Raw genomic sequence first — 57,671 nt, 5'->3', positions numbered from 1 at the left:
CGTAGACGTCGGATTGGGTGACATTGTTGAACAGGGTCGATTTGCCGGCGTTGGTATAACCCACCAGTGAAACCGTCGGGATATCCGCGCGCTTGCGACCACGTCGCGACTGCTCGCGCTGGCTGCGGACCTTTTCCAGCCGCCCCTTGATCTGGCGCAGGCGAACCCGCAACAGGCGTCGGTCGGTTTCCAGCTGGGTTTCACCCGGGCCGCGCAGGCCGATACCGCCTTTCTGCCGCTCGAGGTGAGTCCAGCCGCGGACCAGCCGCGTACTCATGTGCTCAAGCTGGGCCAGTTCGACCTGGAGCTTGCCTTCATGGGTGCGGGCGCGCTGGGCGAAGATATCGAGGATCAGCCCCGTGCGGTCAATCACGCGACACTCGAAGACACGTTCGAGGTTACGTTCCTGACTGGGCGTGAGGATGTGATTGAAAATCACCAGATCGACCTGCTCGGCCTGGACCAGGTCGCGCAACTCCTCGACCTTGCCACTGCCGATCAGGAACTTGGCGGTTGGCCGATGACGCGGCACGTTGAAAAACGCGACGGTCTCGGCGCCGGCCGACAGTGCCAATTCCTGAAACTCCTGCGGATCTTCGCGCGCCTCAGGGTCCTGTCCATCCAAGTGAACGAGAATGGCCCGTTCACCACCACCGTGGCGCTCAAAGAACAAAGGAGGCTCCTATCAGGCGTTACCCGGTTCAGCGTCACCGCCTTCGGATTCGGTTGCGCTAGGCAGACGAATTGGACGAACTGGCACCACTGTCGAGATCGCGTGCTTGTAGACCATCTGGCTGACGGTGTTTTTCAGAAGGATGACGAACTGGTCGAAAGACTCGATCGTGCCTTGCAGTTTGATTCCGTTGACCAGATAGATGGACACCCCAACTTTCTCTTTACGTAAAGTGTTCAAGTAAGGGTCTTGTAGCGAATGCCCTTTTGACATGTGCCGCACTCCTTTAAGGATCAATAATAAAAATCGGAATCAGATGGCTTGGGCCGTCACACCCCCAAGGATAGACGGCAATTGCAAGGACTCAGCTCAATATGGAGATGGTCCCGAGGTATTTCAAGGCGCGTGGCAGATTGTCGCAATCGAGACTGTCGAGCCAATGCAGGTCAGTCCAGCTGCGCAGCCAGGTGAACTGGCGTTTCGCCAATTGGCGCGTGGCAATGATCCCACGCTCCCGCATCTCGGCTGACGTCAGCTTGCCGTCCAGGTAATCCCAGACTTGTCGATAACCTACCGCACGTATAGACGGCAACCCGGCATGCAGGTCACTTCGCTCACGCAGGGCTACGACCTCGTCTATGAAACCCTGTTCCAACATTAATGTGAATCTTTGTTCAATTCGCCGATGCAGCACTTGCCGGTTCGCCGGAGCGATGGCCAGATTCGCGACAGTATAGGGCAATTGTTGCAGTCCCGAAGCGGCTGCTTCAGTACTTTGCGCAGATTGTCGCTGGCGCAGGGCAGTCATGCTCTGGCCGCTGACCCGATAAACCTCCAGGGCCCGACTGAGCCGCTGCGGATCGTTGGGGTGGATTCGCGCCGCCGACTCCGGGTCGATGACCGCCAACTGCTCGTGCAGGGCTTGCCAACCCAGGCGCGCGGCCTCCTCTTCGATCTGCGCGCGCACCTCGGGATCGGCCGCTGGCATGTCCGCCAGCCCGTCGACCAAGGCCTTGTAATACAGCATCGTGCCGCCCACCAGCAGCGGGATCTTGCCCCGCGCGGTAATTTCGGCCATGGCCTGGAGGGCGTCACGCCGGAAATCGGCCGCCGAATAAGCCTCGGCCGGGTCCAGGATGTCGATCAGGCGGTGGGGAAATTCGGCCAGCAGTTCTTTTGACGGCTTGGCGGTGCCGATGTCCATGCCCCGATAGACCAGGGCCGAATCGACACTGATCAACTCGCAGGGCAGGACTTTGGTCAATTCGATGGCCAGGTCGGTCTTGCCGGCGGCGGTCGGCCCCATCAGGAAAATCGCGGGTGGCAAAGGGCTCATCAACGACCGCGCAGGAACAGTTTGTCCAGGTCGTCCAGGCCCAGTTGGGTCCAGGTCGGCCGGCCATGGTTGCATTGACCGCTGCGTTCGGTGTTTTCCATGTCCCGCAGCAGACCGTTCATTTCCGGCAGGGCCAGGCGCCGGTTGGCACGGATCGCGCCGTGACAGGCCATGGTACCGAGCAGTTCGTTCAGGTGCGCCTGGATCCGGTCGCTGGTGCCGTATTCCATCAGGTCCGCCAGCACGTCGCTGACCAGCCGATTGGCCTCGGCCTGCTTCAACAAGGCCGGGATCTGGCGGATCGCCAGGGTTTCCGGGCCCAGGCGCTGCAATTCGAAGCCCAGGCGCTGGAACCAGGCCACATGCTCTTCGGCGCAATCGGCTTCGCGCTGGCTGACGGCCAGGGACTCGGGCACCAACAACGGCTGGCCGCTCAGACCTTCGCTGGCCATGGCGATTTTCAGCCGCTCGTACATGATCCGCTCATGGGCGGCGTGCATGTCCACCAGCACCAGGCCTTGGGCATTTTCCGAGAGGATATAGATGCCTTTGAGTTGCGCCAGGGCATAGCCCAGCGGCGGGATATCGCCCTGGCCGTCAGGCAGCGCCGCCGCACCAGCTTCCGGCAAGGGCTTGAAGAACTCGCGATAGGCCGCCTGGGCCTCGGCGGCCGGCACGTTGGATTGCGGGCGCGGGGTGTATTGATACTGATAACCGCTGCCAGCACCGCTGCCGGCCGCGTTGTAGCTCGGCTGCGGCTGAGATTGCTCCAGCAGGGCATTGGCCGCCAGGCGCATCTCGCCCTGGGGCCCGAATTCGCCGGCTTCCAGTCCCGTTGGCCGGACCATGCCAGCCACTGCCGCCGGAGCCGCCAACTGATCTTCCGGACGCACATCGCCCAAGGCGCGGTGCAAGGTGCCGTAGAGGAAATCGTGGACCATGCGCCCGTCACGGAAACGTACTTCGTGCTTGGTCGGGTGTACGTTGACGTCCACCACCGCCGGATCGACCTCGAAAAACAGCACGAAGGTCGGATGCCGGCCATTGAACAGCACATCGCGATACGCCTGGCGCACCGCGTGGGCCACCAGCTTGTCGCGCACCGCCCGGCCGTTCACGTAGAAATATTGCAAGTCCGCCTGGCTGCGGGAGAACGTTGGCAAGCCGACCCACCCCCACAGGTGAAGGCCGTTGCGCTCCACCTCAATGGGCAAGGCCTGCTCCAGAAACCCCGCACCGCATACCGCGCCCACGCGCCGGGCGCGGGCGGCATCGTCGTGGGCCTCGTGCAGGCTGAGGATGGTCTTGCCGTTGTGACGCAAATGGAACGCCACGTCAAAACGCGCCAGGGCCAGGCGCTTGATGACTTCCTGCAGATGATCAAATTCAGTCTTCTCGGCCTTGAGAAACTTGCGTCGGGCCGGGGTGTTGAAGAACAAGTCGCGCACTTCCACCGAGGTGCCCACCGGATGGGCCGCGGGCTGGACGCGAGAGGCCATGTCGCGGCCTTCGGTCTCGACCTGCCAGGCCTGCTCGGCGTCGCGGGTGCGGGAGGTGAGGGTCAGGCGCGACACCGAACTGATGGACGCCAGCGCCTCGCCCCGGAAGCCCAGGCTCATGACCCGCTCGAGGTCTTCCAGGTCGCGGATCTTGCTGGTGGCATGACGCGCCAGGGCCAGCGGCAGGTCGTCAGAGGGAATCCCGCCACCGTCATCGCGCACCCGCAGCAGCTTGACGCCGCCCTGCTCGACATCCACATCGATGCGCCGGGCTCCGGAGTCGAGGCTGTTTTCCAGCAGTTCCTTGATGACCGACGCCGGACGCTCGACCACTTCACCGGCGGCGATCTGGTTCGCCAGCCGAGGGCTGAGCAGCTCGATGCGGGCGGTGTTGCCAATCACTTCGTCACTCATTGCTTGGCCGCCACTTCATTGCCCGGAATGGTCAGGGTCTGGCCAATCTTGAGCTCATCGCTCTTGAGATTGTTGGCGCTGCGCAAGGTGGCGGGCGACACCTGGTAGCGCACGGCAATCATCGCCAGGGTTTCGCCCGGGTTGACGCGGTGATCCCGTGGCCCCTGGGCGATCTTGCCGGAGTCCCGCAGCCAGGCGATGTAGGTGCCTGGCGGTGGGTTCTGCTGGAAGAACTGCCGTACGCCGCTGCTGATGGAGCGGGCCAGGGCCTGCTGATGGCTCGACGTCGACAGTTTCGAGGCTTCGTTGGCGTTGGAAATGAACCCGGTTTCCACCAGGATCGACGGGATGTCCGGCGACTTGAGCACCATGAACCCGGCCTGTTCGACCCGCTGCTTGTGCAGCGGCGTGACGCGGCCGATGTTGCTCAGGACCTTCTGGCCGACGTTCAGGCTGGAGGTCAACGAAGCCGTCATCGACAGGTCGAGCAAGACACCGGCGAGCATCCGGTCCTTGTCGTCGAGGCTGACGTTGCCGGCACCGCCGATCAGGTCGGAGCGGTTTTCGGTGTCGGCCAGCCAACGGGCGGTCTCGGACGTCGCGCCACGGTCGGACAGGGCAAACACCGAGGCCCCGAACGCCGCCGCCGAAGGTGCGGCGTCGGCGTGAATGGAGACGAACAGGTCAGCGCCTTTCTTGCGGGCGATTTCGGTACGTCCGCGCAAAGGAATGAAATAGTCGCCGGTGCGGGTCAGTTCGGCGCGGAAGCCTTTCATGCCGTTGACCTGGCGCTGCAATTCACGGGCGATGGACAGCACCACGTCTTTTTCACGTTGCCCGCGCGAGCCCGAGGCGCCCGGGTCTTCGCCACCATGTCCGGCGTCGATCACCACGATGATGTCGCGCTTGCCGGCCGGGGCCGGTGGCAATTTGAGCGCAGGCTCGGTCGGGGTCACTGGGACCGCCGGTACCGTGGCGACGTTGGGCGGGGGTGGCGGAGGCGGCGCGGCGTCGGCCGGGTTGTCGAACAGGTCCACCACCAGCCGGTTGCCGTATTGGGCGTTGGGGGCCAGGGTGAAGCTTTTCGGGGTCACGGCTTTTTTCAGGTCGATGACCACCCGCAGGTCGGTCGGCGTCCGCTGGGCCGAACGCATGGCGGTGATCGGTGTGTTGGCAGTGGCAACGTTCAGCGGCGCCCCCAGGGAGGCACCATTGATGTCGATCACCAGGCGATCCGGGGCGGTCAGGGTGAATACGCTGTGCTGCACCGGCCCCGTCAGGTCGAACACCAGCCGTGTGTTGTCCGGCGCCCGCCAGAGGCGAACGCTGTTGACCTTTGTCTCGGCCACAGCATCGACGGCCAGTGCCGTAAGCAACAGTCCTACGACAGCAACCACCGCGCGAAAGCGCATACCAAACCCCATCATCAATTAGTTTTCCAATGCCAAAGCGGCACACCACGACTCACCACGGGAGCCTTGCGGCGTCAGTTTCAGCGAACGCCCGCCGTTCTGCGCGCCAATGGTAATGGTCAGGTCGGGCTTTGGCAAAAAGCCTGCACCTTTCTGGGGCCATTCGATCAGGCACAAGGCGTCATCTTCGAAATAATCGCGGATGCCGAGGAATTCCAGCTCCTCAGGATCCACCAGTCGATACAGATCGAAATGGAAGGCGCGAATGTCGCCGATCTCATAGGGCTCGACCAGGGTGAACGTCGGGCTCTTGACTGAACCGACATGCCCGAGGCCGCGAATGATGCCACGGGACAAGGTGGTTTTCCCCGCGCCGAGGTCGCCTTCGAGAAAAATCAGGCCGTGGCCGGCGGTGATCTGCGCGATGCGGGCGCCAAATTGTGTCATGGCGTGTTCGTCCGCCACGTACAGGGTTACTTCAGACACGGTGAATGCTCCTCCAACAACTGACGAATGGCCGGGATCAGATCGGTCGCCGCCAAGCCCCGGCCCGAGCGACCGACCTGGGCACCGGCACTGGCATGCAGCCAGGCCGCCAAGCACGCGGCCTCGAAGCCTTCCATGCCCTGGGCCAGCAAAGCCCCGACCACACCGGCCAGCACATCCCCCAGACCGGCGGTGGCCATGGCCGGATGGCCCTGGCTGCAAACCGCCAGGCGATCGTCCGGGCTGGCGATCAAGCTGCCGGCGCCCTTGAGGATCACCGTGGCGCTGTATTTCTGGCTCAAGGCCTGGGCCGCCGCCGGGCGATCGGCCTGCACCTGGGCGACGGACATATTCAACAGTCGCGCCGCCTCGCCCGGGTGCGGGGTGATGACGCACTGTTCAGGCAGACGGACATCGCCGCTGCTCAGCAGGTTCAGGGCATCGGCATCCCACACTTGCGGCAGTGGCGCATTGGCCGCCGCCGACAACAGGCTGCGCCCCCAGGCAGCCTGGCCCAAGCCCGGCCCGACCACCAGCACGCTGGCCTGTTGGAGCAAGCCCATCAATTGGTTCGCCGAATGAGTGCCCTGCACCATCACTTCCGGTAAACGCATCAGCGCGGCGGATACATGCTCACTGCGGGTCGCCAGCGAAACCATGCCCGCACCGCAGCGCAAGGCGCTTTCGGCGCTCATCTGGATGGCACCGCCGAAACCCCGGTCGCCGCCAATCAACAGCACATGACCGAACTTGCCTTTGTGGGAAGTGGGCGCGCGAGGTGTCAGACGCGGCAGATTGTGGGGCAGGAGCAGTCGGGCGCAGGCCGGTGCCGCTTCAACAATATCCGGATCGGCGTGCAAATCATTGAACACCCGTTCACCGACCCGGTCAGCCGCCTCGCCAGTGAACAGCCCCAGTTTCAAGCCAATGAAGGTCACGGTCAGGTCGGCCGTCACCGCCGTGCCCAGCACCCGGCCGGTGTCGGCGCACAACCCCGAAGGGATATCCACCGCCGCGACAGGCAGGCCGCTGACGTTGATCGTATCGATGGCCTGCACATAAGGTTCGCGCACATCGCCCTTCAGGCCCGTGCCGAGCAGCGCGTCCAGCAACACGCCGCGCAACTCGGCCTCATCCGACCACGGCTCCATCGGCACGCCCACTGCCACAGCCTCGGCATGGGCATTGGCGGCGTCCCCCTGCAATCGCCGGGGCTCGCCCACTGTCAGCACCCGCACCGACCAGCCGGCGCGTCGGGCCAGGGTCGCGACCAGGTAGCCATCGCCGGCATTGTTGCCATGGCCGGCCAACACGGTCAGCTCGCGGGCGTCAGGCCAGCGTCGGACGATCGCTCGCCAGGTGGCACGGGCAGCGCGCTGCATCAATTCGAAACCGGCGGTGCCTGCCGCGATCAGTTGAGCATCGAGGGCCCGGGCCTGCGCAGCGCTGTACAGCGCGTCGGGAAAATCATCTTTAGTGTGCGGCATGCGTCTTCGGGCTCCGATGTCTGGCAGAATTATACGCATCTCAGCTCCGGTTTCTCTCGCCTCATGCCTGCCATTCCCACAGACCTCCCCGCCCTCGCCCAATCCATCAAGGAATGGGGCCGCGAGCTGGGTTTCCAGCAGGTCGGCATCAGCGGCCTGGACCTGGCCGAGCATGAACAACACCTGCAACGCTGGCTTGAGGCCGGCTATCACGGCGAAATGGACTACATGGGCGCCCATGGCAGCAAACGCTCGCACCCCGAGGAACTGGTGCCGGGCACGCTGCGGGTGGTTTCCCTGCGCATGGATTACTTGCCGGGCGATACGCAAATGGCACAATTGCTCGCCCAACCGGAAAAAGCCTACGTCTCGCGTTATGCGTTGGGCCGCGATTACCACAAATTGATCCGTAAACGCGTGCAGCAATTGGCGGAAAAAATTCAGGCGGTCATCGGCCCCTTTGGCTACCGCGCCTTTGTCGACAGCGCACCAGTGCTGGAAAAAGCCATCGCAGAACAGGCCGGCCTGGGCTGGATCGGTAAAAACACCCTGGTCCTGAACCGCAAGGCCGGCAGCTATTTCTTCCTGAGCGAGCTGTTTGTCGACCTGCCGCTACCCATCGACCCGCCCCACGGCACCGAGCATTGCGGAAAATGCACCGCATGCCTGGACATCTGTCCTACGAATGCCTTCGTCGGACCTTACGTGCTCGATGCTCGCCGTTGTATTTCCTACCTGACCATCGAGTTGAAAAGCGCCATTCCTGAAGAGCTGCGGCCACTGATCGGCAATCGGGTGTTCGGCTGTGACGACTGCCAGATCGTCTGCCCGTGGAACCGCTTTGCCCGTCCGTCCGAGGAAAGCGACTTCAAGCCGCGGCACAACCTGGACAATGCCGGGCTGGCCGAGCTGTTCATGTGGGACGAAGAGAAATTCCTCAGCAGCACCGAGGGCTCACCGTTACGCCGAGCCGGTTACGAGCGCTGGCTGCGCAACCTGGCGGTGGGCCTGGGCAACGCGCCTTCAACCATTCCCGTGCTGCAAGCGCTCGAGGCGCGGCGCGACTACCCGTCGGAACTGGTGCGCGAGCACGTGGCGTGGGCGTTGCGCCAACATGCCGAGCGTCAGACCTCGTCGTTGTAGACGAATTTCGGCATTTCCCAGTGAAAGCGAATCGCCAGGAGCCGCAGCAGGAAACCGCCGAACAAGGTGATGAGGATTGCCTGCTCGTTCGGCAGTTGCAGGAAGACACACAGTAGATAACACCACGCCGCGGCAAACGAGACGCTGGCGTAGAGTTCACGACGGAAGATCAGCGGAATATCGTTGCAGAAGATGTCCCGCAGTATGCCGCCAAATACACCGGTGATCACCCCGCTGACCGATGCCACCAGCATGCCATGGCCCATTTCCAGGGCGGTCATGCAGCCAATCAGGGTGAACGCCACCAGACCTACGGCGTCGAGCACCAGAAACAGCGAACGCAGATGGCGCATCCAGCGCGCCAGGAACACCGTCAGCATCGCCGCCGCGGTGGTCAGCACCAGGTATTCCGGGTGCTTGACCCAGGTGAGCGGGTAATGACCGAGCAGCACATCGCGCACCGAGCCGCCACCCAGCGCCGTGACACAGGCGATCAGCACCACGCCAAACCAGTCCATACCCCGACGCCCGGCAGACAAGGCGCCGGTCATGGCTTCGGCGGTGATGGCGATCAGATAAAGCATCAGCAACATGATGGCGGTCCTTGCAGGAAGGCGCGCAGTCTAGCCATTTCGGGCAGGCACCAAAAGAGGGCAAAGCAACGGCCTCGACCTAAACCTCCTGTCCTTGGTCCAAATAGATCCCTGTGGCGAGGGAGCTTGCTCCCGCTCGGCTGCGCAGCAGTCGCAAACCGGACAATTCGGTCTACCTGAAGGACTGCCGGGGCCTGCTTCGCAGGCCAGCGGGAGCAAGCTCCCTCGCCACAAAAGCAATCTCGCCAGTCGCCGGGTTGCCGGTTAGAACTTTATGAAATGCTTGCGGTAATGCTGCAACTCGGCAATGGACTCACGGATGTCGTCCAGGGCCAGATGGGTGCTGCCCTTCTGGAAACTGTCGCGCACTTCTGGGGCCCAGCGGGCGGCCAGCTCCTTGAGGGTGGAGACGTCCAGGTTGCGGTAGTGGAAGTAGCTTTCCAGGGATTTCATGTGGGTATAAAGGAAGCGACGATCCTGGCAGATGCTGTTGCCACAGATCGGCGACTTGCCCTTGGGCACCCACTGCTCCAGGAAAGCGAGGGTCTGGGCCTCGGCCTCGGCCATGCTGATCTTGCTCTCGCGCACCCGCTGGGTCAGGCCCGAGCCGCCGTGCTGGCGCGTGTTCCACTCGTCCATGCCAGCCAGGACTTCGTCGCTGTGGTGGATCGCGATCACCGGGCCTTCGGCCAGGGTGTTGAGGTCGCTGTCGGTGACGATGGTGGCCATTTCGATGATGACGTCGGTGTCAGGGTTCAGACCGGTCATTTCCAGGTCGATCCAGATCAGGTTCTGCGGGTTTTGCATAGGGAAGCTCCTCGGCGTAGCCACGCAGTTTAGCTTAGGCAGGTCCTTGGGCGTGCTAAACTCGCCGCCGTTTTACCCTATTCGCTGCATTTCTTCATACGGAACACCCATGGCCAAACGCCAACTCAATCGTCGTCAGAACTGGCGCATCGAAAAGATCCAGGGCGAGCGCGCCGCCCGCGCCGCCAAACGCGAATCCAGTGCTGTCGAAGCCCTGGAGGGTGGCGACCTGGGCCCTGAACAGACCGGCCTGGTGATCGCCCACTTCGGCGTGCAGGTCGAGGTCGAGGCCCAGGAAGGCGAACTGGCCGGCCAGGTATTCCGCTGCCACTTGCGCGCCAACCTGCCGGCGCTGGTGACAGGCGACCAGGTGGTCTGGCGGGCCGGCAACCAAGGCATCGGCGTGATCGTCGCGCAGTTGCCGCGCCACACCGAGCTGTGCCGGCCGGACAGCCGCGGCCAACTCAAGCCCGTGGCCGCCAACGTCGACATGATCGTCATCGTGTTCGCCCCGTTGCCCGAACCCCACGCCAACCTGATCGACCGTTACCTGGTGGCCGCCGAACACGCGGGTATCCGTCCGTTGTTGCTGCTCAACAAGTTCGACCTGATCGACGAACACAACGCCCCGGCGCTGAACGCCCTGCTGTCGGTCTATCGGGATTTGGGTTACCCAGTGCTGGAAGTCTCGGCCCATCACGGCAACGGCATGGAGCAATTGCAACAACAACTGGACGGGCGCATCAGTGTGTTCGTCGGCCAGTCTGGCGTGGGCAAGTCTTCGCTGGTCAACAGCCTGCTGCCAGAAGTCGAGACGCGCGTCGGGCCGTTGTCCGAGCTGTCCGGCCAGGGCACCCACACCACCACCACCGCGCGGCTGTTCCACTTCCCTGGCGGCGGTGAATTGATCGACTCGCCGGGTATCCGTGAATTCGGCCTGGGGCACGTCAGCCGGGCCGATGTCGAAGCCGGGTTCATCGAATTCAACGAACTGATCGGCACCTGCCGCTTCCGCGACTGCAAGCACGACCGCGAACCCGGTTGCGCCCTGCTCAAGGCCCTGGAAGAAGGTCGCGTGCATCAGCAACGGATGAACAGCTACCGCTCGATCATCGCCAGCCTGCCGGAAAGCAGTTACTGAGCTGAAAGGAAGGGAAGCCGGACACAGTTGTGGCGAGGGGATTTATCCCCGCTGGGGCGCGAAGCGCCCCCCTCCCTTTCGTACCCCTGTAGGCATAGGGGGCTGCTACGCAGCCCAACGGGGATAAATCCCCTCGCCACAGGTCCATCGACAAACCTTCAGATCACTGCGCCGGCGCTCCGGGAGGCTTGGGCGCGGCATCGTCGAACAGGTTCAGCCGCTCGCGCAGTTCATGGGCCGGCACGGGTTGCTGGTCTGCCGGCAACGCGTTCGGATCGACCGCCGCGCCAGGTGTGGCGGCCGGAGCAGGCACTTCACCCGGCGCGCCCTCGCCCGGGATCGGATCGGGTGCCGGATCGTCGGTTTGTGAACCCTCGATGGCTTTCTGCGCCTTCTTGGTCAACACCACGATATCGATACGCCGGTTGACCGGGTTGAACGGGTCCTTGCGGTCGAACAGCGCCGAAGACGCATAACCGACTACCCGCGCCACCTGCTCGTCCGGATAACTGCCGGCCACCAGGGCGCGACGGGCCGCGTTGGCGCGGTTGGCGGACAGCTCCCAGTTACCGTAGTCACCCTTGCCGATGTAGGGTTTGGCATCGGTATGACCACTGATGCTGATCTTGTTCGGCACCGCCTTGATGGTGTCGGCCATGGCCAGCAGGATGTCTTCGAAATACGGCTTCAGGCGCGCGCTGCCGGAATCGAACATCGGCCGGTTCTCGGCGTCCATGATCTGGATACGCAAGCCGTTCGGGGTGATTTCGAACAGGATCTGGTCCTTGAATTTCTGCAGTTGCGGGTTCTCTTCGACCTTGTTCTGCAATTCCTGCAGCAGCAGTTCCAGGCGCTCGCGCTCGACCTGTTCGGCCATGCCTTCGACCTGCTCGGAATCCACCGTCACCTTGTCAGGCTGGGGCTGGGACTTGACCTCGGGGTTGAGTGTGTTTTCCGGGGCCAGGGTCGGTGAGCCGCCCAGGTCGATGATGTAGGGCGTGCCACTTTCGGAAAAGCCGACCGGGTCCTTGAAGTAACCGGCGATGGCGATCTTCTGTTCCGGGGTCGCCGTGGACAGCAACCACAGCACCAGGAAGAACGCCATCATCGCCGTTGCGAAGTCGGCGAAGGCGATTTTCCAAGCACCGCCATGGTGGCCGCCGGCGATGCGCTTGACGCGCTTGACGATGATCGGCTGGTTATTTTCCATGACTTAGCGACCGCGAACCGCTTGTTCCAGCTCGGCGAAGCTTGGACGGTGCGCCGGGTACAGGACCTTGCGACCGAACTCCACCGCCAACGATGGCGGCATGCCCGAGGCCGAGGCCACCAGGGACGCCTTGATGGCCTCGTAGACGTTGAGCTCTTCCTTGGCATCATGGGCCAGGGAATGGGCCAGCGGACCGAAGAAACCGTACGCGGCCAAAATACCGAAGAAGGTACCCACCAGTGCGGCACCCACGTGCAGGCCGATGGATTTCTGGTCGCCATCGCCCAGGGACGCCATGGTCACCACGATGCCCAATACCGCCGCGACGATACCGAAGCCAGGCATGCCGTCGGCGATGCCGTTGACCGCGTGGGAGGGGTGCTCCAGGTCTTCCTTGAGGCTGTACAGCTCCATGTCGAACAGGCCTTCGAGCTCGTGGGGCGCCATGTTGCCGGACGACATGATGCGCAGGTAATCACAGATGAACGCCGTCATGCGGGCGTCCTTGAGCACAGCCGGGTACTTGGCGAAAATCGGGCTGGCGGCGGCGTCTTCGATATCGCCTTCGATCGCCATCATGCCTTCGCGGCGGCTCTTGTTGAGGATCTCGTAGATCAGCCCCAGCACCTCGAGGTAGAAGGTGTGGCTAAAGCGCGAACTGAACATGCCCAGGGATTTCTTGAGCACGTGCATCGTCATATAGCCAGGGTTGGCCTGCAGAAACGCACCGAGGGCCGCGCCACCGATGATCAATACCTCGAAGGGCTGGATCAGGGCGGCAATCTTGCCATGGGAGAGCACGTATCCGCCGAGCACGCTCGCGAACACGACAATGATGCCGATAATTTTAGCCATAGATAGAAAGTACTTATTTAAGTCGGGTTCAAGGTCATATTCGGAAGCTGAAAAATCTCTTCTTCTACTTATCGGCAAAACTGCGCCAGACTATAGGCTGTTCTGGCGAAAAGCCAATTTGCCCCGTTCCGGGCGTAGAGAATTCATACGATGATCACGTCCAGCCATGACTAACGAAACCAAGCTTCCAACGCCCCGACCGACCACTCTCGAAGGTTGGGTGAAGCTGCTCAAGGGCGTGCATCTGCCAGTGCCCCAGGCCAGCCACGACCTGGTCTGCAAGGCCCTCGCCGACAGCCGCCGCTCATTGCGCGACATCGCCGACCTGATGCAGGACAGCCCCGCCCTGGCCCTGAGCGTCATCCGCGAGGCCAACCATCACACCCATGGCAGCCTTGCAGAACCTGCGGAAAACCTCGAAGTGGCCATCAACCGCCTCGGCCTCAAGCGTACCGAGGAACTGCTCGCCCGCCTGCCATCGTTGCCGGAGCATGAAATACCCATCGCCTTGCGCCAGCTGCAGTTGATCAGCCAGCACGCCACGCAACAGGCCAATGGTTTTTTTGCCAGCCGCCTGGCGCGGCTGTGGCAAGACATACACTGGGGCAGCCTGTTGTTCCTGTCACCGCTCTGGCCCCTGGCCCTGACCCATCCGCGCTTGCTCGGGGAATGGGAATTGCGGGTCATCCATAAAGGCGAGCCCGCGCCCAAGGTGGAGCGCGAACTGTTCGGCGCCAGCCTGCTGGAAATCTGCCTGGCGCTGGTGGAAACCTGGCGCTTGCCCATCTGGGTGGCACAAGGGTACCGCCTGCTGCTCAATGAACGCCGCGAGCTGGTGAAAGTCCTGCGCATCGCCCGGGACAGCGAACACCCCCTGCGCCAGCAGAATCGCCTGGACGACGATCCGACCCTGCGACGCTGGCTCAACCAGCCGGCCAACACCGTGTTGCTGGCCAACGGCCTGGCACTGGCCGCACAACAGGCCTGGGACAGCCCCGCGCTCATACGCTGGCAGTACCTCACCAGTTTGTATCTGCAGATGTCGATGGATGAGGTCCAGCAACAGCTGCACCAACAAGCGGCCAACAGCGCCCATCATCACGCCATGCCGGACCTCTGGCACCCAGCCGTGGCGTTGATCTGGCCCGCGGGCAGTCGCCGAATCCACCCCGGCTTGCTGCCCGCCGCTCCGCCCAGCGCCCAAGACCTGAGCCAGTGGCGCAAGCAATGCTCCGCCATGCTGGTGGAGCCGAGCCCCTTCCGCAATGCCATGCACCTGACCACCTCGGCACGGGACGTCCTGGTGGCCTGTGGCATGCGCCGAGTGATGATCCTGATGGCCGACCGCAGCCAGACCAGCGTGCGCGTACACCAGACCGCCGGCCTGCCCAAGGAGGCCGCGGCCATGAGCTTTACCATCAGCCAGAGCAAAATATTGCAACGGTTGCTGGCCCAGCAGGCCCAGGTTCGCCTGAACCCGGACAACAACCCGCAGTTTTCGGCACTACTGCCGCCGGGCCTACGCAGCCTGTTCCGGGGTGAGCACCTGCTGCTGCGCTCACTGACCTGCAATGGCCGGGTGATCATGCTGGTGGCGGTGGACCAGGGCGGCGGGCCGTTCTCGGATATCACCGTGCAAGCCTTCGGCAAAACCGTGCAATGCATCGAAAGGGCCCTGCATACCTTTACCAACCGCGGTCGCTGAACTTGCTACAATCCTTTCCCTTTGCGCCCCTGGAGACCTCACATGCCTGACTTCTCTGGCTTGCCGCTGGTGATCGAGCCGAGCGAACTGCTGCCGCGCCTCGCCGCCCGCGAACTGATTCTGGTGGACCTGACCAGCGCCGCGCGCTACAGCACCGGGCACATCCCCGGCGCACGTTTCGTCGACCCCAAGCGCACCCAGCTCGGCCAACCGCCAGCGCCGGGCCTGCTGCCGGCCAAGGCCGACCTGGAAGCCCTGTTCGGCGAACTCGGGCACCATCCGGATGCGGTCTATGTGGTCTATGACGATGAAGGCGGCGGCTGGGCCGGGCGTTTTATCTGGCTGCTGGACGTGATCGGCCACTCGAACTACCACTACCTCGACGGCGGCCTGCTGTCGTGGCTGGGCGAAAGCCTGCCTGTGTCCATCGACGTCCCTGCCCCCGTCGCGGGCCCGGTCAGCCTGACGCTGCACGAAGCCCCCACCGCCACCCGCGAATACCTGCAAAGCCGTCTCGGCGCCGCCGACCTGGCCATCTGGGATGCGCGTGGCCCGCTGGAATACTCCGGCGAAAAAGTCGTCGCAGCCCGGGGCGGGCACATTCCCGGCGCGGTCAATTTCGAATGGACAGCCGGCATGGACCCGGCGCGCAACCTGCGCATCCGCAAGGATATGCCGCAAATCCTTGAACAATTGGGCATCACGCCCGACAAAGAAATCATCACCCACTGCCAGACTCACCACCGCTCTGGCTTCACCTACCTGGTGGCCAAGGCGCTCGGTTATCCACGAGTCAAAGGCTATGCCGGTTCCTGGGGCGAATGGGGCAACCATCCCGACACGCCCATCGAGCTTTGAAGGTTCTTAAGGACAGTTAATGAAAAACCGTTTGTTCATCCTCACTCAATACCTGCTGCCCCACCACCTGTTGTCGCGGTTGGCCGGTTGCATTGCCGAATGCCGCGTGCGTTGGTTCAAGAATGCCTTCACCGCGTGGTTCGCCAAGCGTTATCAAGTGGACATGTCCCAGGCCCTGGTGGAAGACCTGACCGCGTATGAGCACTTCAACGCCTTCTTCACCCGCGCCCTGAAAGACGGCGCGCGGCCGCTGGACGAAACCCCGGACGCGATCCTCAGCCCCGCCGACGGCGCCGTCAGCCAGCTCGGCCCGATCGAGCACGGCCGGGTGTTCCAGGCCAAGGGCCACAGTTTCAGCGTGCTGGAGCTGCTGGGCGGTGACGCGGCCAACGCAGCGCCGTTCATGGGCGGCGATTTCGCCACCATCTACCTGTCCCCCAAGGACTACCACCGTGTGCACATGCCATTGGCCGGCACCCTGCGGGAGATGGTCTACATTCCCGGGCGGATTTTCTCGGTCAACCAGACCACCGCCGAAAACGTTCCGGAGCTGTTCGCCCGCAACGAGCGCGTGGCGTGCATTTTCGACACCGAGCGCGGGCCGATGGCCGTGGTGCTGGTGGGCGCGATGATCGTGGCCTCCATCGAGACCGTCTGGGCCGGGCTGGTGACGCCACCCAAGCGTGAGCTGAAAACCTTCCGCTATGACGAAGCCGCCCGTGCGCCGATCCATCTGGAAAAAGGCGCCGAGCTGGGACGCTTCAAGCTGGGCTCGACCGCCATCGTACTGTTCGGTCCAGGCCAGGTGAAATGGGCCGAAGATCTGGTAGCCGGCTCACCAGTGCAGATGGGCCAGGGCCTGGCGCTGCCAAAGGCTGAGTAAAAGATCACATGTGGGAGCGAGCTTGCTCGCGATGGCGATGTAACAGTCACCTCGATGGCGACTGTCCTGGCGTCATCGCGAGCAAGCTCGCTCCCACAGGGTATCCGGCATAGATAGCGCACCTCCTTCGGCTACAACTGCTAGAGTTGGAACATCACGTTTATTTCCCGCCGGAGCCCGTACACGGCATGAATGAGACCAGCCCTCTCCAGTTATTGCGCGTCCTGACCCCGACACAATCACGCCTGTCGTTCTGCGATGCTACGCCACGGGACCTCAAGCGCTGGATCGCCAACCTGCCCAAGGCCAACATCGGCGAAACGGCCCGCCTGTTGTACCAGGCCCTGGGTGAGCTCAACCAACTGCTCACGCCCAGCGACAATCGCCTGCAACTGCTCGAACTGCTGCGGCCCGAGGTGTATTACGTCTGCAAGCACCTGGAGCGGCACTTCCTGCAACAGGCCATCGTGCTGGATGATCGCTCGCGCAAGATCGTCAACCTGTGCCAGGCCCTGCAAACCCAACTGGCGATGGGCTACAAACAGATCGTGGCGCGTATCGCGTCGAAATACACCAAGGACCGGGCCCGCCTGCTGAGCACCGCGCTGCAACGGGCGATGCATGCCCTCAACGGCCCGCTGTTGCGTGCCAGCCAGCTGTACAGCCCAGTGCCCGAGGGGCTGTGGCTCGATTTGCATCAGTTGTACCGGATCGCCTGCCTGCACCGCTTGCAACACCTGAGCGTGAGCGACGAGCTGGCCAGCCAGGTTCATCAATTGAACGCCGAGCAAACCTATGTCGTCGCGCTGCTGCTGGGCGCGTCACGCAGCAATCAATTGCGCCAGAGCCAGATCGGGCGACTGACCGAAGTGCTCGAATCCTGGAGCCAGTGGGTCAAGCTGGACCCTGCCACCGCTGCCAGCAGCCTGTTCGCAGTCGCTCCAGAGCTGGATGTCGGGCCACGCTACCGTTCCAAGTTCCGGGCCGAACAGCAGCCAACCTTGCAGGGCTTCGATCCCCAGTCACTGGTGCGTGCTATCGCCACTCACCTGGAACAACCTGCCGATAATACGTTGCCAGTCCCTGGTGGCATGAGCGCCGACACTTTGCATCACCTGCAAGCCGCCTGGGGCGAAGCGGCTGAACGCAGCTTCCAGCGCACCGAGGGCAACGGCACGCTGACCCTATGCGTGGGCATGAGTGCGCTGCACTACTACCTTGGCGGCGAGCGCTCGTTCAATGAAATACTGAAAAGCCCCGCCACCCGCAAGGCCCGCTTCGAAGCCTCGCCGAGCAAGACAAACGACACCTGGAAGCAAGCGTTCGACGCCGCGCCCGCCGGCGACAGCGACCTGCTGCCCTATGAAGAAATCGAGTACCCGGTCAACCCGGCCGATGACGATGGCACCAGCTCCGACAACCAGCATCACTTCCCCACCTACGACCTGCCGATCATCAACCACAGTCCTGGCGGCTATTGCCTCGGTTGGCCCAAGGAGGTGCCGGAACAACTGCAAGCCGGGGAAATGATCGGCATCCGCGACAGCAGCGACCAAGCCTGGAGCGTCGCCGTGGTGCGCTGGATCCGCCAAGTGCGCAACGGCGCCATGCAAATGGGCATCGAACTGGTCGCCCCCCATGCCCAGCCTTGCGGGCTGCAACTGGTCCGGGAAAACGAGCACGGTCACTATCTGCGCGGGCTGTTGCTGCCAGAGATCAGCGCCATTGACCTGCCCCCGACCATGATCGCCCCACGCCTGCCCTTCCAGGAAGGCCAGCGGGTGTTGATCAATACCAACGGCCAGGAACGCCGCGCCGGCCTGGACCGTCGAGTGACCAGCACCCACAGCTTCAACCAGTTTTCCTATCACCCGGAAGACTCGGGAGCCACCGAAGAGAGCGGCGACCAGGAAGGGAATTTTGATTCGTTGTGGAAATCGCTTTGAACCGCACACAACCCGTTGTGGCGAGGGGATTTATCCCCGCTGGGCTGCGCAGCAGCCCCCAAAACCTAATGCCTCGTTGTGTCAGGCTGGCTGGAGTTGACTGTATTGGGGCTGCTTCGCAGCCCAGCGGGGATAAATCCCCTCGCCACAGGTGAATGCCTCCAAAAGATTGCGACAGACTCGAATCAGAGCTGCCCGTCACGATCCCTGAAGCCCAGCAGGTACAACACCCCATCCAGCCCCAGGGTGGAAATCGCTTGCCTGGCCGACTGCTTGACCAGCGGCTTGGCGCGGAATGCCACGCCCAGGCCCGCGATCGCCAGCATCGGCAGGTCGTTGGCGCCGTCGCCCACGGCGATGGTCTGCTCCAGGCGCAGCCCTTCTTTTTCAGCCAGTTCACGCAGCAGGTCCGCCTTGCGCTGGGCATCGACGATCGGCTCGACGGCCACGCCGGTCACCTTGCCGTCCACCACTTCCAGCTCGTTGGCGAATACGTAGTCGATACCGAGCTTGGCCTGCAACTGCTTGGCGAAGTAGGTGAAGCCGCCGGACAGGATGGCGGTCTTGTAACCCAGGCGCTTGAGTTCGGCGAACAGGGTTTCGGCGCCTTCGGTCAGGCGCAGGGAAGCGCCAATGGAATCCAGTACGCTGACGTCCAGACCTTTAAGCAGGGCCAGGCGCTCCTTGAAGCTGGCCCGGAAATCCAGCTCGCCGGCCATGGCTCGCTCGGTGATGGCCGAGACCTTGTCGCCCACGCCGGCCGCCTTGGCCAGTTCGTCGATGACTTCGGCCTCGATCAGCGTCGAGTCCATGTCGAACACCGCCAGGCGGCGGTTGCGGCGGAACAGCGAATCTTCCTGGAAGGCGATGTCGACGTTCAGTTCCTGGGCCACGCTGAGGAACTCGGCACGCAACGCCTGGGGATCGGCCGGCTCGCCGCGTACCGAAAACTCGATACAGCCCTTGCCCTTGTCGGCAGGGGTGTCCAGCGGCATGCGCCCGGACAGGCGGTCGATGTGGTCGATGTTAAGGCCATACTGGGCGGTGATCGAGCTGACGCGCTGCAACTGCTCGGCAGTGACCTTGCGGGTCAACAGGGTCACGATGTGGCGCTTCTTGCCCTGGCCGGCCACCCAATGTTGATAATCATCCTCCGACACTGGGGTGAAGCGTACCTGCTGGTCGAGCTTGTAGGCGGTGAACAGGATGTCCTTGAGCACGGACTTGCTTTGTTCGGCGTCCGGAATTTCAACCAGGATGCCGAACGACAGCGTGTCGTGGATCACCGCCTGACCGATGTCGAGAATGTTCACACCACCCTGGGCCAGAACGCCGGTAATGGCCGCAGTCAGACCCGGACGGTCGCTGCCAGTGATGTTTATCAGGACGATTTCGCGCAAGGCGCACCCCCGCAGGTGGAAAAAAACCGCATTCTACCCACATTCAGTGACCATCGGGCACCGCCAGTGCTTTGCCGGTCATGGGCCTGTCGCTATACTGCGCGTCAATTTCACGGACAAAGAGCCGAGCTCAGTGAACCGGCCCACGCCAGTCAAAACCGACAACTTCTTCCTGCTGATCTTCCGTGCACTGCGCCACCGTCGCGTGCCGATTGCATTGCGCATTGCCAGCCATAACGTGATCCTGGTCGCACTGGCCCTGGTCATCTATGCCTGCGTAATGGGCCTGCAGTTCAAGCAAGCCATGCATGAGCAGGCCGATGCCCTGGGTGAAAGCCTGACCACCCAGACCGCCACGTCCGCCACGGAGCTGCTGGTGTCCAACGACATCCTCAGCCTCAACGTGCTGCTCAACAACCTGACCAAGAACAAGCTGGTGGCCCACGCCGCCATCTACAGCGTGGACAACCGCATCCTCGCCGAGGCCGGGCAGCGGCCCAAGCCTGGCCTGCTGGGCGAATCCGGCGGCATGTACCAGAGCAAGATCACCTTTCAGGACGTGACCGCCGGGCAACTGCGCATCAGCCTGGACATGGACCAGTTCCAGCAACCGATGACCATCAGCCTGCAAAGCATGGGCATCCTCAGCGCGATCCTGCTGGCCCTGGCACTGGCCTTGAGTCTGCGCCTGGGGCGGCACATCTCCACGCCGCTGTTGCAATTGCGCGTCTGGCTGCGGGACATCGACGAACACACGCCGGCCACCCAGCGCCAGGACGAGATCGGCGACCTGGCCCGGCAACTGCACGCCAGCTTCGCGCCGGAACCCGAGCCCCAGCCGGAACCTGAAGACCTCGACTACACGGACGACGAGGATGCCGAGCCAGGCTTCGAAGTGCGTAACCTGCGGGACCCGGGCTTCGACGAAAGCCAGCCGATGCCGGCCTCCAAGCCGGCCCCACGCCACGTGGTGCGCGCAGTAGAGGACGAGGAAGACGACGACGCCTTCGCCGACCTGCGTGACGAGTCGGTCGATGGGGCACCCCGGCCGGTCGCCAAGCCTGTGGCCTCGAACCTGCCCCAGCACAGCGCCGTACTGGCCGTGCAACTGGGCGCCCAGGATCAGCTGCGCCGCCTGCCCCAGGCGCGCCTGAAGGAGTTACTCGAGCGCTACCGCGACTGCCTCGACCAGGCCGCATCGCTCTATCAGGGCGAATTGCACACCTTGAACGACGGCAGCACGCTGATGCTGTTCCACACCGAAGACAGCGGCGACGACTACCTGACCAATGCGATTTGCTGCGGTGAGTTGCTGCGGGCCCTGGGCCACCAGTTGCAGATCGAAGTCGCCGACAGCGGCATCACCCTGCAACTGCAATTGGGCCTGACCTTGGGCGATGGCTTGTTCGGCTTGAGCCAGATCGACCTGCTGCTGACCGAAACCGCCCAGGACGCCCTGGCGCTGTCGCAACACAGCCGTAACCTGCTGCTGGTGGAGCGCAAGATCAACGACGACGCCCTGATCCGCCAGCGCGCGCGCATCCGCCCCATCGCCAGCCCCGAAGGCGCGTGTTGCGTGGAGCGCTTGATGGAGCCTTATCCATCGATGCTGGAGCGGCAACTGGCGCGGATGCATGAGCGCCAGGCCTGATATCCAGTAGTTGAAGCGAACAAAAGCCCGCAGATGAGTGATTATCTGCGGGCTTTTTTGTTGCCTGTCCTGGCCTCTTCGCGGGCAAGCCCGCTCCCACATTCAATCTTCAGTGAACTCAGATTCTGTAGACCATGAATATCTCCTGTGGGAGCGAGCTTGCTCGCGATAGGGCCGGCGCAGGCACAAGAGATCCAACCGGCAGAAACAACAAAGCCCGCATCAACGCGGGCTTTGTCGTGTAGCCGGTCCAACCGTCAGAACCTGAACACTTCCATGTCCGTACGAATCGGCAAGGCCATGGGAATCTTGTCCTTTTCCTTCCCTACCGGTTTGGCCGGGGCTGGCGCGGCCTTGCGGGGCACTTCGGCGACAGGCGGCTGGTTCGCCAGGGGTTTGAGCGACACCGACAGCTGTTCGGCCAGGCGTTGCAGGAGCACGCCCTGGGCCTGGACCTGTGCCGCGGTGGTGCCGGCATGTTGCTCTTGCAGATGAACGATGCGGTTCTCACGCACCTTGCCACGGCGGTCGATCAACCGCCATTGGGCATCGAGCACTGCTGGCTGGGCTTTACCCGAGTCCAGGCGGGTAATCGATAGCAGTACCTGCACATCCGGGGTGAAACCCTGGGTCGCCGGTGCCAGCACCACGCGCTGGCTGTCCAGGTGCCCGGCGACCTGACGCAACAGCAACTGATCGATGTCAGAGGACAGGCTGCCGGCCCAACGGCCGTCAGTGGCGGCTTGCAGGCTGCCATCCGGTTGGCGTTGCAACAAGGTTTCACGCTGCAGGTAGTCAGCGATCAGAACCGGGCCGAGCAAAACGGCCATGCCTGTGCTTTGCGCAGGCTGGGCCGGGGTGCCGCTGTCCAGTTGGTACAGCGACACCGGCTGGTTCATGCTGCAGCCCGCCAGGCCAAGCAGGCCGGCGAGCCACAAAATAGGGAGGCGCAGAGCAGTCATCGTTCCGTCCAGGTGGCAGCCACAAGGCTTACCACAGTGAAAAAATACTCGGTCAATGTGAAGAACGCTCGGCTACGCCGGCGCTTGAAAGGGCCTATCATCCGTGAATATGCGCGCCGACTCCAGCGCGAAAGCATCGATCTGCGGCTTTTAATCGCAGACCGAGCCCTCTACTACGCCTAATTGAGGTTTTCGACGAGCAGCGCATCGACCCGCTGAAATCCCCTCGGAAGCTTGTTGCCCCGCCGACCACGTTCACCCTTGTAATGCTCGAGATCGTCTGCCTTCAACGAAAGCGTACGCTTTCCTGCCTGTAGCACAAGCGTGGCGCCCTCCGGCAACACTGCAATATCCGTGACATATTCCTCACGGCTGGCGACCCGTTCGCCGGAAATACCAATAATCTTGTTGCCCTTGCCTTTACCCAGCTGTGGCAGGTCGCTGATCTTGAACACCAGCAACCGGCCTTCGGTGGTCACCGACGCCAGCCAGTTGCTCTCTCGATCGGCAACCGGGCGCGGCGCAATCACCTTGGCGTTGTTCGGCAGGCTCAACAGCGCCTTACCCGCCTTGTTCTTGGCTTGCAGGTCCTCACCCTTGACCACGAACCCGTAACCCGCGTCCGATGCAATGACGTACAGTCCATTATCATCAGGCATCAGCACGCATTCAAAAGTTGCACCCGGTGGTGGTGTTAAACGACCGGTCAGCGGTTCGCCCTGGCCGCGAGCCGATGGCAGGGTATGTGCCGGCACGGAATAACTGCGCCCAGTGGAGTCGACGAACACTGCAAACTGGTTGGAACGCCCGGCCGCCAAGGCCTTGAAGCCGTCCCCGGCCTTATAGGAAAGCCCCGTCGCGTCAATATCATGACCTTTGGCCGAGCGCACCCAGCCTTTTTCCGACAGCACGACGGTGACTTTCTCGTTCGGCAACAGATCATGCTCGGTCAGCGCTTTGGCTTCGGCGCGCTCGACGATGGGCGAGCGACGGTCGTCGCCATAGGTTTCGGCGTCCTTGAGCAGCTCGCTGCGTACCAGCTTCTTGAGCTTGGCTTCGCTGCCCAGCAGGGCTTGCAGCTTGGCCTGTTCCTTGAGCAATTCATCCTGCTCGGCGCGCAGCTTCATCTCTTCCAACCGCGCCAACTGCCGCAGACGGGTGTCGAGGATGTAGTCGGCCTGGATTTCGCTCAGGTCAAAGCGGGCGATCAGGCTGGCCTTGGGGTGCTCCTCGGTGCGGATGATGTGGATCACTTCATCCAGGTTGAGGTAGGCAATCAGCAAGCCGTCCAACAGGTGCAGGCGGCGCTCGACCTTGTCCAGGCGGAATTGCAGACGCCGACGCACGGTCTTGACCCGGAACTCCAGCCACTCCACCAGCAATGCCCGCAGGTTTTTCAACTGCGGCTTGCCGTCCAGGCCGATGATGTTGATGTTGACCCGGTAGCTGGACTCCAGGTCGGTGCTGGCGAACAGGTGCTGCATCAGCGCGTCGTGGTCGACCCGACTGTTGACCGGGATGATCACGATGCGGCAGGGGTTTTCATGGTCAGACTCGTCGCGCAGATCCGCCACTTGCGGCGCTTTCGACGGTTTTGCCTGCATCATCGCCGCAATTTGCTCTAGGACCTTGGCCCCGGAGACTTGATGCGGCAATGCCGTGACAATGATGTCGCCGTCTTCGATGTGGTACACGGCGCGCATGCGCACCGAACCGCGACCGGTCTCGTAGATTTTCAGCAGGTCGGCGCGCGGCGTGATGATTTCCGCTTCGGTCGGATAGTCCGGGCCCTGGATGTGCTCGCAGAGCTGTTCCACCGTGGCTTTCGGCTCGTCCAGCAGCCGCACGCACGCCGTGGCCACTTCCCGCAGGTTGTGAGGCGGCACGTCAGTGGCCATGCCCACGGCAATGCCGGTGGTGCCATTGAGGAGGATATTCGGCAAACGTGCAGGCAGAACCAGGGGTTCGTCGAGGGTACCGTCGAAGTTCGGCCCCCAATCCGCGGTGCCCTGGCCCAGCTCGCTGAGCAGCACCTCGGAATAGCGCGACAGCCGCGCCTCGGTGTAACGCATGGCCGCGAAGGACTTGGGATCGTCCGGCGCACCCCAGTTACCCTGGCCGTCCACCAGCGTGTAGCGATAGCTGAACGGCTGGGCCATCAGCACCATGGCTTCGTAGCAGGCCGAATCGCCGTGGGGGTGGAACTTACCGAGCACGTCACCGACGGTACGCGCCGATTTCTTGTGCTTGGAATCCGCATCCAGCCCCAGCTCACTCATGGCATAGATGATCCGCCGCTGAACCGGCTTCAAACCGTCACCGATGTGCGGCAAGGCACGGTCCATGATCACGTACATGGAGTAATTGAGGTAGGCATTTTCGGTGAAGTCAGCCAGCGATCGGCGTTCTACGCCGTCTAAGCTGTCTGCAAGAATGTCGCTCATGCGGGCCTCATCAGTTCGTTGTCTGGCGCAGCAGCATGGTGCCGTCGCGCTGGGTAAATTCAAGTTTGTTCAGGGCGCTCATGCCCAGCAGCACTTGCGTGCCACCCAGGCCGGGCGCCACCAGGGCACGGACATCGCGCAGGACGATGTCGCCCAATTGCAGCCGGTCGACGCGGGTACGGTAGCCCTCGCTCACACCGTTGGCGGTGCTCAAGGTCACGCCGAACCCTTTTTCCAGCTTGAGGCGCTCGGCCAGCTCCATCGGAATCGCCACGTCAGTGGCACCGGTGTCGAGCATGAAGTCCACCGGCTGGCCGTTGATCTGGCCGCTGGCGACGAAATGCCCCTGTTGATTGCCGACCAGCTTCACCTCGATAAAACCTTCACCTTTTTGCGAGTACACCTGGGTATTGGGGTTTTGCTGGCGCTGCTCCCATTGGGCAAAAAACCGCGTCGCCAGAAACAGCGCGGCGCACCAGGCCAGGATCATCAGCACCCGGCCGGCGCGCTTGCCCGGCAACTGCTGGCTCACGGCGAGGCACTCCAGCCACCGTCCGGCGAGGCGAAACGCCAGACGATTGGCCGCTGCTCACCATCGGCCCGCGCGCCATCGTTGTTGTCCAGGCCGATCCAGGCCCCCTCGGCATCCACCACCAGCGCTTCGGCCAGCCCATAGGCCTGGGGATAACGGCGGTTATCCTGCAACGCCTCGGCGGCGAACGACCAGCAACGCTCGACCTGGGCAGTCTGCGGGTCACGCCGGCAGATCTGATAGGCGTTGCGTTCCAGGGTAAACAGCTTGCCATTGAACAATGACAGGTCAGCGAAATCCCGCGAAACCGCCTTGGCCTTGGGGAACTGCGCCGGCTGCATCTCCAGCCCGGCTTCGCTCAGCAACACGCAATTGCCATCGCAGTCCCACACGGTCTGCTGGCGCTTGATCTGCAACAGACCGCGACGCTCGCGCTCCGCCGCCAGCCACAGCTGATCGCCAGCCGGGTTGATCGCCAGGCCTTCGAACAAGGCGTTGAAATGCAACAACATGCCGCTGCCCCGGGCCTGACGGATCAGAGTCGGGGCGATTTTCAACCAGGATGAGTCTCCCGAGGGCGACACTTGCAACACCGCGGCATGAGACTCGCTGACCACATAGCGATTGCCAGCGCTGTCGCAACTGATGCCCTCGAAATCCAGTTCGCCACCACGCAGGAACGACGCCGCCCAGGTCCGGGAACGCAAGCCCCAGGGCAAACCGCTGTCCGGAACCTTCGGCACTTCGATTTCAACCACCTCGGCCTGCCAGACCGGCGCCTCGGAGGGGGCGAGGCGATAGATCCGGTCATCGTCGCGATCGGACACCGTCCACATCTCGCCGCCGCACAGCGCCAGCCCGGACAAGTTGCCACCGCGCATGCCATCGACGGCGTGCTCGGACAGCAACTTCAGCTCCGGTGCAGGTCCTGCGACAACCACCCCCGCCCACAGCCACAACACCAGGGCGAAACCGTTGCGCATCAGGCCAGCACCTCAGCCAGGTCCCCTTTGGATTCGAGCCAGGTCTTGCGATCGCCGGCACGTTTCTTCGCCAGCAACATGTCCATCATTTCCGAGGTCGCTTCGAAATCATCCAGGGTCAACTGCACCAGGCGGCGAGTGTTCGGATCCATGGTGGTTTCGCGCAACTGCGGCGGGTTCATCTCGCCCAGGCCCTTGAATCGGGTAACCTGCGGCTTGCCACGTTTCTTCTCGGCCACCAGGCGATCCAGAATGCCGTCGCGCTCGGCTTCGTCCAGGGCGTAATAGATTTCCTTGCCCAGGTCGATGCGGTACAGCGGCGGCATCGCCACGTAGACGTGACCGGCGTCCACCAACGGGCGGAAATGCTGGACGAACAAGGCGCAGAGCAACGTGGCGATGTGCAAGCCGTCGGAGTCGGCGTCGGCCAGGATGCAGATCTTGCCGTAGCGCAGCTGGCTCATGTCCTCGGCGCCCGGGTCGACGCCGATGGCGACGGCGATGTTATGCACTTCCTGGCTGGCCAGCACTTCGCTGCCGTCCACTTCCCAGGTGTTGAGGATCTTGCCCCGCAACGGCAGGATCGCCTGGAACTCTTTATCCCGCGCCTGCTTGGCCGAACCACCGGCGGAGTCACCTTCCACCAGGAACAGCTCGGAACGCATCGGGTCCTGCCCGGCGCAATCGGCCAGTTTGCCCGGCAAGGCCGGCCCTTGGGTGATGCGCTTGCGTTCGACCTTCTTGCTGGCCTTGAGACGACGACCGGCGTTGTTGATCGCCAACTCCGCCAGGGCCAGGCCGGTTTCCGGGTTGGCGTTGAGCCACAGGCTGAACGCATCCTTGACCACCCCGGAAACAAACGCCGCCGCCTCACGGGACGACAGGCGTTCCTTGGTCTGGCCGGAGAATTGCGGTTCCTGCATCTTCATCGACAGGACAAAGGCAATGCGTTCCCAAACGTCTTCCGGCGCCAGCTTCACGCCACGGGGCAGCAGGTTACGGAACTCGCAGAACTCGCGCATGGCATCGAGCAGGCCCTGGCGCAAGCCGTTGACATGGGTGCCGCCCTGGGCCGTAGGGATCAGGTTGACGTAGCTTTCCTGGACGCTTTCGCCCCCTTCGGGCAGCCACAACAGCGCCCAGTCCACCGCTTCCTTATTACCGGCCAGACTGCCGCAGAACGGCTCGTCGGGCAGGCGTTCGAAACCGCTGACCGCGTCCACCAGGTAAGAGCGAAGACCATCTTCGTAATGCCATTCGACTTTCTCGCCGGTGGCCTTGTCCTCGAAACTGACCAGCAGCCCCGGGCACAACACGGCCTTGGCCTTGAGCACGTGCTTGAGGCGGCTGACGGAAAACTTCGGTGAATCGAAATATTTCGGGTCCGGGGCGAAATACACGCTGGTCCCGGTGTTGCGCTTGCCGACGGTGCCGACCACTTCCAGCTCGGTGGCCTTGTAGCCGTCGGCGAAAGTCATCTGGTATTCATTGCCGTCACGCTTGACCCGCACCCGCACCTGGGTCGACAAGGCGTTGACCACGGAAATACCCACCCCGTGCAGACCGCCGGAGAACTGGTAGTTCTTGTTGGAAAACTTGCCGCCGGCGTGGAGCTTGGTGAGGATCAGCTCGACACCCGACACACCCTCTTCAGGGTGTATGTCCACCGGCATGCCGCGGCCGTCATCGCTGACTTCCAGCGAGTGATCGGCGTGCAGGATGACCTGCACCGACTTCGCATGCCCGGCCAAGGCTTCGTCGACACTGTTGTCGATGACTTCCTGGGCAAGGTGGTTCGGCCGACTGGTGTCGGTGTACATGCCGGGGCGCTTGCGCACCGGGTCGAGGCCCGAGAGGACTTCGATGGCGTCTGCGTTATAAGAGCTAGCGCTGGGAGTGGCCATGGGGTCTCGTCGTCAGTGTTCAATGAAAAAGGGGCGAAGGCTCACAACGAGGTGAAGTCGATCGCCTGGTACAAATCGGCGCCAATGCCGGCAAAACTCAACAGCGCCGGCAACTGCTGGGCAAACCCTTGGAAACTGTGGTCGCCGCCGGCCTGGATGCGCAAGGCACAGGCACGGTAATACTGCTGGGCGTGGCGATAATCCAGCGTTTCGTCACCGGTTTGCAACCATACCTGATACCGCTGCGGATCCTGGGGCGCCGGCACTTCCAGCTCGGCCAGGGCCGTCACGTGGTCGTGGGTCAATTCCCAGGTTTCGTCGGTGTACAAATTCTTCTGCGTGCCCAGGTAACCGTCGAACATCCGATGCGGGCTGACGGCCGGGTTGACCAACAGGGCCTTGAGGCCGTGGCGCTCGGCCAAGTGAGTCGCATAGTAGCCGCCGAGCGAGCTGCCGACTAGCAGCGGTCGGCCCAGTTGTGCAATCGCCTGTTCCAGCTGACCGATGGCTTGGCGGGGGTGGTGGTGCAGGGCTGGGACTTGTAGGTGGTCGCTCAGACCCAACTGCGCCATTACTTTGATCAGCTGACTGGCCTTGGTCGACGCTGGGGCGCTGTTGAAGCCGTGGATATAAAGGATAGAACCCGACATTGCCGACTCCCTGGGTGTTGGGCAAAGGCCGGAGTTTACAGGGAGTTTGTGGGGATTTGGGGGTGATCTGTTCATACAAGACAACACAAAATCCTGTGGCGAGGGGATTTATCCCCGCTGGGGTGCGAAGCGCCCCCCCCTACAGCCGGCCTTTATCTATTGACCGGGTACATATCCATTGCTGCGGTAACGGCTGCTGACGGTTCCGCTCTTACAGCGGCTCACTTTTGAAAAGCGCAAAAGTAAGCAAAACGCTTTATGCCCCACCACTCGGCACCTCGCCTAGGCTCGGTGTGCCCTCACTCCGGCATTGCTCCGTGGGCCCGCTGCGAAGGGCCATCCATGGCCCAGCGCAGCTATCCCGGCATCCATGCCGGGATGCCCACTCCACAATGCCTGCGTTCGGCCAGCGTGGTTAATGGGGCGCCGAGATCAACGTCCGACGCGAGGCGGCCTAACAGCCGACCTGGTTCTTGATGGGACCGCGTTTCCCCTATGGGAGCGAGCTTGCTCGCGATGGCGGTGGACCAGCTTGCATCAGCGTGGGATGTGCCGCCGCCTTCGCGAGCAAGCTCGCTCCCACAGTTGGATTGAAGTACAGCCGCCAGAGACAGGTCGGCTATAAGCTTGCCTTTTCGTTCCAACATTGGGTTTGTGGCAGCCGGCAGTTTTTGGGGGTGCTTCGCACCCCAACGGGGATAAATCCCCTCGCCACAAGGAGTCCGGCTTTATTTCGGATCAACAACATCAAGTGCCCGATTCGCCAATAACTCACTCAGTTCGATCATCTGTTGGACACCTAAAGCAAAATGCCGGCGCGAGCCTTCCAAGTCAAAGGCCAGGTCGCTGAGCATGACGTTGGCGGAGGCTAAGGTTTCACTGAGGTTGGCAAGAAGGGTTTCGGTATCGAGTTTTTTGTTTACCGTGAACACTTGATGGGAATCCGAACGATTCGGGGTATCCGATTTTGGCTTGAGATAAAAGTCCAAAGCTCGCTTGGCTGCTTCATCAAGTTTTTGGGGGTTCTGGCTGGCTTCGGGAGAAATGGAATCGTTTTTTGTTGACCCAGAATTATCTTCAGACATGTTGGCGCTCCATTAGGATTGAAATAAAGCTCCTTTTTCTTTCAGGTTTCCAGGCCCGGCCGCTGAATTGACAGCGACGGGAAAAGGTTAGCGACAGCCCTTCCCACCCGGCAACCGCCAGAACTCGTCGGAAAAATCTGCTTGAATCAGGAAGTGTGTCCGACCATTCCCACAAACCCTGGTCGGCTCTCAGACCGCCATCGCGAGCAAGCTCGCTCCCACACAGGTTTTTGGTCGTTTATAAGGTCAGTGTCCACCGCCGATCCCGGTGGGAGCCGAGCTTGCTCGCGATGGCGGTGGGTCTGCTTGCATCAATGCTGAATGCACCGCCGACTTCGCGAGCAGGCTCGCTCCCACAATTGGACTGAGTACACCTGCAAGAGCAGGTCGGCTATCAGGCCGCCTCGCGAGCAAGCTTTGCTCCCACAGGTCCAGCTCAAACAAGTCTGATGGGTGTACACCCCCCGCAAGAACCAGGCCGGCTATAAGGCCGCCTCGCCCTGGCTTTTGATCTGGGGGCCCCGTTAACCACGCTGGCCGAACGCAGGCATTGCGCAGTGGGCATCCCGGCATGGATGCCGGGATAGCCGCGCTGGGCCATGGATGGCCCTTCGCGGCGGGCCCACGGAGCAATGCCGGAGTGAGGGCACACCGAGCCTAGGCGAGGTGCCGAGTGGTGGGGCTCAGACCTTTTGGTTACTTTTGGGGCGTTTGCCAAAAGTGACCCGCTGTAAGAGCGGAACCGCCAGTAGCCGTTACCGCAGAAATGGATATGTACTCAATCAGACCGCCATCGCGAGCAAGCTTTGCTCCCACAGGTCCAGCTCAAACAAGTCTGATGGGTGTACACCCCCCGCAAGAACCAGGCCGGCTATAAGGCCGCCTCGCGGTGGACGTTGATTTCGGCGCCCCGTTAACCACGCTGGCCGAACGCAGGTATTGTGGAGTGGGCATCCCGGCATGGATGCCGGGATAGCCGCGCTGGGCCATGGATGGCCCTTCGCGGCGGGCCCACGGAGCAATGCCGGAGTGAGGGCATGCCGAGCCTAAGCGAGGCACCGAGTGGTGGGGCAAAAGCGCTTTTGGTTACTTTTGGCGCTCTTCCAAAAGTGACCCGCTGTAAGAGCGGAACCGCCAGTAGCCGTTACCGCAGAAATGGATATGTACTCAATCAGACCGCCATCGCGAGCAAGCTCGCTCCCACAGTTGGGCCGAACTCAGTACCCGTTGGAGTCATAGTCTGGGGTAAATGCAAACCCAACCACCCGCTCAACCCCCGTCTCCAACCGCCCATCCGGCCAAAGCCGCAACCACCGATACCCCGGCGCCTGCGAGCCCAGCGCAAAATCCTCGCTCCCCGGCTCAAACTGAATACAGGTCGAAGGCGACGCCAACAAACGAACCCCCTCGCGCACCCGATCGACCTCCTGATGCACATGCCCCCAGAGCACCGCCCGCACCTGTGGAAACCGATCCAGCACCGCAAACAACGCCTCCGGATTACGCAACCCAATCGGCTCCATCCACACACACCCAATCGAAACAGGATGATGGTGCAGACACACCAGATGATGCCGCTCCGGCGCCTCGCTCAACGCATTGGCCAACAGAATCAACTGCTCCTCGGCCAAAAAGCCCGGCACCGAACCCGGCACGGCCGAGTCCAGCATCGTCACCCGCCAATTGCCGATGTCCACCACCGGATCGAGCAACGTGCTCTTGACCGCCGCCTCGAGCATCACCTGCGGCTCATCATGGTTACCGGGAATCCACCGCGCCGGCGCATCGATTCGGGCAGTCAACTGCCGAAACGCCGCGTAGGACTCCAGCGTGCCGTCCTGGGACAGATCCCCCGTGGCGAGCATCAGGTCAATGTCCGGCTGCTGCTTGAGCACCAGATCGATGACCGCCCGCAAACTGTCACGGGTATTCATGCCCAGCAACGAGGCATCGGCCTCGGCGAACAAATGGCTATCGGACAGTTGGACCAACAACGCCGCATCGGCAGTGGTCAAGCTGGATACGCTCGGCAAATCGCTCTCTCCCAGGCGCAATCACGCCGTTGCATGAAGCCGCAATTATGCTGGGGGACGATCGAAAGGGGAAACCCGCGAACCGGAACCGGTTCACAACTACCGAACGACTTCGAACTCGTGGCCCAGCGCCAGGCAATGACTCAGCCACTCGCCCAGAAACAGGTTCAACTGGGCCTTTTCATCCGGCTGGTGCATCGAGGCATTGGGATAAGGATAGATGCCACGAAAGCGTCGTGCATGTTCGGCGCTGACGACTTCGGCCATGCGCGCATCGTGATAGACCTGAACCTCCAGCTGCGGCACCGGCAACCAGGGAAGGCTGTGTTCCTGGCGCACCTGCAAGGTGGTGGTGTAGGGACAGGTCTGCAGCACTTCCAGGGCCAGTACGCCGAGCATCTGGTCGCCGTGGGTCACGGCGATGCGGCGCGGCAACGGGTCGTTGCGCATGTCCGGCAACAAGCGCATCAGGCGGGCGTAATTGGCCTCGCAGGCGGCCTGCAACCCCACCAGATCGACGCGATAGCGGTCGCGCAGCTTGTTCAGGACCATAGCCCCCTCACTTCATCGCGATTCAAGGCCAGCCATTGCAAGGCAATGATGCTGGCCGCGTTGCAGATACGTCCGTCGCGCACGGCTTGCAAGGCATCTTCGTAGGCCCAGACCTTCACCCGAATGTCCTCGGCCTCTTCCAGAAGGCCATGCAGGCCGCCTGCCCCCGTGCTGTCGCAACGCCCCAAGAACAAATGTACGAATTCATTGCTGCCGCCCGGCGATGGAAAATACTGAGTCATCGGCCAAAGCGCAGCGAAGACAAGCCCAGCTTCCTCCTGCGCTTCGCGATGAGCAACTTCTTCCGGTTGCTCATCCTTGTCGATCAGGCCGGCCACCAGTTCCACCAGCCAGGGGTTGGTGGTCTTGCCAATGGCTCCCACGCGAAACTGCTCGATCAACACCACTTCATCGCGCTGCGGGTCGTAGGGCAGCACGCACACCGCGTCATGGCGCACGAACAATTCACGGCTGATCTCACGGCTCATGCCACCGGCAAACAACTCGTGGCGCAAGACGAGCCGGTCAAGCTTATAGAAACCCTTGAAGCAGGTTTCACGCTTGACGATGTCCACGGTGTTCGGTGTGGCGTTGGCGAAGTCGGTCATGACAATCCTCGTGTGCAATGGATCAATACGAGGTTCCAACCTCGGCTTCGCGCCATCCTAACGCGCCCGTACCCTTTGATGCAGCCCCTTTCCGGTGATCGGGATGGACGGCTGCGCTGAAAATCACTCTAATGAGCTTAGTGGCGAACTGATTGCCTTGCCGACAGTCGAAGCGGGTAACTTTTTGCCTTTCCGTGTTTCATGAAGGACGCCCATGTCGCTTTTCAAAACCGCCTCCGTGGCTGCCATTGCCCTGACCCTGGGCGCTTGCCAAAGCCTGTTCCAACCCAACTATCGCGCACCGCTGGAGACCACCCGCGACGCTTCGGAACAACTGCAACCCGGCTGCGCCAGCGCCGACTGCCCATTGGTGAACATCGATACCCTGCACTTTCCCACCGAGCCAGCCTTGGACGGCATCGTCGAAAAACGCCTGCTGCAAATGACCCGCACCCCGGACGCCCCGGTGGCACCGACGCTGGCGGCCTATCGCGAACAGTTTTTGCGCAACGCCGCGCCGCGCAACAGCAGCTATTTGCAGGCCAAGGTACGCGAGCAACATGACGGCCTGGTGATCATCGAATTGTCCAGCTACCTGGACACCGGCGGTGCCCACGGCACGCCAGGGCGCGGCTTCATCAACTATTCGCGCCAGCAGCACAAGGTACTGACCCTGTCGGACATGCTGCTGCCAGGCCAGGAAGAAGCCTTCTGGAAAGCCGCGCAAGTCGCCCACAACAGCTGGCTGATCAGCACCAAGCTGGATCAGGAGCCCGAGTTCCTGAAACAGTGGTCCTTCCAGAAAACCCCGCACGTGGCGCTGACCTACGGCGGGGTGATCCTCAAGTACGAAGTGAGCACCATCGCGCCGTACGCCCTGGGTCACATCGAACTGAAGATCGCCTATCCTCGCCTCAATGGCATCCTCAAGCCCGAGCTGTTCCCCGGCCGTAGCTGAAAGCCCGACCCAACAGCAGTTGCAGCAACCCTGCCAGAATCAGCGACGGCAGGGTTGCACCGACATCCGGATAGAGGTTGGCCAGCAAATGATAAGTGCTCACCCCACCCAGCCACGCCAACAGGGCCGGCCAGCGCAACGCGGCTGACACCACTTGGCTGCTGCGTTTGCGCAGGATGAAGTGGTCCACCAGCACCACGCCGAACAGCGGCGCGAATACCGAGCCGATCAGCAACAGGAAGTTCTGATATTGCGCCAACGGTGCGAAGCAGGCGATCAAGGTGCAGATGACGCCTATCGCCAAGGCCAGGTGCTCGACCTTCAACCCCGACAGCATGCCGCTGGACACTGCCGCCGAGTGGATGTCGGCGAAGGCGTTTTCCGACTCATCCAGCAGAATCAGCAGTAACGGAATGCCCAGGCCGGCACCGGCCAGGGCCAGCAGCAACGCGTTGACTTCACCGCTCGGCGCGAACGCCAGCGTGTAGGCCACGCCCAGGCTCATCAGCCAGAAATTACCGATGAAGAAACCCACGGCCGTGCCGCCGAAGACGTTTTTGGCGCGCTGGCCGAAACGTGAGTAGTCGGCGATCAGCGGCAGCCAGGACAACGGCATGGCAATCGCGATATCGAATCCCACCGCCAGCGGCATCGAACCGTCGCCTGCCTGGGCCCACAACGCCGCCAGGTCGGCCTTGGCGAACAGGTTCCAGGTCAGCCAGATGCAGGCCGCCAGCAGCAACCAGATACCCCACTTGCGCAAGACCTTGCGCACGAAGGTCAACGGCCCACTCACGGCGAGCAGGGTCGCCAGGGCGCCGAAGAACAGCGTCCACAGCAACGGGTTCGACCCCAGACTGCCTTCACTGAAAGCCCTCGCGCCGAGCAGGCTGGCGGCATCGCGCATGACGATGATTTCGAACGAGCCCCAGCCGATCAATTGCAGCAAGTTCAACACCGCCGGCACGCTCGCGCCCTGGCTGCCGAGGCTGAGCTTGAGGGCGGCCATGGCCGACAGGCCAGTGTCACTGCCGATCACCCCGACCGCCGCCAGCAGCAGGACGCCCACCAGCGTGCCGAGGAAAATCGCCAGCAACGAACCACTCAGGCCCAGGCCCGGCGCCAGCAAGGCACCGACCTGCAAGACCATCAGGCCGATGCCGAGGGAGAACCACAGGGAAAACAGATCACGGGCGCCGAAGACGCGCTTGTCCAGGGGGACGGCGGTGTCTGGGGAGTAGGTGCTGGGTTGGATGTTCAAGAGTGTTATCTCAGAGGAATATTTGTTGTTCTGATGATCGCCTTCGCGAGCAAGCTCGCTCCCACAAGGGATCGCAGGTGCACACGGATTTTGTGTCCACAATAGATCCCCTGTGGGAGCGAGCTTGCTCGCGATGAGGGCAGTGAAAACACCGCCCCCTCAGCTCACATCACACTTTCTTGTAAAGCTGACTACCTTCCTTCTTGAACCGCTCAGCCTGCTCCGCCAAGCCCTGGGCGACATCGACATCCACCGCTTCAATGCGCTGGTTGGCGGCGTACTCGCGCACTTCCTGGGTGATTTTCATCGAGCAGAATTTCGGCCCGCACATCGAGCAGAAATGCGCCACCTTGGCCGAGTCCTTCGGCAGGGTTTCGTCGTGGTACGAGCGGGCGGTGTCCGGGTCCAGGCCGAGGTTGAACTGGTCTTCCCAACGGAACTCGAAACGCGCTTTGCTCAAGGCGTTGTCGCGGATCTGCGCGCCCGGGTGGCCCTTGGCAAGGTCGGCCGCGTGGGCGGCGATCTTGTAGGTAATGATCCCGGTCTTCACGTCATCCTTGTTCGGCAGCCCCAAGTGTTCTTTCGGGGTCACGTAGCAGAGCATGGCGCAACCGAACCAGCCGATCATCGCCGCACCGATACCGGAGGTGATGTGGTCGTAACCCGGCGCGATGTCGGTGGTCAGTGGGCCGAGGGTGTAGAACGGCGCCTCGTCGCAGCACTCGAGCTGCTTGTCCATGTTCTCCTTGATCAACTGCATCGGCACGTGGCCGGGACCTTCGATCATGCATTGCACATCGTGCTTCCAGGCGATCTTGGTCAGCTCGCCCAGGGTTTCCAGCTCGCCGAACTGCGCTTCGTCGTTGGCGTCGGCAATCGAGCCCGGACGCAGGCCATCGCCCAGCGAGAAGCTGACGTCGTAGGCCTTCATGATTTCGCAGATGTCTTCGAAGTGGGTGTAGAGGAAGTTTTCTTTATGGTGCGCCAGGCACCACTTGGCCATGATCGAACCGCCACGGCTGACGATCCCGGTGACGCGCTTGGCGGTCATCGGCACATAGCGCAGCAACACGCCGGCGTGGATGGTGAAGTAGTCGACGCCCTGCTCGGCCTGCTCGATCAGTGTGTCGCGGAACAGCTCCCAGGTCAGGTCTTCGGCCACGCCGCCGACTTTTTCCAGGGCCTGGTAGATCGGCACGGTGCCGATCGGGACCGGCGAGTTGCGGATGATCCACTCGCGGGTTTCATGGATGTGCTTGCCGGTGGACAGGTCCATGACCGTGTCCGAACCCCAGCGGATGCCCCAGGTCAGTTTCGCCACTTCTTCTTCGATGGACGAACCCAGCGCGCTGTTGCCGATGTTGCCGTTGATCTTCACCAGGAAGTTACGGCCGATGATCATCGGTTCCAGTTCGGTGTGGTTGATGTTGGCCGGGATGATCGCGCGGCCACGGGCGATTTCATCGCGGACGAATTCCGGGGTGATGACTTTCGGCACGCTGGCGCCGAAGCTGTGGCCGGCGTGTTGCTGGTCCAGCAGACCGGCGGCGCGGGCCACTTCCAGCTTCATGTTTTCGCGGATGGCGACGTATTCCATCTCGGCGGTGATGATGCCTTTGCGCGCGTAGTGCATCTGGCTGACGTTGGCACCCGGCTTGGCGCGACGCGGGTTGTTCACGTGGGCAAAGCGCAGCTTGGTGAGCTCGGGGTCGGCCAGGCGTTCCTGGCCGAAGTTGGAACTCAGGCCCGCCAGGCGCTCAGTGTCGCCACGGTCTTCGATCCACGAAGAGCGCACGTCGGCCAGGCCTTTGCGCACGTCGATGGTCACGTTCGGGTCGGTGTACGGGCCCGAAGTGTCGTACACCACAACCGGCGCGTTGATTTCGCCGCCGAAGTCGGTGGGGGTCACGTCGAGGCTGATTTCGCGCATGGGCACGCGGATATCCGGGCGGCTGCCCTGGACATAGATTTTTTGCGAGCGGGTAAAGGGCTGGACCGATTGCTCATCGACCTTGGCCGAATCACTGAGGTTGGTCGCGTTTTTTGCTTTTGTCGTCATCACGGGCTCTCCAGACACACATCCAGGCAGTGGATTTTTGTCGGAGCGAACCTGTAGCGAATGGACGCATCCCTGCACGAAAGTGCGGATGCTGTGCTTGCTGCTCGAGTGCGTTCAATGGTCGAACGACATCCCGGACGAAGCACAAGAGGACTCGCCGGGTGACGAGAAATCTTGTTCCCTACGCAGGCGTTAACCTGATCAGGTTCAACGGGATCCGAAATTATTCGATCTCAGCCTCATAGCAAGGCACCCCGACAAGAACCCGGCCAGTCTAGACACAACCACCACAGAACGCCATCACCCGGGTAAAAGGCGTGATGAATGGCGTATATACAGGATTGTTGCCGTGCGCGGGCGCAACTACACTCGCTACGCCGCGCCTCTTGTGCGCAAACATTCGAGAAGTAGGGATCGCCTCATGCTGCGCAAACTTTCACTGGCCCTCGCCGTGTCTTGTGCGTCCAACGGAATGGCCTGGGCTGCCGAAGCGCCCCTGACCACCAAAACCGATCTGGTGAGCGTCTATCAGGAAGCGGTGGACAACAACGCCGACCTGGCCGCTGCCCGCGCCCAGTATGGTGCCCAGAAGGAAGTGGTGCCCCAGGCCCGTGCCGGGTTGTTGCCGAACCTGTCCGGCGGTGCGGAAGTCGCCAATGTGCGCACCGATATCGACCAGCCTGCCGCAGTCGCCAGCCGTAGTGCCCGCTCCTACCAGGCCACGCTGTCCCAACCCTTGTTCCGTGCCGATCGCTGGTTCCAGTTCCAGGCCGCCAAGTCGGTGAATGAACAGGCCGCACTGCAACTGTCGGCCACCGAGCAGAACATGATCCTGCAAAGCGCCGAGAGCTACTTCAACGTGCTGCGCAGCCAGGACAACCTGGCTTCGACCAAGGCCGAGGAAGCCGCCTTCAAGCGCCAGCTCGACCAGTCCAACGAACGCTTCGACGTCGGCCTGTCGGACAAGACCGACGTGCTGCAATCACAGGCCAGCTACGACACCGCACGCGCCAACCGAATCCTCGCCCAGCGCCAGGTCGAGGACGCGTTCGAAGCGCTGATCACCCTGACCAACCGTCAGTACAACTCGCTCCAGGGCATCGTCCACACCCTGCCGATCCTGCCGCCGACGCCGAACGATGCCAAGGCCTGGGTCGACACTGCGGCCAAGCAGAACCTCAACCTGCTGGCCAGCAACTACGCGGTCGATGCCGCCGAAGACACTTTGCGCCAGCGCAAGGCCGGGCACGCGCCGACCCTGGATGCCGTGGCGAAATACGAAAAAGGTGACAACGACGCCCTGGGCTTCAGCAACCCGAACGCATTCGGTCGCTCGTACAGCGGCGACGTAGAGCAACGCACGCTGGCCCTGCAATTGAACATACCGATTTTCAGCGGCGGGCTGACCAGCTCCCAGGTGCGCGAGTCCTACTCGCAGCTCACCCAGACCGAACAGCAACGCGAAGGCCTGCGCCGCCAGGTGGTGGAGAACACTCGTAACCTGCACCGCGCCGTGAACACGGATGTGGAGCAGGTCCAGGCCCGGCGCCAGTCGATCATCTCCAACCAGAGCGCGGTGGAAGCCACGGAAATCGGCTACCAGGTGGGCACCCGCAACATCGTCGATGTGCTCGATGCCCAGCGTCAGCTGTACACCTCGGTGCGCAACTACAACAACGCACGCTACGACTACATCCTCGACAACCTGCGTCTGAAGCAAGCGGCCGGGACGTTGAGCCCGGCGGACCTGCAGGACCTGTCGCGCTACCTCAAGCCCGACTACAACCCCGACCGCGACTTCCTGCCGCCGGACCTGGCCCAGGCAGCCTCGCAGCAGTTGCGCTCGCGGCCGGCGCAATAACGACGATACCTTTGTGGCGAGGGAGCTTGCTCCCGCTGGATCGCGAAGCGGTCCCATTTCTAGTGGGCGCTTCGCACCCAAGCGGGAGCAAGCTCCCTCGCCACAACAGCGGTTCCCACTAGGGCAAAGATCACCGACTGGCGAGCAACCGCCCCAACCCCTCCAGCAACCGCTGCAACGCGCCCTGGTTGGTGCGCATCACCTTCAGCCCTGCCTCGGCCATGCGCTGGGCGTCGCGGGGCAGTTCGAACAGACGCTGCACCGCCAGGGCCAGGCTTTCGGCATCTTCCACTTCCGCCAGCGCTCCGGCAGCACGCAATTGCGCGGCGATTTCGAGAAAGTTGAACAGGTGCGGCCCACTGAGCACCGGTTTCGCCAGGGCCGCCGGTTCGAGCAGGTTGTGCCCACCGTTGGGCACGAGGCTGCCACCGACAAACGCGCTGTCGGCCAACGCGTAGAGAAACAGCAGCTCGCCCATAGTGTCGCCGAGCAACACCGAAGCCTGGGCGGTAACCGGCTGACCGCTGGAGCGCCGCACCGTGACCAGACCTTCGTTTTCACACAACTGGTGCACCGAGTCAAAGCGCTCGGGATGACGCGGCACCAGGATCAGCAACGCATCGGGATAACTGTCGAGCAACCGACGGTGAGCCGCCAGTACCACTTCGTCTTCACCTTCATGGGTGCTGGCGGCGATCCACACCGGGCGCTCGGTTGCCTGCCACTGGCGACGCAAGGCGCTGGCGTCTTCGAGCAGTTGCGGGTCGATGGTCAGGTCGAACTTGATGGAGCCGGTGACCTCGACGGTTGCCGCCCGGGCGCCCAATTGACGAAAACGCTCGGCTTCGACTTCTGTCTGCACGGCGAACAAGCTCATCTCGGCGAGCATGGGCCGGGTGAGCTTGGGAAAGCGTGCATAACCCCGCGCCGAACGCTCCGACAACCGCGCATTGGCCAGGGCCACGGGTATGCCACGCCTGGCGCATTGATGAATATGATTGGGCCACAGCTCGGTTTCCATGATCACCGCCAGGGACGGGCGAACCCGGTCGAGAAACCGCTTGGCGGCGCAGGGCAAGTCGTAAGGCAGATAACAATGCTGGATGCGTGGCTCGCTGGCGAACATCGCCCGGATCCGCTCCGACCCGGTGGGCGTCATGCAGGTGACGGTGATCGGCAGCTGTGGATAACGTTGCAGCAAGGCGCGGATCATCGGCGCGGCGGCAATGCTCTCGCCCACCGACACCGCGTGCACCCAGATCCCCCCCGGCACCATGACCGGCAGTCCCCAGGAGAATCGCTCGCCGATGCGCCGGGCATACGCTGGCGCCTTGCGGGCCCGCAACCACAGCCGAATCGCTACCAGTGGCAGCCCCAGATAAAACAACGCGCTATAGAGAGTTCTGTTCATGGCGGCGGAGTTTATCGGTTTTTCAGCCGATCGCCTGCAACTGCACGGCAAAACGTTCCGCCAGCCAACGGGCCGCCGGCCCCAGGGGTTCGTCGCGGCGCCAGACCAGTTCCACCACCAGGGCCGGCGGGGTCCATTCGCTGCTGAGTTCGACCATGTCCCCCAGGTACGCCGGGTACTGCACCACATGTCGTGGCAACCAGGCCCAGCCCAGGCCACTCCTCAGCCATTCGGCCAACACATAGAAACTGTCGGCTCGCCAGACCTGCGGGCTGGCCTGCTCACTGCCGGGGTAAACACTGGACTGGGTCGCCATCAACAGCTGGCGGTGCCGGGCCATTTCCCGGCAGGTCACATAAGCATGGTTCGCCAGGGGATGATCCCGGCCGCACACCGTGACCATTTCGACGCTGCCCAGTACCCGGCGCTCCAGCGCTTCGGGAATCTGGTCGTGGTAGAACAGCAAGCCGAGGTCGGCACGCCGCTCCACCAGTTTGCGCGCCACGTCGCCCTGGGCGGCGCTGGCCAGTTGCACTTCGAGGGTAGGAAATTGCTCGGCCAGGGCCGCCAGGCTGTCGATGACCGGTTGATAAGGCATGGCTTCATCCTGGGCCAGGCGCAACGACGCTTCCTGCCCACGCATCAAGGCCAGGGCCCGACCGTTGAGGCGCTCGCACTGGCGCAGCACTTCCCTGGCTTCTTCGAGCAGGGCTTCACCCGCGTCGGTGAGCCTGGGCTGACGGCCGCTGCTGCGCTCGAACAGGCTCACCCCCAAGTCGTCTTCCAGCAAGGCAATCGCACTGCTGATGGCCGATTGCGCCTTGCGCTGGTCCCGGGCTACGGCGGAAAACGAACGTTTCTCGGCGACCCCGACAAACAGCCGCAGTTGCTCCAGATTCCACTGTATGTTCATGGCTCAACCTATCTCCATTACAGATAGGTAATGACTTTACCGCATCTGGGCGATCTCTAGAATGACCCCATCGAAAGACGCAACCGTCAAAGAGGAACCGCCCATGAACGCCTACTACTACCTGGCCATCGCCATCTGCGCCGAAGTGATCGCCACTGTTTCGATGAAAGCGATCAAGGGCCTGAGCACACCCCTGCCCCTGCTGCTGGTCATTGTCGGCTATGGCACCGCGTTCTGGATGCTGACGCTGGTGGTGCGCACCGTACCGGTGGGCGTGGCCTATGCGGTCTGGGCCGGGCTGGGGATCGTCATGGTCAGCGTGGCGGCGCTGTTCATCTATGGGCAGAAACTGGACGTGCCAGCGATGCTGGGGATGGCGCTGATTGTGTTGGGGGTGGTGGTGATCCAGCTATTCTCCAAGACCGCCGGGCACTGAAAACACACTGATCATTAATTGGAATACCTTGTGGCGAGGGGATTTATCCCCGCTGGGGTGCGAAGCGCCCCCTTTTTCAAGACAACTGGCATACCGTGCTGTCAGGTTCTGGGGCTGCTGCGCAGCCCAGCGGGGATAAATCCCCTCGCCACAGTTGGACTACAGGGGGATCAGACGCATCTCATCGAGTCTGTATACTGCGCCCTCGTCTTGAACACTGAGGTCGCTGCATGCCATCCGTTATTTCCACCGACATCCTGATTGTCGGCGCCGGAGTCGCCGGCCTCTGGCTGAACGCGCGCTTGCGCCGCCTGGGGTTTTCAACCGTGCTGGTGGAAAGTGCCAGCCTCGGTGGCGGGCAGAGTGTCAAATCCCAGGGCATCATCCATGGCGGCGCCAAATATGCCTTGCATGGCGCCCTGACCGGGGCCTCGGAAGCCATCGCCGACATGCCGCGCCGCTGGCGCGAAGCCCTCAAGGGTGACGGCGAGCTGGACCTGTCCGGCGTGCGCATGCTGTCCGATGCCCATTACCTCTGGTCCCCCGGCACCCTGGCCGGCAACCTCACCAGTTTCTTCGCCAGCAAGGCCGTGCGCGGACGGGTCGACCAGGTCAAGGGCGACCAATTGCCGCCGGCCCTGCAAGACAAGCGCTTCAAGGGCAAGGTCTACCGCCTGGCCGAGTTGGTGGTGGATGTTCCCAGCCTGATCGAGCGCCTGGCGGAACTGGCCGGCGACAGCCTGCTGGCCGGGCAGCGCATCGAGCCACTGCGCGAAGCAGGTGAATGGATCGGGCTGAAGGTCGACGGCCGTGAGATTCGGGCCCAGCGCATTATCCTCAGCGCGGGTGCGGGCACCGCTGACCTGCTCAAAGCCCTGGGCCTGGACAAACCGGCCATGCAGACCCGGCCGTTGCACATGGTCCTGGCCAAGGGGCCGAGCCTCAAGCCGCTTTACGCCCATTGCCTGGGCGGCGGACCGAAGCCACGCGTCACCGTGACCACCCACCCGGCCGCCAATGGCCAATGGGTCTGGTACCTGGGGGGCGACCTCGCCGAAGGCGATGCCATCGCCCGCGAGCCCGCCGAGCAGATCGCCGTCGCGCAAAAAGAACTTGGCCAATTGCTGCCGTGGATCGACCTCAGCACCGCGCAATGGGCCACGTTGCGGGTTGACCGCGCCGAACCGTTGCAGTCGGGCCTGACCCGCCCGGATAACGCCTTCCTCGCCGAGCAGGATCGCCTGCTGGTGGGCTGGCCGACCAAACTGGCCCTGGCCCCGGACTTCGCCGATCGGGTGGTCAACGCGCTGCAGCGCGATGGCATCCAGCCCAGTCACCCGGCGCCGCTGCCGGACCTGCCGAAGCCGCCCATGGGCGTACCTGCCTGGGAGCAACTGCTGCCATGAGCCAAGCGACCCTGCATGACCTCTTTCGCCCTCTGGGCCATGACGGCCCGCGGGTTTCCCCCCTGGGCCTGGGCACCGTCAAGCTGGGCCGCGACCAGGGCGTCAAATACCCCAACGGCTTTCAGATTCCCGATGACGACGAAGCGCGCATGTTGCTCAAACTCGCGCGCGACCTGGGGATAAACCTGATCGACACTGCACCGGCCTATGGCCGCAGCGAAGAACGCCTCGGCCCGCTGCTGCGCGGCCAACGTCACGACTGGGTGATTGTCAGCAAGGTCGGCGAAGAATTCAGTGACGGCCAGTCGCGCCACGACTTCAGTGCCGCCCATACCCGATTCTCGGTGGAACGCAGCCTCAAGCGCCTGGAAACCGACTATATCGACCTGGTCCTGGTGCATTCCGACGGCAATGACCTGGCGATCCTCAACGACAGCGAGGTCTACCCGACCCTGGCGGCGCTCAAGCGCGAAGGCAAGATCGGCGGCTTCGGCTTTTCCGGCAAGACCGTCGACGGCGGCTTGAAGGCCTTGGAGCAAGGCGATTGCGCGATGGTCACCTACAATCTGAACGAACGAAACGAAAAGACGGTCATTGACTACGCCAACGAGCACGGCAAAGCGATCCTGGTGAAAAAGGCCCTGGCCAGCGGCCACGCCTGCCTGAGCCCCGGGATAGACCCGGTTCGTGCCAGTTTCGAACTGTTGTTTGAGCATCCTGGGGTCGCCAGTGCTATTGTCGGCACCATCAATCCGCTGCACCTCGCCCATAACGTCGCGACCGTAGCCACGGTCCTGCGTAAACACTGACGCCGCCCTACGCGGCCTTAAGGAAGGAGCCGACATGCCGCGTACGCTCATCAGAAAGAATCCGAGTAACTTCAAGACCCTGCCCCTCTTCGTCGAAGCGACCCCCGAAGGCCTGACTTACCAGAGTGTCGGGATGCCGCTGAATTTCGCCCAGACCTTGCAGCGCCGACGCCCTGTCGCGGTGGCCGATCCCGAGCGTTTTTCCTTGGAACTGGCCAACCTGGGCGTTTCTGTGCGCCTGACCCTGCATTGGCAGAACCGCGACTATTGGGTGCTGGTGCGCCAGCGTCGGCAAGATCGCGGCGATGTGGTGCTCAAGCTGATTTCCGGCTACGTCCCGGCCCACGAACTGAACCTGCCGCTGCTCACCGCCATCAGCGAGATCGCCGAAGAATGCCTGTTGGAAACCCCTGAAGGCTGGCTGGGCGGGCGCTTCAACGACACCTGGCTGCCAGCCCCCTACGCCACGGCCTTGCACTACCGCGAGGCCTTGCCGTTTCGCCTGACGCCCCTGTCGGGCTCGGCCCGCCCGGTGCGTAGCGCCAACCTGCAACTGATCGAACGGCCACGGGCCTACGTGCACCTGCCGACGGCATCCCTGCAATTGATCTATGACTTGCGCCTGGACGTGCCCAAGGAAGCCAAGTCCCTGAGCCTGTTTCACGTCGATGAGCGCCTGGAGGGCGACCAGTTGGTGGCACGGCTGGACCGCAAGCGACCGGACCTGTACCTGATGCCGCTGCAGGATGGGCAGCCCTTGCCCGAGCTGTATACCTTGAAAAAGGATCAGTTGTACCCGGCTAGCACCCGGGGGCTGTACCTGGCGGAAAGTTTCGCCCGGCAGGACGGCTGGCTGGTGCGTGACGAGCGGATTCGCTGGAAGGACTGGCTGCGCCAGCAAGGGCTGACACCACCGGGCAAGGAATCGGGCCTGACCCGACTCAAGGGCAAGGCCCGGCAGTTGCTCAAGAAGATTGTGCCGCGCAAGGTGGCTCGTTAGGCCTGACGTCCATTTTCTGGCTGGACAATGAGCCCTGTGGGAGCGAGCTTGCTCGCGATGGCGTTGGATCATTCAACCTCGATTAGGCTGATACACCGCTATCGCGAGCACGCTCGCTCCCACAGGTTCTGCGCTTTGCCTGACACATCAGTTGTTGCGGATCTTCTCCACGATCGCCGTCGTCGAGCTGTTTTCCACCAGCCCCAACACCTTCACGGTACCGCCGTAGGCCGCGACAATGTCGGCGCCGACGACTTGGTCGATCCCGTAGTCACCGCCCTTGACCAGCACATCCGGCTTGACCTGGCGCAGCAGGTTTTCCGGCGTGCCCTCGCTGAAGCTGATCACCCAGTCCACCGCGCCCAGGCCGGCCAGGACCGCCATGCGACGGTCGACGCTGTTGATCGGACGGCCCGGCCCTTTGAGACGGCTCACGGAGGCGTCGTCATTGACCGCGACGATCAGGCGATCACCCTGGGCCCTGGCCTGCTCCAGATAGGTCACATGGCCGGCGTGCAGGATGTCGAAGCAACCGTTGGTGAAGACGATGCTTTCGTTGTGGGCACGGGCGTCGTCAACGGCCAGCAGCAGTTGCTCCAGGCCCAGCACGCCCCGCTCGGAGCCTTCCTCGCGCTGGATGGCGCGGCGCAACTCGGGGGCGCTGATGGCTGCCGTGCCGAGCTTGCCGACGACAATGCCCGCCGCCAGGTTAGCCAGGGCGACCGCATGGGGCAGCTCCTCGCCGGCAGCGATCGCCGCGGCCAGAGTGGAAATCACGGTGTCGCCGGCCCCCGTCACGTCGAACACTTCACGGGCACGGGCCGGCAGGTGCAACGCAGGGTGACCGGGGCGCAGCAAGGTCATGCCGTGCTCGCCACGGGTCACCAGCAAGGCACCGAGGTCGAGGTCTTGCATCAGCTGCGCGCCTTTGCTCACCAATTCGTGCTCATCGGCGCAACCGCCGACGATGGTTTCGAACTCGCTGAGGTTCGGCGTGATCAGGCTGGCGCCACGGTAGACGGAAAAATCCTTGCCCTTGGGATCGGCCAGGACCGGAATGCCACGGGCACGGGCGGCCTGGATCAGCGCCTGGTGATTCTTCAACGCGCCTTTGCCGTAGTCCGACAACACCAGGACCTTGACGCCTTCGAGCAAGTTGTCGACCTCGGCACCGAGGGCCAGGGGGTCGGTGGCGAAAGGTTCTTCGAAATCGATGCGCAGCAGTTGCTGGTGCCGACTCATGACCCGCAGCTTGACGATGGTCGGCTGGTGCGCAACGCGCTGGAATATCGCACGTACGCCTGCGCCCTTGAGGCTGTTGGTCAGGCTGTCGGCCGCCTCATCGTCGCCGGTCACGCCCACCAGGGAGGCCGGTGCGCCGAGGGCAGCGATGTTCAAGGCAACGTTGGCGGCACCGCCGGGGCGATCCTCGATGTGCTCGACCTTGACCACCGGTACCGGCGCCTCAGGGGAAATCCGTGAGGTACCGCCATGCCAGTAGCGGTCGAGCATGACATCGCCGACCACCAATACAGGGGCTTGATCGAATCGCGGCATGGACAACTTCATGGAGCATCCCACATACAAAATGAACAGGGCCGCGATATTAGCACAGGGTTGGCGAAGGCTTGTCCATGGCTGCAACGCGAAGCCAGGACGTTTGTCCCATCAGATTTGCAGTAGCGCCGATAGCCGCGTACAGGCCTGGGCCAACTCCACCTCGCTGGTATCGATCGCGCAGTCCGGCGCAAGCGGCGCTTCGTAGGGGCTGTCGAGCCCGGTGAAGTTCTTGATCCGCCCGGCACGGGCCTCGCGGTACAACCCCTTGGGATCACGCTGGGCGCAGACGTCAAAGGGTGTACTCACATAAACCTCCACGAAGGTGCCCTCGGGAAACAACTGCCTGGCAGCTTCCCGGTCGGCACGAAACGGGGAGATGGCCGCGACGATGACGATCAGGCCGGCATCGACCATCAGGCGCGCGACCTCGGCAATGCGGCGGATATTTTCCTTGCGGGACTCGGCATCCATGCCCAGGCCCCGGCACAACCCCTGGCGCAGGTTGTCACCATCGAGCAGGGAGGTATGCAAGCCCTGCTGGTTGAGCTGCACTTCCAAGGCATTGGCCAGGGTCGACTTGCCCGCCCCCGACAGTCCTGTCAGCCAGATGCAGCGTGGCCGCTGGGCTTTGATGGCCGCCCGGTCCGCCGGCGTGAGCGCCTGTGCATAAGCACGAATCTGCGCCTGCTGCATCGGTACGTTTGACGTTTCATTCATAACCAAGCATCTCGTAATCACGTTGGTACACCCGCCGCACCAGTCGACGGGTCCGTACTGAGCACATGTCCCTGACCGGCATCGTGGTGCGCTGCCAGCTGTGGTTCACATGGGGCAACCTCGCGACCACCCCCAGGTGTTCGCACACTCGCTGATAGTCCCGGTCCAGGTATTCCTGGTAGCCGATGAAGTCCATCGCCAGGTGGCCGAGGGAATCGATGAGGAAATCCGTCTGGGCAGCGAAATGCAATTGCCGGGTGATGTTCTCCGGGTGCAGCCATCGCGCGACGAAATCATCGAAGTCCCGGTATTGGCCCACCATTTTCTGCGCCGCCTGGTCGCGCGCGCCCAACGTGTTGCCCCGCAGGAAAGCATAGGCTGAATAAGCACGCTCCAGCGGATCGCGAACAAAGGCAAATTTGAAACTGGCGGCGTACTGCTGCGCAAACTGCTCTTCGTACCAATACAGCGGCAAGTGGCCCGGACTATAGCCATCAAAAAGCCCCACGCAAACACTGCTGCCGGCGCATTTGGGCACGTGGATGAACAGGCAGGCGCGCTGGGCAAATGCATCGGGAAAACGGCAATTGGCCGACATCGACTTGTTCACGACCTGTCGGTCGACAACCGACAGGCGTCCCAACAGAAAGGAGCGCTGTGACTTGGGCAGCAGCTTCCAGAGATAGCGTTGCAGCATTCAAACACCCACGCGGAAGGGATGACCCCCTCGATGACTGGAGTGGGTTCAGGAAAGTCCTGTAGCCAGACCTTAGCAGTCACGGGTCGCGGATTTATTGTGGATTGGTCAACGCAGGTAAAGTTTTCGATACAAACTCAGTGGGAGCGAGCTTGCTCGCGATGGTACCGGCACACGTTCAACATCACTGGCCCGGACACACCGCTATCGCGAGCAAGCTCGCTCCCACAGTGGTTCTCAGGTGCATGTAACATGTGTGTCCAACACCGGATGGGAGCGAAGCCGGCCGAGAGAAACAGGCCGGCTCACAGCCTGGGGTCCGAACTCAGGCGATATTCTGGGCGGGAGCGTCCAGCCCCATGGCATGAAGACGTGCGTAGTAGCCGTTCTGCGCCAAGAGCTCGTCATGGGTCCCCCGTTCGACGATCCGGCCCTGGTCCATCACCAGGATCAGGTCGGCCTTTTCGATGGTCGACAACCGGTGAGCGATGACCAGGGTCGTACGGCCTTTCATGACCTGGTCCAGCGCGGCCTGGATATGCCGTTCGGACTCGGTGTCCAGCGCCGAGGTGGCTTCGTCGAGGATCAGCAGCGGTGCGTTCTTCAACAATGCCCTGGCAATGGCCAGGCGCTGGCGTTGGCCGCCGGACAACAGCACGCCGTTTTCGCCCACCTCGGTGTCCAGGCCATTGGGCAACTGCTCGATGAAGTCCATCGCATAGGCATCCCGGGCCGCCTTTTCAATGTCGGCCCGCGGAGCACCGGCCAGATCGCCGTAGGCGATATTGTTGGCCACCGTGTCGTTGAACAGGGTGACATGCTGGGTCACCTGGGCGACATGACGACGCAGGTTACGCAGGCGGTAGTCTTCGATTTCCACGTCATCGAGCAGGATCTGGCCGACCTCATGGTGATAAAAGCGCGGGATAAGGCTCGCCAGGGTCGACTTGCCGCTGCCCGAACGGCCCACCAGCGCAATCATCTGCCCGGGTGCCGCGGTGAAACTGATGTCCTTGAGCACCTCGCGCTCAGCGCCGGGGTAGGTGAAACTCAGGTTGCGCACGTCGAGACGACCGCTGACCCGTTCCTGCTCGACCGTCCCCCCGTCGACCTCCGGTTCTACATCCAGTTGCTCGAAGATACTCTCGGCACCGGCCACGCCTTTCTGGATGGTGGAGCTGACTTCCGAGAGTTGGCGAATCGGCTTGGGCAGCAAGCCAGCAGCCGTGATGTAGGCCACCAGGTCACCGGCCGTCGCGTCACCGCGCAGGAACAGCACCAGGAACATCAGGGCCGCCATGGCGGTGTAGATCACCAGTTGCAGCATCGGCGTATAGACCGCGCCGGTACGCGTCATGCGCAATTGCTTGTCGGTGTTGCCCTGGCTGGCGCTGGTAAAGCGCTGCTCTTCATAGGCCTCGCCGCCGAAGCTGCGCACCACGCGGTAGCCCTGGATGGTCTCGGAGGCAACGTGAGTCACGTCGCCCATGGCCACCTGGATCTTTTTGCTCTGCTTGCGGAATTTCTTGCTGGTACTGCTGACCATGACCGCGATCAGCGGCAGGATCGCCAACATCACCAGGGTCAGCTTCCAGTTCATCCATACCAGGTAGGCGAAGAGGAACACCACGGTGAGACCTTCGCGGATCACCACCTTGATAGCATCGGTGGCCGCCCCGGTGACCATGGTCACGTTGAAGGTGATCCGGGAGATCAGGTGGCCGGAGTTATGGGTGTCGAAGTAGCGATTGGGCAACACCAGCAATTTCTTGAACAGCTCGACCCGCAGGTCATGCACCAGCCCCAGGGAAACCCTGGCCAGGTAATAGTTGCCCAGGAACGACCCCAGGCCCTGCCAGGCAGCGATCAGAATGATCAGCAGCGGCACCGCCATCAGCAGTTTCAAGTCCTTGAGGTACGGCACGTTGGGAAAGAGCACCGCATCGGGGTTGCTCAAGCCGTCGACGAAATATTTGAGAATCCCGGCCAGCATGGGCTGGGTCGAAGCAAATATCACGAAACCCAGGATACTCAGCAGAAAAATGCCCGCGTAGGGTTTGACGTATCCCAGCAACCGAAAATAGATCTTCAGGCTGGAATCCTGTTCCGCTTTGGGCGGTGCGTCACTCATCGTCGGGCTCACTGGTTAGGAAGAACGCGGAATTTTATCACAGCCACCGGCATTGGCCTGCGCCCAGGTCAAAACGCTGGCCAGGCCAATCGGCAGCCAGGTAATGAACCATTCGGCGCGGGGGGTTCCGGTCAGGCTCGCGGCGTCGAACTGCATCGCCAGGAACGAAAACACCCACATGCCGAGCACGCCACGGCCCAGCAGGCTTTCCCGGGCGCGCCAGGCTTCGCGCAACACCCCGAACCAGACAATGCACCACAGCAGCAGCCCCGGCAGCCCGAGTTGAATGGCGACATGGCTGAACAGATTGTGGGCGTGATCGAACTTGAGGCCGTGAATGATAACCCGATAGTCGGCCGCCACACCAAGACCACCCCATGGGCGCTCGGCAATCATGTGCAGGCTCGACATGAAAATCTCGGGTCGATAGGAAGCACCGCGCGCCATGACCAACGGCTCGAGCAACCAGAAGGTCAGCATGGCCAGCACCAGGGTCGTGGCGGCGATAATCCGGACCCGCTGGTCCCGGCAATAGATCGGCATGGCCAATACGCTGAGCAGCAAGGCCAGCGCAGCGCCGCGACTCTGGCTCGCCACCACGAAGATCCCCAGCAGCGCCAGGGCCAGCGCCCAAAGCACTTGCAGGCCGCGGTGACGCGGCATCCAATGCAGCATCCAGATCGCCGCCAGGCCGATCACGTAGCCACCGAGGATTGGATGGGACAGCTCCCCCAACCCTTCCAGGCGCACATCCCATGGATTGTTTGCCATACCGTAAAAACGAACGATTGCCATCAGCGCCGTCAGCGCCAGCCCCAGCCCCCCCCATTGCATGATGCGAATCAGCCGTTCGGGCTGGCCGTCGGCGAAAATCGGGAAAAATATGAGGAATACCAGGATATACAGCAGTCGCTTGGCCTCGCGGGCCGGCTCCGCCGCGTCGGCCCAGTACAGCGTGATCAACGCCCAGGCCATCAGCGCCAGCAACGCCACGTAGATCAACCATTGTGCGCGCCACAACTCCAGCAGTCGTTGACGCGCCGGCCAGGCGAAGATGATCGCCGGCAACCAAACAAAGGCAACCAATCCTTGTTGATACACTTTGTTGGTCGGTGCCAGGGCTATCGCCAGCAAGAACCATAACAAGCCAAAGGCCATCCAGCCTTGCGCCCAACGTGTTGCCTGCATCTAACGCTCCTAATCGGTCTACCAGCCAAACCGGCATGGTGAAAACAAAAACTTTTGGGCATCATGGCCCGCCACGGCACCGGTTCTTTCAACAAGGTTTCCCTACGATGCAATCCTCACGGCTTCCCCAAGCCGCTTTGAATCAATTGATTGAAGGCGCCACTATTCTGGAGGCCGACAGCTACGGCCCAAAAGTCTATCTGCTGCAGGATGGGAATATCCTCAAGCTGTTTCGCCGCAAGCGGCTTTTTTCTTCGGCCCTGCTAAGGCCTTATTCAACGCGATTCATCAATAATGCAGCCCGCCTGCAGAAGCTCGGCGTACCGACCCTCGAAGTGCTGGCCCTCTACAAACTGCAAAAACCCGGGATGACCGCCGTACTGTATCGACCGCTTCCCGGTAAAACCCTGCGTCAATTATCGAATCAGGAAAATTTCAGCTGGCAGCATACCCTTCCAGCACTTGTCGAGTTGATCCGCAGCCTGCATGCCAGCGGTATTTATTTTCGCTCGCTGCACCTGGGCAACATCGTAGTCACGCCTGAAAACCAACTGGGGCTGATCGACGTGGCCGACATGCGCTTCCTGCGTTCGCCGCTGCCACGCTACCTGGCACGTCGCAACTTGCAGCATTTCGCTCGTTACATTGCCCGAGAGAACCTGAACGGGAGCTTTCCGATGCAAGCATTGGAGAACGCCCTACTGGCTGCCTGAGATCAACTGCCGCGCGACCTGGCTGAAGCTCGACCAGGCCTCGTCAGGGGCCAGTGCCCGGTACTGGGCCGCCGCGACCGTATCGGCCGAAGCCTGCGCCGCTCGTTCGATCGCCTCGCTCCAACCGCTTTCGTCGTTGGGCATCGCATACCAGCCGGTGTCGCCCAACTGTTCACGAAAGACCGCAAGTTCGCTGGCCAGCACCGGGACACGAGCCAGGACAGCCTCCTGGAGGGTCAGCCCAAGGCCCTCGTCCAGGGACGGGATCAACACCCAGTCAAATGCCCGATAGAGCGTCGCCACATCCTCCAGATGCCCGACCAGCAAGATCTTGCCGACCAGGTCCGGTCTGGCGATCCGCGCTTGCAGCGCTTCGCGCCTCGGCCCCTCGCCGACAATCACCAGGCGCCAATCGGGATGGTGGGTCGCGGCCCGGCCAAAAGCCTCCAGCAGACAGGCGAACCCCTTGCTGTCCACCAACCGTCCCACCGCGCCAAATATGCGCATCTGCGGGCCAGGCAAACCCAGTCGGGCACGTGCCGCTTCGCGAGGCAACAGCGCAGCCTGGAATTGCGCCGGATCGAAGGCGCTACGCAGCGCAGCGACCTGCATGCCCAACTCGTCCTGGAGCGACGTCGCCAGGGTCTGGGAGACCGCTGCCAGGGTCAGGCGGGAGGCGGGAAAGCCGCACAACAGTTCGCGACCCGCAGGATTGAGCCGTGTCGCACCATGGAAAATCACCACCACGCGGATCTGCGGCATAGCCTTGAGGACGGGCAACAAGGTACGGGCCACGCCGATGCCATCGAGCAATACCACACGTGCATCGCTGTCGAGCAACGCCCGACGGAAACGACTGTGCATCAGGGGTTTGAGCAGGCGCCAAACGTGTCGGCCCTTGAGCCGGGCCGATGTCATATTCCACTCGAGCGTCGCCCCGACATCAATCTGACAGGCAGCCGCCGACCCCTGCAAGAGCCATGTCTTGACAGGCATCGCTGGTTCCATCCGCGAGAGAATCTGATTATGGACCTTGTGTACCGAAGCGAACGGTGCACCGCCCGCCCACATGACATTGATAATGCTCATCGAGCAGCAAACCTTTTATCGCGGACCAGGATTCATGCTTCGCGGCATTCAGTAGTTGATAAGCCAACCAATACAGACTCCGAGCAAGAGAACCAAGGACAACTTGATCTGCTCGCGGCGCTTGCGGCGAGCCTTGCGCTGGCGCTCCACGGGCACTTCCACATGGACCCCGAATCCGGTATGCAAAACAGCATCCCCTTCGAGCGTGACTGCCGTCAAGTTCAACTCGGCATAACGAAGAGACAAGGCTTTTTCACCGCCGAAACCGGCGAAAGGGGCACAGAGCCGATACTCCTTCAACCGCCGCAGGCCAGGATTGAGCGAGAAGCTTTGCCATTCGGGCTTGTCTGAAATCAATGGGTAACAGGGCACGCCGCCGATGACTTCACGTTCGCCCAAGCGAATGTAGGGACTGTGTACGCACAAATCGTAGACATAGTTACGCAACCACACCTGAAGAATATCCGGTCGCTGCTCCAGGATCGTACGCGAATCTTCCACGAAGGCCGGGCGATAGAACGCCCAGTCGTCCTCACAATGAAAGATATAAGCCGTCTTGACATGCTCGTAGGCCAAGTCGATCGAAGCCAGTTGCCCCAGCTTCGGTCGATTGACGAAAGCCGTCGTGCGGTCCTTCCAGTGAGCGGGAATGACGGCATGCACGCCTTCGTCGCCGGCATCTTCGGTAATGAAGACCTCACGGATCGGCGCGGTGTTGAAACGGTCGAAGCTCTCCAGGGTCTGCTTGAGCAGATCGAGCCGGCCGCAACTGGTTACCACCAGGGTAATGTCACTATCGTCGGAAAACTGCACTGAAATACCATTTAGTCAAACGCCATCTGAACACCGGATGGCTCAACGGTTCGTATCAAACGCCCAGCTTCAGGCGCAATGTCTCCAGCAGACTCAACGGGGCACGAGGCCGCAGCGGCGGCTCCAATGCTTCAACGATTTTCTGCCCGATGCGCGCGAAACTGAACTGTTCCAGCGCCAGCTTCTGACCGTTGTGCGCCACATTGCGCGCCAGCTCGGGGTCGGCGCGCAGCCGGGAAAGCTTTTCCTGAAGTTGCGGGATGTCACGGTACAACACCACGTTATGCATGTCCTGCAACCCCAGCGCCCGCGCCTCGTCGATACCCTGATCGAACGCCAGCAGCACACAGCCGCAAGCCATGGCTTCGAAATTCTTGATCATGAATTCGCCCATGCCCACGTCGGCACTGACGAAAAAGCGGATACGGTTGAGGGTCTCGCAATACTCTTCGCCGGACTTGGTCCGGGTCACGACCAGTGGCTCAACCCGGCCCAGCTCATCCAGCAGCGCCTTGCGACCACTATAGGCAACACTGTTGGTGCTGCCGACGAAGGCCAACTCGATATCCCGCTCACGCCCCTGATCCTGCAATAACGACTGATCGTAGCCCTTGGGCACGAATACCGCATCGAAACCTTCGCCGCGCAGACGTTCGGTCACCATGAAGCCGGAACTGATCACCCGCACCCACGGCAGGCGACGGTAATGCGCACTGAATTTTCCGGTGTATTTGCACGGAATGTAATTCTGATAGGCATCGTGCTCGAGGATCACCAGGTTGGGGATCGTGCGGATGAAGCCGGCCTGACGAATTTCCTGCTTGAAACGCAGGAAAAAAATGATCCGGTCATAACGCGATACGTCCACATGGTGGCGGAAATACCCCCGCAGGTTGCGTTGTTCCTTGCTGTCGAGCCAGCGCAGGTCGCACTCGCAATGAGCGGCCACGCCTTCGTAGAGTCGGTCCAGGATGGCCCGCTGTTCTTTCTGCACCAGAAACAGAACTTTCATCGTTTTCCTTGCGGCACCGAACGACTTGATAAATAACCGGAGGCCGGTTTGCGCCGTAGCGCAAAGAAGCCCCGCCTTGGGCCTCTACAGCCGCCAGAACAGTTCATGACGACGCACAGCCTTGCGAAAAAATTCGTTCTCGCCATACGCAGAGCCCGTGCGCCCCGCCAGCAGACGCTGGATGCCACGGCGCAGACGACGCTTGAACGGCGCGCGCGGTTGCAGGTCATGCATCATGCCCAACGCCATGGCCTTGTCGCGCTGGCCGGACAATGCCAGCGGCAGGCTGACGGGATGCATCGGCCGGGCCGGGTCGAAATACGGCGGCAACGCAATGCCCGCACCCGCATCACCCATGGGCCAGCGGTCATTGTCGTGCAGGTGATTGGCATAGCCCAGCAGCGTGGTCGGTTGCCACTCCAGGCCTTCGAGGGCTTGCAGGACGGCCTGATGGGCACAGAGATGGTCGGGGTGCGGATCAAGGGTCGGGTGTGGCAATACAATGACTTCGGGACGCGCCATGAGCAGCAGCTCGCGCAGGTCTGCCAGCAGGTTGTTCCAGGTCGGCGCGCCGTCGTCATCGCCGGGCAGGGCGAACGGGTTCAACTGGCGGAACAGCCGGGTATCGCTCAGCCCCGCCTCGCGAGAGCCCTGGGGCTGGTTCGGCGCGGCTTGCATGGCCGCCAGTTGCAGACAGAAATAACCCAACTGCACACAGTGTGCTTCAGGCACTCCGGCCCAGCGGGGTACGGCAATGCTGTCCCAGGCTCGCAAACGGCCCTTGAGTCGCGCGGCTTCGACGCTGTCCAGGCCCATCTTCCGATAATGCCCGGCCTCGATTTCACCCGCTGTCAGCGTCACGATCCAGGCCTCGTCAGCCTGGCTGTACAAACCGTAGGCAGCCAGCTCCGCATCATCGGCGTGGGGAGCGATGACCATCACCCGCTGATGCTGCACCGGCGGCGGCGTGAAGGACCACAACGTCGGCTCGCCCAGCAAACGGCAATGACGTCCGCGCAGGCGCAGCTCGCCCCGGGACAACGCCGGGCCCTGCTCGCTGAGGTTGAGATAGCGCAGGCCATTGACCCCGCGCTCGAAGGTTTGCAGGTCTCTTTCACCACCCGACAACTCGACGAGCGGATCGATGAAGCGTCCCAGCCAGGTGCTCTTGATCCGCAGTGCGAGGATCAGCGTCGCGCCATCATCCAGAATCACGCCTTCGTCCAACCGAAGCCGCCCGGCATTCAAATGCACCTTGGGTTGCTGGGTGAACGGCGGGAAGCTGTATTGGTAATCGTCCCGGGGCGAATAGAACAGGTGATCGGCGAACCACGCCTCGTGGGCGATCCAGCCCAGCACCGCCAGTACCAGGGGTAGCCACCAGGCCACCCCGATGCCCAGCGACACCAACGCCACCAGGGCAAGCAACAACCCTACGCGCTTGTTGCGCCGGTGGCGCCTGAGTAACTGTTGCTTGCGACTCATGGGTAGGTTCATACGGTAAACACCGGCACGGGGTTGCACCAACGGTCCTTGTATTCCCGGTCCGCCCGGCCGAATGAAAAACGCAACGGCTTGCCGGCGGCACGGGCGTGTTCCCAGGCGCTTTGGGTGTTGAGGAAACTCAACACGCTGCCAGGACTGAATTCGCGAGTCTGCGGGTCGACGCCACCGTTGATGTACTCGACGCTGATCCACTCGGGCGCTTCGACGCGATACACCAGTTGGATCGCAATCGGCGCATCGTTGAGAAAGATCACCGAGCCGATCAGCCACTCGCGCAGCAGCTCGATCACCTCGCCCATGCGTTCGGCACCGGTGGCCGCAAAGCCCCAGCGACGCAGGAACAGGTCGCAGTAGATCGAGGCCAGCTCGGCGCTGGAAAACTCGCCGACCGGCCGTACCACGCCGCCCGCCTCTTCCAGCAAACGCAGTTCACGGCGCTGGTTGTAGCGAAACTTCTTGGACAGCTCTTCCGGCGTACGGGCCATGGCCAGTTGTTCCTGCTGCAACTTCAAACCGCTGAAGCGCCCCTCGTTGAGGGCCGACAGGTAACGTCCACGATGACGCAACGGCGCTTGCGCATCGGGTGCCGCCGGCAGGATCAGCTCGGCATTGCCCAGGTCGAACAAGCCCTTCTTGCCGTTGCGCTTGAGCACGTCTTTGGACAGCGCCAGGTCGCGGCCCCAGGTGGGTATGGCCGCCTTGAGCTCACCGTCCTGCTCGAACGCCAGGTAACGCACGGGAATCCCGGCCAGGGCCGCCAGGCGCTCGACCACCAGGGGATGAGTGGCCACGCTGCCGCCGAAACGCTGCCAGGCCTGGGCATAAATCGACGCATCGACGGCGGTCCAGCCACGCTCGCGCCAGCCTTGGAATCGGTTG

At 62.4% G+C, this 57,671-nt stretch carries 50 protein-coding genes and 1 riboswitch (2 of these 51 cut by a window edge); of the genes, 14 read left to right on the top strand and 36 right to left on the bottom strand.

All coding sequences use genetic code 11. The features are described 5' to 3' along the window. The 7 genes from hflX to AB7M32_RS07340 all read right to left on the bottom strand — a co-directional run. Window positions 1–673: the 5' portion of a ribosome rescue GTPase HflX gene (gene hflX / locus AB7M32_RS07370; protein ID WP_072407090.1), read on the bottom strand. 629 nt of this gene lie to the left of the window's left edge; the window shows 673 of its 1,302 coding nt (coding positions 1–673); its start codon is at window positions 671–673; the stop codon falls past the left edge of the window. Between the two features lie 12 nt (window positions 674–685). After that, window positions 686–946, bottom strand: coding sequence for an RNA chaperone Hfq (hfq, locus tag AB7M32_RS07365; protein ID WP_003186419.1), 261 nt, complete (start codon window positions 944–946; stop codon window positions 686–688). A gap of 91 nt (window positions 947–1,037) precedes the next feature. After that, on the bottom strand, window positions 1,038–2,009 hold the full coding sequence (gene miaA / locus AB7M32_RS07360) for a tRNA (adenosine(37)-N6)-dimethylallyltransferase MiaA (protein WP_192261965.1): 972 nt from the start codon (window positions 2,007–2,009) through the stop codon (window positions 1,038–1,040). Then, window positions 2,009–3,922: a DNA mismatch repair endonuclease MutL gene (gene mutL / locus AB7M32_RS07355; protein WP_454249527.1), complete on the bottom strand. Its 1,914-nt coding sequence runs from the start codon at window positions 3,920–3,922 to the stop codon at window positions 2,009–2,011. Before mutL ends, miaA begins: the two co-directional genes overlap by 1 nt. Continuing rightward, a complete protein-coding gene (locus AB7M32_RS07350; RefSeq protein WP_072407096.1) occupies window positions 3,919–5,349 on the bottom strand; it encodes an N-acetylmuramoyl-L-alanine amidase in 1,431 nt (476 codons plus the stop codon). The genes mutL and AB7M32_RS07350 overlap by 4 nt, the downstream gene beginning before the upstream one ends. 3 nt (window positions 5,350–5,352) lie before the next feature. After that, window positions 5,353–5,820: a tRNA (adenosine(37)-N6)-threonylcarbamoyltransferase complex ATPase subunit type 1 TsaE gene (gene tsaE / locus AB7M32_RS07345; protein ID WP_072407098.1), complete on the bottom strand. Its 468-nt coding sequence runs from the start codon at window positions 5,818–5,820 to the stop codon at window positions 5,353–5,355. Next, window positions 5,808–7,307, bottom strand: a complete 1,500-nt coding sequence (locus tag AB7M32_RS07340; RefSeq protein ID WP_454249526.1) for an NAD(P)H-hydrate dehydratase — start codon at window positions 7,305–7,307, stop codon at window positions 5,808–5,810. The genes tsaE and AB7M32_RS07340 overlap by 13 nt, the downstream gene beginning before the upstream one ends. Window positions 7,308–7,370: 63 nt before the next feature. Between AB7M32_RS07340 and queG the strand changes: the two genes are divergently transcribed. Next, on the top strand, window positions 7,371–8,450 hold the full coding sequence (queG, locus tag AB7M32_RS07335) for a tRNA epoxyqueuosine(34) reductase QueG (protein WP_454249525.1): 1,080 nt from the start codon (window positions 7,371–7,373) through the stop codon (window positions 8,448–8,450). Here the strand turns inward: queG and AB7M32_RS07330 are convergent. Next, window positions 8,432–9,046 carry a trimeric intracellular cation channel family protein gene (locus tag AB7M32_RS07330; protein WP_170866829.1) on the bottom strand — a complete coding sequence of 205 codons (615 nt, stop codon included), beginning with the start codon at window positions 9,044–9,046 and terminating at the stop codon, window positions 8,432–8,434. The genes queG and AB7M32_RS07330 overlap by 19 nt on opposite strands. Before the next feature lie 261 nt (window positions 9,047–9,307). Next, window positions 9,308–9,850: an oligoribonuclease gene (orn, locus tag AB7M32_RS07325; protein WP_060739428.1), complete on the bottom strand. Its 543-nt coding sequence runs from the start codon at window positions 9,848–9,850 to the stop codon at window positions 9,308–9,310. A gap of 109 nt (window positions 9,851–9,959) precedes the next feature. Here orn and rsgA point away from each other — a divergent pair, with 109 nt between their 5' ends. Next, window positions 9,960–10,991 carry a small ribosomal subunit biogenesis GTPase RsgA gene (rsgA, locus tag AB7M32_RS07320; RefSeq protein WP_072407102.1) on the top strand — a complete coding sequence of 344 codons (1,032 nt, stop codon included), beginning with the start codon at window positions 9,960–9,962 and terminating at the stop codon, window positions 10,989–10,991. A 163-nt stretch (window positions 10,992–11,154) separates the two neighbouring features. Here the strand turns inward: rsgA and motB are convergent, their stop codons facing one another. Beyond that, window positions 11,155–12,201, bottom strand: a complete 1,047-nt coding sequence (gene motB, locus AB7M32_RS07315) for a flagellar motor protein MotB (RefSeq protein WP_454249524.1) — start codon at window positions 12,199–12,201, stop codon at window positions 11,155–11,157. A 3-nt stretch (window positions 12,202–12,204) separates the two neighbouring features. Next, a complete protein-coding gene (gene motA / locus AB7M32_RS07310) occupies window positions 12,205–13,056 on the bottom strand; it encodes a flagellar motor stator protein MotA (protein WP_058546517.1) in 852 nt (283 codons plus the stop codon). Between the two features lie 166 nt (window positions 13,057–13,222). Between motA and AB7M32_RS07305 the strand changes: the two genes are divergently transcribed. The 4 genes from AB7M32_RS07305 to AB7M32_RS07290 all read left to right on the top strand — a co-directional run bounded on the left by AB7M32_RS07305 (window position 13,223) and on the right by AB7M32_RS07290 (window position 18,448). Continuing rightward, entirely contained in the window at window positions 13,223–14,761 is a 1,539-nt protein-coding gene (locus tag AB7M32_RS07305; RefSeq protein ID WP_454249523.1) for an HDOD domain-containing protein, read from the top strand. 42 nt (window positions 14,762–14,803) lie between these two features. Continuing rightward, window positions 14,804–15,619, top strand: a complete 816-nt coding sequence (locus AB7M32_RS07300; RefSeq protein ID WP_454249522.1) for a rhodanese-like domain-containing protein — start codon at window positions 14,804–14,806, stop codon at window positions 15,617–15,619. Between the two features lie 19 nt (window positions 15,620–15,638). After that, on the top strand, window positions 15,639–16,502 hold the full coding sequence (gene asd / locus AB7M32_RS07295) for an archaetidylserine decarboxylase (RefSeq protein ID WP_454249521.1): 864 nt from the start codon (window positions 15,639–15,641) through the stop codon (window positions 16,500–16,502). 188 nt (window positions 16,503–16,690) lie between these two features. Further along, on the top strand, window positions 16,691–18,448 hold the full coding sequence (locus tag AB7M32_RS07290; protein WP_454249520.1) for a molecular chaperone: 1,758 nt from the start codon (window positions 16,691–16,693) through the stop codon (window positions 18,446–18,448). Between the two features lie 185 nt (window positions 18,449–18,633). On the opposite strand, the gene serB is transcribed toward AB7M32_RS07290, so the two are convergent. After that, window positions 18,634–19,848, bottom strand: coding sequence for a phosphoserine phosphatase SerB (gene serB / locus AB7M32_RS07285; RefSeq protein WP_092205345.1), 1,215 nt, complete (start codon window positions 19,846–19,848; stop codon window positions 18,634–18,636). 133 nt (window positions 19,849–19,981) lie between these two features. Between serB and AB7M32_RS07280 the strand changes: the two genes are divergently transcribed. Beyond that, entirely contained in the window at window positions 19,982–21,499 is a 1,518-nt protein-coding gene (locus tag AB7M32_RS07280; protein ID WP_454249519.1) for an AhpA/YtjB family protein, read from the top strand. Between the two features lie 257 nt (window positions 21,500–21,756). On the opposite strand, the gene AB7M32_RS07275 is transcribed toward AB7M32_RS07280, so the two are convergent. From AB7M32_RS07275 to AB7M32_RS07230, 10 genes are all read right to left on the bottom strand, one after another. Continuing rightward, the gene (locus tag AB7M32_RS07275; RefSeq protein WP_072407117.1) at window positions 21,757–22,461 is read right to left on the bottom strand and encodes a PqiC family protein; all 705 of its coding nucleotides are present in this window, start codon (window positions 22,459–22,461) and stop codon (window positions 21,757–21,759) included. Window positions 22,462–22,640: 179 nt separating this feature from the next. Next, window positions 22,641–24,905 (bottom strand): DNA topoisomerase IV subunit A, encoded by a 2,265-nt coding sequence (gene parC / locus AB7M32_RS07270; RefSeq protein ID WP_454249518.1) that lies wholly within the window; start codon window positions 24,903–24,905, stop codon window positions 22,641–22,643. Between the two features lie 10 nt (window positions 24,906–24,915). Continuing rightward, window positions 24,916–25,437: a retropepsin-like aspartic protease family protein gene (locus tag AB7M32_RS07265; RefSeq protein ID WP_072407120.1), complete on the bottom strand. Its 522-nt coding sequence runs from the start codon at window positions 25,435–25,437 to the stop codon at window positions 24,916–24,918. Next, complete coding sequence (locus AB7M32_RS07260) at window positions 25,434–26,420, bottom strand: esterase-like activity of phytase family protein (RefSeq protein WP_454249517.1); 987 nt, start codon at window positions 26,418–26,420, stop codon at window positions 25,434–25,436. Before AB7M32_RS07260 ends, AB7M32_RS07265 begins: the two co-directional genes overlap by 4 nt. Continuing rightward, window positions 26,420–28,324, bottom strand: a complete 1,905-nt coding sequence (gene parE, locus AB7M32_RS07255; RefSeq protein WP_454249516.1) for a DNA topoisomerase IV subunit B — start codon at window positions 28,322–28,324, stop codon at window positions 26,420–26,422. Before parE ends, AB7M32_RS07260 begins: the two co-directional genes overlap by 1 nt. A 41-nt stretch (window positions 28,325–28,365) precedes the next feature. Continuing rightward, window positions 28,366–28,974 (bottom strand): YqiA/YcfP family alpha/beta fold hydrolase, encoded by a 609-nt coding sequence (locus AB7M32_RS07250; protein ID WP_265033085.1) that lies wholly within the window; start codon window positions 28,972–28,974, stop codon window positions 28,366–28,368. Window positions 28,975–29,702: 728 nt separating this feature from the next. After that, the gene (locus AB7M32_RS07245; protein WP_454249515.1) at window positions 29,703–30,059 is read right to left on the bottom strand and encodes a DUF6124 family protein; all 357 of its coding nucleotides are present in this window, start codon (window positions 30,057–30,059) and stop codon (window positions 29,703–29,705) included. A 1,217-nt stretch (window positions 30,060–31,276) separates the two neighbouring features. Continuing rightward, window positions 31,277–32,092, bottom strand: a complete 816-nt coding sequence (cpdA, locus tag AB7M32_RS07240; protein WP_454249514.1) for a 3',5'-cyclic-AMP phosphodiesterase — start codon at window positions 32,090–32,092, stop codon at window positions 31,277–31,279. 99 nt (window positions 32,093–32,191) lie between these two features. After that, a complete protein-coding gene (locus AB7M32_RS07235) occupies window positions 32,192–32,644 on the bottom strand; it encodes a DUF1249 domain-containing protein (RefSeq protein ID WP_024618006.1) in 453 nt (150 codons plus the stop codon). Beyond that, window positions 32,635–33,252, bottom strand: coding sequence for an NUDIX domain-containing protein (locus tag AB7M32_RS07230; protein WP_072407133.1), 618 nt, complete (start codon window positions 33,250–33,252; stop codon window positions 32,635–32,637). Before AB7M32_RS07230 ends, AB7M32_RS07235 begins: the two co-directional genes overlap by 10 nt. A 214-nt stretch (window positions 33,253–33,466) precedes the next feature. Here AB7M32_RS07230 and AB7M32_RS07225 point away from each other — a divergent pair, with 214 nt between their 5' ends. Then, on the top strand, window positions 33,467–34,210 hold the full coding sequence (locus AB7M32_RS07225) for a DUF3298 domain-containing protein (RefSeq protein WP_060739446.1): 744 nt from the start codon (window positions 33,467–33,469) through the stop codon (window positions 34,208–34,210). On the opposite strand, the gene cytX is transcribed toward AB7M32_RS07225, so the two are convergent. After that, a complete protein-coding gene (gene cytX / locus AB7M32_RS07220) occupies window positions 34,179–35,471 on the bottom strand; it encodes a putative hydroxymethylpyrimidine transporter CytX (RefSeq protein WP_454249513.1) in 1,293 nt (430 codons plus the stop codon). The genes AB7M32_RS07225 and cytX overlap by 32 nt on opposite strands. A 169-nt stretch (window positions 35,472–35,640) precedes the next feature. Next, on the bottom strand, window positions 35,641–37,530 hold the full coding sequence (gene thiC, locus AB7M32_RS07215; RefSeq protein ID WP_454249512.1) for a phosphomethylpyrimidine synthase ThiC: 1,890 nt from the start codon (window positions 37,528–37,530) through the stop codon (window positions 35,641–35,643). 161 nt (window positions 37,531–37,691) lie between these two features. Further along, a riboswitch (TPP riboswitch) is annotated at window positions 37,692–37,797 on the bottom strand. 154 nt (window positions 37,798–37,951) lie between these two features. Between thiC and AB7M32_RS07210 the strand changes: the two genes are divergently transcribed. Then, window positions 37,952–39,391: a TolC family outer membrane protein gene (locus AB7M32_RS07210; protein WP_454249511.1), complete on the top strand. Its 1,440-nt coding sequence runs from the start codon at window positions 37,952–37,954 to the stop codon at window positions 39,389–39,391. Between the two features lie 130 nt (window positions 39,392–39,521). On the opposite strand, the gene waaA is transcribed toward AB7M32_RS07210, so the two are convergent. Both waaA and AB7M32_RS07200 read right to left on the bottom strand, forming a co-directional pair. Beyond that, entirely contained in the window at window positions 39,522–40,802 is a 1,281-nt protein-coding gene (gene waaA / locus AB7M32_RS07205) for a lipid IV(A) 3-deoxy-D-manno-octulosonic acid transferase (RefSeq protein ID WP_454249510.1), read from the bottom strand. Between the two features lie 22 nt (window positions 40,803–40,824). Then, window positions 40,825–41,715: a LysR family transcriptional regulator gene (locus AB7M32_RS07200; protein WP_454249509.1), complete on the bottom strand. Its 891-nt coding sequence runs from the start codon at window positions 41,713–41,715 to the stop codon at window positions 40,825–40,827. Between the two features lie 103 nt (window positions 41,716–41,818). Here AB7M32_RS07200 and AB7M32_RS07195 point away from each other — a divergent pair, with 103 nt between their 5' ends. The 4 genes from AB7M32_RS07195 to AB7M32_RS07180 all read left to right on the top strand — a co-directional run bounded on the left by AB7M32_RS07195 (window position 41,819) and on the right by AB7M32_RS07180 (window position 45,366). Then, window positions 41,819–42,151, top strand: coding sequence for a DMT family transporter (locus AB7M32_RS07195; protein WP_003197153.1), 333 nt, complete (start codon window positions 41,819–41,821; stop codon window positions 42,149–42,151). Window positions 42,152–42,381: 230 nt separating this feature from the next. Next, window positions 42,382–43,557 carry an NAD(P)/FAD-dependent oxidoreductase gene (locus tag AB7M32_RS07190; RefSeq protein ID WP_454249508.1) on the top strand — a complete coding sequence of 392 codons (1,176 nt, stop codon included), beginning with the start codon at window positions 42,382–42,384 and terminating at the stop codon, window positions 43,555–43,557. Further along, window positions 43,554–44,366, top strand: a complete 813-nt coding sequence (locus tag AB7M32_RS07185; protein ID WP_454249507.1) for an aldo/keto reductase — start codon at window positions 43,554–43,556, stop codon at window positions 44,364–44,366. The genes AB7M32_RS07190 and AB7M32_RS07185 overlap by 4 nt, the downstream gene beginning before the upstream one ends. Before the next feature lie 34 nt (window positions 44,367–44,400). Then, window positions 44,401–45,366, top strand: coding sequence for a metal ABC transporter ATPase (locus AB7M32_RS07180; RefSeq protein WP_072407149.1), 966 nt, complete (start codon window positions 44,401–44,403; stop codon window positions 45,364–45,366). A 147-nt stretch (window positions 45,367–45,513) separates the two neighbouring features. Here AB7M32_RS07180 and hldE read toward each other — a convergent pair whose 3' ends face one another. From hldE to AB7M32_RS07155, 5 genes are all read right to left on the bottom strand, one after another. Continuing rightward, the gene (hldE, locus tag AB7M32_RS07175) at window positions 45,514–46,935 is read right to left on the bottom strand and encodes a bifunctional D-glycero-beta-D-manno-heptose-7-phosphate kinase/D-glycero-beta-D-manno-heptose 1-phosphate adenylyltransferase HldE (protein WP_454249506.1); all 1,422 of its coding nucleotides are present in this window, start codon (window positions 46,933–46,935) and stop codon (window positions 45,514–45,516) included. 99 nt (window positions 46,936–47,034) lie between these two features. Next, window positions 47,035–47,643 (bottom strand): adenylyl-sulfate kinase, encoded by a 609-nt coding sequence (gene cysC, locus AB7M32_RS07170; RefSeq protein ID WP_454249505.1) that lies wholly within the window; start codon window positions 47,641–47,643, stop codon window positions 47,035–47,037. Next, the gene (locus tag AB7M32_RS07165; RefSeq protein ID WP_454249504.1) at window positions 47,636–48,340 is read right to left on the bottom strand and encodes a sulfotransferase family 2 domain-containing protein; all 705 of its coding nucleotides are present in this window, start codon (window positions 48,338–48,340) and stop codon (window positions 47,636–47,638) included. Before AB7M32_RS07165 ends, cysC begins: the two co-directional genes overlap by 8 nt. A 325-nt stretch (window positions 48,341–48,665) precedes the next feature. Continuing rightward, window positions 48,666–50,471: a lipid A export permease/ATP-binding protein MsbA gene (msbA, locus tag AB7M32_RS07160; protein WP_454249503.1), complete on the bottom strand. Its 1,806-nt coding sequence runs from the start codon at window positions 50,469–50,471 to the stop codon at window positions 48,666–48,668. Window positions 50,472–50,486: 15 nt separating this feature from the next. Further along, window positions 50,487–51,659 carry an O-antigen ligase family protein gene (locus AB7M32_RS07155; RefSeq protein WP_454249502.1) on the bottom strand — a complete coding sequence of 391 codons (1,173 nt, stop codon included), beginning with the start codon at window positions 51,657–51,659 and terminating at the stop codon, window positions 50,487–50,489. A 107-nt stretch (window positions 51,660–51,766) separates the two neighbouring features. On the opposite strand from AB7M32_RS07155, the gene AB7M32_RS07150 reads away from it, so the two are divergent. Continuing rightward, the gene (locus AB7M32_RS07150; protein ID WP_454249501.1) at window positions 51,767–52,372 is read left to right on the top strand and encodes a toluene tolerance protein; all 606 of its coding nucleotides are present in this window, start codon (window positions 51,767–51,769) and stop codon (window positions 52,370–52,372) included. On the opposite strand, the gene AB7M32_RS07145 is transcribed toward AB7M32_RS07150, so the two are convergent. The 5 genes from AB7M32_RS07145 to AB7M32_RS07125 form a co-directional block, all read right to left on the bottom strand. Next, window positions 52,358–53,461 carry a glycosyltransferase gene (locus AB7M32_RS07145; RefSeq protein ID WP_454249500.1) on the bottom strand — a complete coding sequence of 368 codons (1,104 nt, stop codon included), beginning with the start codon at window positions 53,459–53,461 and terminating at the stop codon, window positions 52,358–52,360. The genes AB7M32_RS07150 and AB7M32_RS07145 overlap by 15 nt on opposite strands. Before the next feature lie 48 nt (window positions 53,462–53,509). Next, window positions 53,510–54,274, bottom strand: a complete 765-nt coding sequence (locus tag AB7M32_RS07140; RefSeq protein WP_072407168.1) for a hypothetical protein — start codon at window positions 54,272–54,274, stop codon at window positions 53,510–53,512. Window positions 54,275–54,329: 55 nt separating this feature from the next. Beyond that, entirely contained in the window at window positions 54,330–55,286 is a 957-nt protein-coding gene (locus AB7M32_RS07135) for a glycosyltransferase family protein (RefSeq protein ID WP_454249499.1), read from the bottom strand. Between the two features lie 84 nt (window positions 55,287–55,370). Further along, window positions 55,371–56,771, bottom strand: coding sequence for a PIG-L deacetylase family protein (locus tag AB7M32_RS07130; protein WP_454249498.1), 1,401 nt, complete (start codon window positions 56,769–56,771; stop codon window positions 55,371–55,373). Window positions 56,772–56,779: 8 nt separating this feature from the next. Then, on the bottom strand, window positions 56,780–57,671 hold the 3' portion of the coding sequence (locus AB7M32_RS07125; RefSeq protein WP_454249497.1) for an antimicrobial resistance protein Mig-14. The gene runs 5 nt beyond the window's last position; the window shows 892 of its 897 coding nt (coding positions 6–897); its start codon lies beyond the right edge, outside the window; the stop codon is at window positions 56,780–56,782.

Source organism: Pseudomonas sp. R151218B TE3479, assembly GCF_053629195.1.
Note: the sequence above shows the minus strand (reverse complement) of the source record. Positions and strands in the feature narration are given on the sequence as shown.

What these genes read in the sequence shown, in the direction of transcription:
- AB7M32_RS07275 (WP_072407117.1), bottom strand. Translation starts at nt 22,461, where the DNA reads ATGACTGCTCTGCGCCTCCCTATTTTGTGGCTCGCCGGCCTGCTTGGC.
- AB7M32_RS07225 (WP_060739446.1), top strand. Translation starts at nt 33,467, where the DNA reads ATGTCGCTTTTCAAAACCGCCTCCGTGGCTGCCATTGCCCTGACCCTG.
- AB7M32_RS07210 (WP_454249511.1), top strand. Translation starts at nt 37,952, where the DNA reads ATGCTGCGCAAACTTTCACTGGCCCTCGCCGTGTCTTGTGCGTCCAAC.
- parC (WP_454249518.1), bottom strand. Translation starts at nt 24,905, where the DNA reads ATGAGCGACATTCTTGCAGACAGCTTAGACGGCGTAGAACGCCGATCG.
- asd (WP_454249521.1), top strand. Translation starts at nt 15,639, where the DNA reads ATGAAAAACCGTTTGTTCATCCTCACTCAATACCTGCTGCCCCACCAC.
- miaA (WP_192261965.1), bottom strand. Translation starts at nt 2,009, where the DNA reads ATGAGCCCTTTGCCACCCGCGATTTTCCTGATGGGGCCGACCGCCGCC.
- cysC (WP_454249505.1), bottom strand. Translation starts at nt 47,643, where the DNA reads ATGAATGAAACGTCAAACGTACCGATGCAGCAGGCGCAGATTCGTGCT.
- AB7M32_RS07130 (WP_454249498.1), bottom strand. Translation starts at nt 56,771, where the DNA reads ATGAGTCGCAAGCAACAGTTACTCAGGCGCCACCGGCGCAACAAGCGC.
- AB7M32_RS07340 (WP_454249526.1), bottom strand. Translation starts at nt 7,307, where the DNA reads ATGCCGCACACTAAAGATGATTTTCCCGACGCGCTGTACAGCGCTGCG.
- AB7M32_RS07190 (WP_454249508.1), top strand. Translation starts at nt 42,382, where the DNA reads ATGCCATCCGTTATTTCCACCGACATCCTGATTGTCGGCGCCGGAGTC.
- AB7M32_RS07230 (WP_072407133.1), bottom strand. Translation starts at nt 33,252, where the DNA reads ATGACCGACTTCGCCAACGCCACACCGAACACCGTGGACATCGTCAAG.
- AB7M32_RS07300 (WP_454249522.1), top strand. Translation starts at nt 14,804, where the DNA reads ATGCCTGACTTCTCTGGCTTGCCGCTGGTGATCGAGCCGAGCGAACTG.
- AB7M32_RS07235 (WP_024618006.1), bottom strand. Translation starts at nt 32,644, where the DNA reads ATGGTCCTGAACAAGCTGCGCGACCGCTATCGCGTCGATCTGGTGGGG.
- AB7M32_RS07195 (WP_003197153.1), top strand. Translation starts at nt 41,819, where the DNA reads ATGAACGCCTACTACTACCTGGCCATCGCCATCTGCGCCGAAGTGATC.
- mutL (WP_454249527.1), bottom strand. Translation starts at nt 3,922, where the DNA reads ATGAGTGACGAAGTGATTGGCAACACCGCCCGCATCGAGCTGCTCAGC.
- AB7M32_RS07135 (WP_454249499.1), bottom strand. Translation starts at nt 55,286, where the DNA reads ATGAAAGTTCTGTTTCTGGTGCAGAAAGAACAGCGGGCCATCCTGGAC.
- rsgA (WP_072407102.1), top strand. Translation starts at nt 9,960, where the DNA reads ATGGCCAAACGCCAACTCAATCGTCGTCAGAACTGGCGCATCGAAAAG.
- queG (WP_454249525.1), top strand. Translation starts at nt 7,371, where the DNA reads ATGCCTGCCATTCCCACAGACCTCCCCGCCCTCGCCCAATCCATCAAG.
- msbA (WP_454249503.1), bottom strand. Translation starts at nt 50,471, where the DNA reads ATGAGTGACGCACCGCCCAAAGCGGAACAGGATTCCAGCCTGAAGATC.
- AB7M32_RS07290 (WP_454249520.1), top strand. Translation starts at nt 16,691, where the DNA reads ATGAATGAGACCAGCCCTCTCCAGTTATTGCGCGTCCTGACCCCGACA.
- parE (WP_454249516.1), bottom strand. Translation starts at nt 28,324, where the DNA reads ATGGCCACTCCCAGCGCTAGCTCTTATAACGCAGACGCCATCGAAGTC.
- AB7M32_RS07155 (WP_454249502.1), bottom strand. Translation starts at nt 51,659, where the DNA reads ATGCAGGCAACACGTTGGGCGCAAGGCTGGATGGCCTTTGGCTTGTTA.
- AB7M32_RS07245 (WP_454249515.1), bottom strand. Translation starts at nt 30,059, where the DNA reads ATGTCTGAAGATAATTCTGGGTCAACAAAAAACGATTCCATTTCTCCC.
- AB7M32_RS07185 (WP_454249507.1), top strand. Translation starts at nt 43,554, where the DNA reads ATGAGCCAAGCGACCCTGCATGACCTCTTTCGCCCTCTGGGCCATGAC.
- hldE (WP_454249506.1), bottom strand. Translation starts at nt 46,935, where the DNA reads ATGAAGTTGTCCATGCCGCGATTCGATCAAGCCCCTGTATTGGTGGTC.
- AB7M32_RS07260 (WP_454249517.1), bottom strand. Translation starts at nt 26,420, where the DNA reads ATGCGCAACGGTTTCGCCCTGGTGTTGTGGCTGTGGGCGGGGGTGGTT.
- AB7M32_RS07200 (WP_454249509.1), bottom strand. Translation starts at nt 41,715, where the DNA reads ATGAACATACAGTGGAATCTGGAGCAACTGCGGCTGTTTGTCGGGGTC.
- AB7M32_RS07150 (WP_454249501.1), top strand. Translation starts at nt 51,767, where the DNA reads ATGCAATCCTCACGGCTTCCCCAAGCCGCTTTGAATCAATTGATTGAA.
- AB7M32_RS07145 (WP_454249500.1), bottom strand. Translation starts at nt 53,461, where the DNA reads ATGAGCATTATCAATGTCATGTGGGCGGGCGGTGCACCGTTCGCTTCG.
- hfq (WP_003186419.1), bottom strand. Translation starts at nt 946, where the DNA reads ATGTCAAAAGGGCATTCGCTACAAGACCCTTACTTGAACACTTTACGT.
- AB7M32_RS07250 (WP_265033085.1), bottom strand. Translation starts at nt 28,974, where the DNA reads ATGTCGGGTTCTATCCTTTATATCCACGGCTTCAACAGCGCCCCAGCG.
- AB7M32_RS07180 (WP_072407149.1), top strand. Translation starts at nt 44,401, where the DNA reads ATGCCGCGTACGCTCATCAGAAAGAATCCGAGTAACTTCAAGACCCTG.
- motB (WP_454249524.1), bottom strand. Translation starts at nt 12,201, where the DNA reads ATGGAAAATAACCAGCCGATCATCGTCAAGCGCGTCAAGCGCATCGCC.
- AB7M32_RS07305 (WP_454249523.1), top strand. Translation starts at nt 13,223, where the DNA reads ATGACTAACGAAACCAAGCTTCCAACGCCCCGACCGACCACTCTCGAA.
- AB7M32_RS07350 (WP_072407096.1), bottom strand. Translation starts at nt 5,349, where the DNA reads ATGATGGGGTTTGGTATGCGCTTTCGCGCGGTGGTTGCTGTCGTAGGA.
- AB7M32_RS07165 (WP_454249504.1), bottom strand. Translation starts at nt 48,340, where the DNA reads ATGCTGCAACGCTATCTCTGGAAGCTGCTGCCCAAGTCACAGCGCTCC.
- motA (WP_058546517.1), bottom strand. Translation starts at nt 13,056, where the DNA reads ATGGCTAAAATTATCGGCATCATTGTCGTGTTCGCGAGCGTGCTCGGC.
- waaA (WP_454249510.1), bottom strand. Translation starts at nt 40,802, where the DNA reads ATGAACAGAACTCTCTATAGCGCGTTGTTTTATCTGGGGCTGCCACTG.
- orn (WP_060739428.1), bottom strand. Translation starts at nt 9,850, where the DNA reads ATGCAAAACCCGCAGAACCTGATCTGGATCGACCTGGAAATGACCGGT.
- thiC (WP_454249512.1), bottom strand. Translation starts at nt 37,530, where the DNA reads ATGACGACAAAAGCAAAAAACGCGACCAACCTCAGTGATTCGGCCAAG.